Origin of the sequence: Herbiconiux solani NBRC 106740 (assembly GCF_001571005.1) — a bacterium.
In the GTDB taxonomy this organism is placed as follows: domain Bacteria; phylum Actinomycetota; class Actinomycetes; order Actinomycetales; family Microbacteriaceae; genus Herbiconiux; species Herbiconiux solani.
Genome location: NZ_BCST01000001.1, coordinates 395,194 through 448,757 on the forward strand (window position 1 = coordinate 395,194; position 53,564 = coordinate 448,757).

Below are 53,564 nucleotides of genomic sequence, written 5' to 3' on the forward strand. Positions count from 1 at the left end.
GTGGCGCGTGCTGGTGAGCGAGAACCGTCCGCGCGACGCCGTCGGGCCCGACGGTCAGGAGGCCGTGATCGACGACGCGGTGCTGCTCATGCAGCGTCTCCCCACCCCGGGCTTCCCCGCCGCCTGAAACCGACCGGCGCCGCTATCCTGGCGAGCATGGACGAGCACCTCGCGGCCAACCGCGCGAACTGGGACGACCGGGCGGCCGCCCACGCCGCGCGCGACGGCCTCGGCTACCGGGTCGAGCGCTACGTCGCCGACCGCGACCGCATCTCGGACGTCGTGGCCTTCGACCGCGAGCGGCTGGGCGACATCCGGGGGGTCCGCGCCGTGCACCTGCAGTGCCACATCGGCACCGACACCCTGTCGCTCGGCCGGCTCGGCGCCCGCGTCACGGGCCTCGACTTCTCTTCCGTAGCCGTCGCCGAGGCCAGGGCGCTCGTCGCCGAGAGCGGAGACGCGGGTTCGGTCGACTTCGTGGTCTCCGACGTCGACGGCGCGACCACCGTGCTCGGCACCGGCGGATTCGATCTCGTCTACACCGGCATTGGAGCGCTCTGCTGGCTCCCGAGCATCGAGCGCTGGGCCGGCGTCGTGGCCGCCCTGCTGAAGCCCGGCGGCCGCCTCTTCCTGCGGGAGGGGCATCCGATCCTCTGGACCATGGACGAGACGCTCGACGACGACCTGCACCTCCGCCACCCGTACTTCGAGCAGGAGACACCCCTGTCGTGGGACGACGCCTCCTCCTACGTCGCCACGGGCCGGCCGCTGACCGCCACGAAGACCTACGAGTGGAACCACGGTCTCGGCGAGATCGTCACGGCACTGCTCGATCGCGGCCTCGTGCTGACCATGCTCGTCGAGCACGACAGCGTGCCCTGGGAGGCGCTCCCCGGGCAGATGACCGAGCGGCCGGACGGCGAGTTCGCCCTCGCCGAGCGGGCCGGCGTCGCGCCGCTCTCGTTCACCCTGCAGGCCGAGAAGCCCCTGCGGTAGACGCCCGCGGAGACGCGCTGCGGGAGACGCTCCTGCGGGACACGCCCTGCGGTGGATGCCGCCGGTCGCTCAGAGCGCGCCGCTGGCCGCCTGCTCCGAGACCCGCGGGCTGCCGTCGAAGACGAGCAGACGGTCGGCGAGCTTGTCGACGAAGAAACGGTCGTGCGAGACAACCATCACCGCACCCGGGAAGTGCGTGAGCGCCCGTTCCATCACCTGGGTGCTCGTGATGTCGAGGTGGTTGGTCGGCTCGTCGAGCACGATCACGGCCGCTCCGGACAGCAGGCACTGGGCGATCGCGACGCGCGCCCGCTGGCCGCCGGACAGGGTGCCGATCTTCTGCTGCAGATCCGCATCCGAGAACTGGAGCATCGCCAGGAACCGGGCGACGCTCTTCTTCGTCGCGCTGAACGCGAGCGAGTCCGGGTAGGCGTTCACGGCGTGGCCGACCGAGTCGGCGAGATCGAGCTCGGCGTAGACGCGGTTGTACGAGACGAACCGGGCGCCCTTCGCCCAGCGCACCTGCCCGGCATCCGCCTCGGTCTCGCCGGTCAGCACGTCGAGGAGCGTGGACTTGCCCGATCCGTTCGAGCCCAGCACCGCCACCCGGTCACCGCGGTGCAGGCTGAAGCTCAGATCTTCGAACAGGGGCGCCCCACCGAAGCCCTTCGTGAGCTTCACGACCTCGAGCAGGTCGTTGCTCACCCGGAGCCCGCCGTAGATGTCGGTGATGATCTGGTCGATCGGCCGCGGTGCCTGCCGCTTCTTGATGTCGGCGAGCCTCCGGGCCACCGCGTTCGCGGGGTTCCGTGCCGCCTCGCGCCGCGCCGTGCTCGCCGCCTGCTCGTAGGCCAGCAGCTCCTCTTCGTGCGCGAACTGCCGCTCGAGCATCTTCAGCCGCGACTGCTTGGCGTGCACATAGGCCGAGTAGTCGCCCTCGTACTCCTGCAGGCGGTAGTTCTCGATCTCGACGATGCGGGTGACGACCCCGTCGAGGAACTGGCGGTCGTGCGTGACGACGAGCACGGCGCCCTGGTAGCGGGCCAGCCAGTTCTCGATCCAGCGCACCCCATCGAGGTCGAGGAAGTTCGTCGGCTCGTCGAGCAGCAGTACGTCGGGCGACTGGATGAGGATCTGCGCGAGCGCAGCGCGGTTGCGCCAGCCGCCGGAGAGGCGGTCGACCGGCAGTGCCCTCCGCTCCTCGTCGAAGCCGAGGCTGGTGAGCACGGTGTCGATGGCGTTCTCGAACGACCAGCCGTCGATCGCATCCATCCGCTCGAAGAGCTCGCCCTGCTCGGTGAGCAGTGCGGTCATCGCGGCGTCGTCCATCGGCACCGCGAGCTGCTCGCCGATCGCGTCCAGTCGCGCCTGGGTCTCGTGCACGGCGGCGAAGTGGTCGTTCAGGATGTCACGGATGCTGCGATCCCCGTCGAGCTCGGAGAACTGCGAGAAGTAGCCGATCGTCGTGCCCAGGGTCACGTCGACGGTGCCGCTCGTCGGTTCCTGACGGCCGAGCACCAGCTCGAGGAGGCTGGACTTGCCGGTGCCGTTCTTGCCGATCAGCCCGATCCGGTCACCCGGCCGGAGCTTCAGGAAAGCCTCCCTCAGCACGGGGCGGCCGTCGAATTCGAGGGAGACGTCGTTCAGGCGGATCAGACTCACGGAGGTCCAGCCTACGGGGGGCCGGGAGCACCGGGGTCGCGGCCGGTTTCCTCCCCGGCTTGCTTTCCGACTTCCTCGCCGGCCGACGCGCCGGCACCGGGATGGCCCGGCCCCCGATCGCCGTCGAGCGCCGAACGGACCAGCGTCGCGAGTCTCGGAGCCGTCTCGGCCTCGAACCAAGGGTTGCGGGCACGCCAGCCGAGCGTGAGCGGCGAGGGATGCACGATCGGGAAGTAGGGCAGGTAGGTCTCGGCCGCCCGCACGGTCTCGGTGAGCCCCATGCCGCCGCGCCGGCCCAGGTAGTGACGCTGGGCGTAGGCGCCGATCAGGATGGTCAGCCGCACCTGGGTGAGCTGCTCGAGCACGAGTGGATGCCAGGTGTCGGCGAAACCGGACCGCGGCGGCAGGTCGCCGCTCGGCGCCTTACCCGGGTAATAGAAGTCCATCGGGAGGATCGCGAGGTTCGACGGGTCGTAGAACTCTTCGTCGGTGAGGCCGAGCCAGGAGCGAAGCCGGATGCCGCTGGGGTCGTTCCAGGGGATCCCGGTCTCCTGCGCCCGCCGGCCGGGAGCCTGGCTGATGATGAGCACCCGAGAGTGCTCGGAGGCGACGAACAGCGGCGCGTAACCGGCCTCGCGGGCCCAGGCGTTGGACTCGTGGGACGCGACCTCGCGCCGCAACTCGTCGAAGACGGAGGGAACCGCCTCTGCAGGCCCGCGCCGGCCCTCAATATCCTCCGGCGCGGCCTGGCTCACTGACCGCGGCCCGTGAGCTTCTGCAGGCGGTCGATGTGCTCGGAGGCCTCGGCCTTGGTGAGGTCGGCGGGGAGCTCTTCGCCGGCCTCGCGGAGCAGAGTATCGAGGTAGCTCTTCTGCGGACCGGTCATCGGCTCGTCTCCGGTGACCCAGTCTTCGGGGTCTTTGCTGGCCGAGGACGAGTCGGGGCCGGAGCCGCCGAGCATCTCGACGTCAGGGGCCTCGGCGATCTGCTCGCTCTCGGAGAAGGATTCGGGTGCGCCGTCGGCCTGCGCGGGGGACTTGTCGTGTGCATCGCTCATGCCCGGAACCCTACGCCGGGCCACCGACACCGGCATCGGCCGCCAAGCAGGAGTCGGGCACCGGGAGCCGCCCACCAGGAGTACGGTCGCCCGCATGAGCGAGAATCCATCCCGCGGAGACAAGGTCTCCTGGAAGACGCACGCCACCGAGACCACCGGCACCGTCGAGAAGAAGATCACCGACGACACCGAGGCCGCGGGCCGGACCGTCAGGGCCAGCGACGACGACCCGCAGTTCCTGGTGAAGAGCGACAAGACCGGCAAGGAGGCCGTGCACAAGCCGGACGCGCTCCGCCCGGAGGACTGAGCCCGCCGCCGGGGCGACTGAACAAGCGACCCGAGCGACCGGATCGACTAGCGGATCAGCGCCCGAAGAGGTCGTCCAGTCCCGGCAGCGAGAATCCCGACGCGAGGTCGGAGAGCTGGCCGCCGGCGCCCGAGACCTGCTCGCCGAGACCCGAGACCGCGTCGCCCGCGGTTCCGGCGAACTCCCCGGCCTCGGCGGAGAGCCCGCCCGTGAGATCGCCGAGCCCGCCCGTCAGCGCCTCGAGGTCGACCCCGGAGGCGAGCGCGTCGAAATCGACGCCGAGCCCCGCGGCCTGCTCGAGCAACGGGCCGCCCACGGCGCTCAAGGCGGCGCCGCCTGCGACCGTCGCCAGCACACCGCCGGCCGCGAGTCCGGCACCGGCGAGTGCTCCGCCCGCCAGCCCGGCACCCGCCAGACCAGCACCACGGCCCAGCCCCCCACGGCCCGCACCGCCACCGCTCACACCATCACGGCCCGAGCCGCCACCCTGCCCGGCGCGTGCGAGCAGCCCTTTGAGGAACCCCGGTCGCGCGACCTCGGTGCGGGTCGCCGCCCGCGCGAGATCGTCGGCTCCGGCGGAACGCGGCTGCTCGTGCGGCGGGAGCTCGGCCCGCATCCGCTCCTGGACCACGGCACGTTGCGCCGGGGTGAGGCGAGCGAACGCCTCCCGGTGCACCTGCTCGATCTGCTGCGGTTCGGCGGTGCGGAGGAGGTAGTCGTACCGAGCGATGGCCTGCCGGTCGGCCGCATCCGGGACCGCCTCGCGCGTGGGCTGAACGGGCGCTTGCCGGTGAGCCGGCTGGCTTGCTGACTGGTGGGCCGGCCGGTGCGCCGACCCGCCCTCCTGCCGGGCCGCGGCCGAGTCGAGGGCCTTCTGGGCCAGTCCGAGAAGTCGGGCGAACGTGCTCATGCGAGATCCTTTCGGGTCGAGAGTTCGGGTCGAGAGTTCGGGTCGAGAGTTCGGGTCGAGGGTTCGGGTCGAGAGTTCGGGTCCAGGGTCGGGGAGGATGCCCCAGTTCAGTGCTCGCGCGGCTGAGCGGCCTCGATCGGCTCGCCCTGCACCCGGTCGCGGTCGCCGCGATCCCGGTCGCCGCGGGTCTTCGCCAGGCTCGCGATCGTGGCGACGGCGATCGTCGCGCCGATGAACAGCAGCGAGAACCAGATCGGGATCTCCGGGATCCACAGCACCGGCTCACCGCCGTTGATGAAGGGCAGCTCGTTGACGTGCAGCGCGTGGAAGACGAGCTTGACGCCGATGAAGGCCAGGATGACGGCGAGCCCCTGCGCGAGGTAGACGAGACGCTCGAGCAGGCCGCCGATCAGGAAGAACAGCTGCCGCAGGCCCATCAGCGCGAAGGCGTTCGCGGTGAACACGATGTAGGCCTCGTTCGTGAGGCCGTAGATCGCCGGGATGGAGTCGACCGCGAAGATCAGGTCGATGAAGCCGATCGCGATGATCGTGAGGAACATCGGGGTGAGGAAGCGCTTGCCGCTCTTCTTCACGGTCAGCTTGTCGGCGTTGTACTCGTCGCTCACCGGCAGGATGCGGCGCACGAAGTTCATGAACCTACCGTTGGCCGGGTCGGACTCGTGGCTGCTGAAGGCCTGGCGGTAGGCCAGGAACAGCAGCAGCGCGCCGAACAGGTAGAAGATCCAGGAGAGGTTCTCGATCAGCGTGGCGCCGACCGCGATGAACCCGCCGCGGAGGATCAGCGCGATCACGATGCCGATCATCAGCACCTTCTGCTGGTACGCCTTCGGAACCGCGAACCCGGTCATCACCAGCAGGAACACGAACAGGTTGTCGATCGACAGCGCCTTCTCGGTGAGGTAGCCGGCGAAGTACTCGCCGCCGAAGTTCCACCCCGAGACCACGCCGATCCCCACGCCGAACAGCAGGGCGAGCCCGATGTAGAAGGCCGACCAGCGGGCCGACTCGGCGATCGTGGGTTCGTGCGGCTTCCGCACGTGCGCGAAGAACTCGTAGACGAAGAACGCGATGGTGACGAGGATCGTGATGATCCAGATCAGGGGTGTGACCTGCATGGAGGTACTCCAAAGGGGTTGGCGAACAGATGACGCCAAGGTCTCCTCCACCCCGACCGAAGCCGGAACCGATGACCCGGGATGCTGCATCGCATCCGTACTGACGGGCTCATCGCGTGGGAGTACTCCCCTTGATGAGACCAGCCTACCCCATGAGCCGGATCGGCTACGACTCCGACAGCCCCGTCGTGAGTTCCGAGAGCCGCTGCAGGGACACCCGGGACGACTCGTCCGCCGGCCGCATGACCACCAGGGTGTACTCGTTCTGATCCGGGATGCGGAGGTCTTGATAGCGCAGCCGGACCGGCCCGACCGCCTCCACGCGATAGGTCAGGACCGCATCCCCCTGGTCGGCCGCCGGCTCGGCCCAGGCACCGGCGAACCGGCCGCTGCCGGCCTCGAGCTCCCCGACCAGGTCGAGGAACTGCGCGTCGGCCTCGTGCCGGTCGAGGGAGTCGCGGAGAGCCGTCGTGACGGCCTGGGCGATCTCGGGCGAGGCCGGGCGGCCGTCGATCACGTCGGACTCCACGAAGGTCCTGCGGGCGAGGTTCACGCCTTCCACGAAGGCCGGCGACACGGCACGGGCGAGCGCGTTGGAGGCGATGACGTCGAGGTGCCGGTCCCGCACGAAGGCAGGAGTCCCCGACCAGGAGTCGATGAGCTCGCGGAGATCGGCGGGAAGTCCCGCCGTGATGTCGTCGTCGGCCACGGGCATCACTGTAGTCGCGTCCCCGCGGCGGGCGAGGGGCTGGGATGAGGACTCGACATTCGTCGGATCAGGTGTCGACTTCCATCCGAGCCGGGGTGCTCCCCCGTGCTCTACGGTCGGAGGACGAGCGGGCGGCCGATCCGGGGCATCCGGATGCGGCGGACCGCCCCGAGACGAGAGGCCGACGGCAGATGGCGGAGACCACGCATCAAGTGAGGGCACGTCCCTCGGTGCAGCACGCGGCCGGCTTCTGGATCGTGGCCGCATCCTTTCTGCTGGTGATGGCGTACTCGACCGTGCCCACTCCCCTCTACCCGCTCTACCAGCAGCAGGACGGCTTCCCCGCCTTCGTGATCACGGCGATCTTCGCCGCCTACGCGGTGGGCGTGATCGTCAGCCTCTATCTCGCCGGGCACGTGAGCGACTGGCTCGGCCGCCGCCGCGTGCTGGTGATCGCCGTGCTGATCTCGGCCCTGTCGGCCGTGATGTTCATCCTCTGGACCGAGGTGCCCGGCCTCCTGGTGGCGCGGTTCGTCAACGGCGCGAGCATCGGCATCCTCACCGCCACCGCGACGGCCCACCTCAGCGAGCTCCGCTCGATCGCCCGGCCGGACGAGAACGCTCTGGTCGCCGCCTCGGTCTCGGGCGCGGCCAACCTCGGCGGGCTCTCGCTCGGGCCGCTGATCGGCGGGCTGTTCGCCGAGTACCTGCCCGACCCCCTGATGCTGCCGCACATCGTCTTCCTCGTGCTGCTGATCGTGGCGGCGGTGCTGCTGCTGCTCGTGCCCGAGACGGTCGACCGGCCGGACGACCCGCCGCGCTACCGGCCCCAGCGTCTCTCGGTTCCGGCGGGGGCGCGGCGACCCTTCCTGATCGCCGCGTTCGGCGCCTTCTCCGGGTTCGCCGTGCTCGGGCTCTTCACCTCGCTCGCCCCCACCTTCCTCGGCACGACCTTCATGGCCCGCGACCACCTGCTCGCCGGCGCCACCTCCTTCTCGGTGTTCGCGGCCGCCGCGGCCGGTCAGCTCCTCCTCGCCCGGCTCCGGATGCCGCTCCAGCTGGCCATCGCCATCGCGGCCTGCGCGACCGGTCTCGTGCTCGTCGCGGCCGGCGCCATCCTGCCCGAGATCGTCGTGTTCATCGCTGGCGGCGTGATCGCGGGGCTCGGGGTGGGCCTGCTGTTCAAGGGCGCGGTCGGCACCACTGTCGCTCTGGCCGACCCGGCCCGGAAGGGCGAGACGCTGTCCCTGATCTTCCTGGTCGCCTACTCGGGGCTCGCGATCCCCGTGCTGATCGTGGGCGCCGCGCTCACCTTCGCACCGGCGGCGAGCGTGCTCCTGGTCTTCGTGCTGATCGTGCTGGTCGCGACGGTGACCGCGGGCGTGCTGATGCGCCGCCGCGCTCTCGCGACGGGCTGACCACCGCACCTGAGCGAGGACATGTCCGAAACCGGACCATTCACGGCCCGATCGGTCTCACACGCGGCACGAGCGACGTTCGAGAATCAAATAGGATTTTTCTCGGACCAACGACTCGAGGAGACAGCAGGCCGTGGGCAGTTCCAGCAACCAGCTCGGAGACTTCCTCCGCGCGCGTCGCGAGCAGGTGCAGCCGGAAGAGGTCGGACTCCCCCGCGGACCGGGCCGACGGGTGCCGGGACTGCGGCGCGAAGAGGTCGCGAGCCTCGCCGGCATCAGCCCCGACTACTACCTCCGGATCGAGCAGGGTCGCGACCGCCGGCCCTCCGACCAGGTAGTTCGAGCCTTGGCCCGTGCACTCCGGATCGACTCCTCGGGCCGCACCTACCTGCTCCGGCTGGCCAGGCCACGGCCCTACCTCCAGGCGGTCACCCGCGACTACTCCGTGAGCGACGGCGTCCTCCAGCTCCTCAACCAGTGGTCGCACACGCCCGCCTACGTCACGGACGCGAACCTCGACGTGCTCGCCTCGAACGGCCTCGGCCGGTTGATCGCGCCCGGGTTCCACGTGCCCGGAACCAATCTGATCGAGATGGCCTTCGAGCACTACGGGATCACGATGGCGGATATCGCGATGCTCGACGACGACGAATCCCAGACCATCCGGCGCGACTGGGAGCAGGTGCTGCGCGAGATGATCTCCTCGCTCCGGTTCCAGGGCGACCCCGACGATCCCCGCTTCCAGGAGATCGTGGGCCGGCTCTCGACCCGGCACCTGATCTTCCGGCGCGTCTGGGGCGAGCATGCCGCCCAGCCGCAGACCGGAGGCGTCAAGCGCGTCGACATTGCGCCTTTCGGCTGGGTCGACTTCCGCTGGCAGACACTCGAGATCCCCCGCCCGGGCCGCCAGTACCTCACGACGTTCTCGGGCGAGCCCGGGTCGCAGGCAGCCGCGGCGATCGCCTACCTGTCGGCCCGGCTTCAGGCCGGACGGTCCGAGTCCGCGGTCTCGCCGAGTGCGCGGAGCGCCGACCGAGACGACGAGTCGCCCGAGCCGAGGACGATCACCGTCTCCTGACCCTCTCCAGGCACCCGGAACAGGGTGTAGCGGAGCTCGACGTCGCCCGCGGTGGTGCCGAGGAAGATCGCCCGGCCGGTCCGCCGCACCGGCAGCGGCTCCTCCGCCCAGGTCACCGAGAAGGCTCGGCTCCGGGCCGAGAGCTCGCCGATGACCTCGTGGAACGCGGCGTCCTCGTCGCCCTCCTCGAGGGCTTCCTTCAGCATGCCCGCGAGCTGGCGGGTGATGGGCCCCCAGAGCCCGACCTCCAGATCGAGCTCGGGGTCGAGGAAGGCGAAGCGCACCAGGTTGACCCCGGGAACGAATCCGGGCGTGAGCGCCTTCGCGAGGCGGTTGGACTCGACCACGGTCAGATGACGGTCGATCAGAACGGCCGGGACATCCGACCAGGAGGACAACAGGCTCTGGGGCCGCTCTGCCCCGTCACCCGGGTTCGCAGTTCCTGTCATGCCGCCAATCTACCGGCGGGCCACCAGGACGGGCGTGGCCGCGCCAGGGCCCCCTTCGCGCCTGGTCGACTGGAACCGGCGCTGGTATTCGGACGGCGTGATGGTGAACCGGGCGACGAACGCCCGGCGCAGCGCCACCGGGGTCGAGTAGCCCGCCGAGGCGGCGGCCTCGGCCACGGTCGCCCCGGAGTCGAGGTAGGAGACGGCGAGATCCAGTCGCAATGACCCGACGTATTCGATCGGGGACATGCCGACCTCGTCGCGCATCATCCGGTTCAGGTGCCGCACGCTCACATTCGCCCGAGCGGCCAGACCGCTCGCCGTGTACGGCCGCGAGGGATCCTCCGCCACGTGTTCGGTGACGAGCTTGACCAGAGGCGTGCGGGCCACCGGCCCCGAGAGCAGGGCCGAGAACTGCGACTGGTTGCCGGAGCGCTTCATGTGCACCAGGAGCAGCTGTGCCACGGCACGCGCGACCTCCGCCCCGTGGTCCTCCTCGAGCAGGGCCAGCGCGAGATCGATGCCGGCCGCCACCCCGGCCGAGGTGTAGACGTCTCCGTCGCGGATGAAGATGGCCTCCGGATGCAGCTCCACCCGGGGGAAGCGGGCGGCGATCTGCGACGTGAACTTCCAGTGCGTGGTCGCGGCGCGGCCGTCGAGGAGGCCGGTGGCCGCGAGCGCGAACGCTCCGGTGCAGACGCCCGCGACCCGGCGTGCGCGGCCCGCGAGCCGGCGAACCGCCTCGAGGAGCCGGTGGTCGGCGAAAACCGTGAGAGCGCTCTCCGTTCCGGGAACGATGAACGTGTCGATCTCGCCCGCGTCCTCGACGGACGCGTGCACGCCCACCCGCACCCCCATCGACGTGACGACGTCCTCCCCGTCGAGGGAGAGCATGACGATCTCGTAGCCGGGGCTGCGCTGTCCGGCCTCGAAGAACACTTCGGCGGGCCCGGCGAAGTCGAGCATCTTCACCTGGTCGAACAGGAGGATGCCGATCCGGGGGCGCCCGGTGGAGGGGGACTCGACCGCCGTGGTCATGCCGCACCTCGCATCCGGATCGCGGATCGGGCATCCGCGCCACCCCTATTTGGAGTGGAAGCTCCATTAAAGCGCTAAATGCTTCCCGAGTCACTAAGTAGTTGCGACAGGACCAGTCAGAGCGCCATCAGGTAGGCCAGGGCTGCTGCGCCCGGCGTGCCCGGCTCGGCGAAGAAGACCGTCAGCGCGCTGCCACGGCGACTCGGCACCGCGAGGCTCTGGTAGCGGAGGTCGATCGCCCCCACCCCCGGGACGTCGAATCGGATGAATCCGTCGCCGAGCGGGCGGGCGTCGTGCCGGGCCCAGAGGTCGGCGAACTGGTCGTCCTCAGCGGTCAGCCGGGCCACGAGGCGGTGCAGGGCCGGATCGGCGGGGTCGCTCTGGAAGCGCAGCGCCGCGACCAGCCGGGCGGCGGATTCCTCCCAGTCGGGCGCGAAGCTCCTCGCCTCGTCGGTGAACCAGCACTGCACCATGTTCTGGCCCGGGTCGAGCCGGCCCTGCCCGAGCCGCCTGGCCAGCACGTTGGAGGCGACGACGGTCTGCAGGCCGTCGGTGACGAACGCCGGGTTCTGCACCCAGTGGTCGACGACGTCCGCGACCTCGACGGGGCCCTGAGCGCGGGCGGTCTCGTCCGAGACCAGGGCGCCGCTCTCGGCCTCCGCGAGCCGGAAGAGGTGTTCGACGGCGAAGTCGTCCAGCCGCAGCACGGTGGCCAGGGCGAGCAGCACCTGCTCGGAGGGGTGACGGTCGCGTCCCTGCTCGAGACGGTGATAGTAACCCGGGCTCACTCCGGTCAGCGCGGCGACCTCGTCGCGCCGCAGACCGCTCACCCGTCGGCCCGGTTCACGCGGGATCCCGGCCTCCTCGGGCGTGACGAGCGCGCGCCTGGCCCTGAGGTACTGGCTCAATGCCGAACCACCGGTTCCCATGATCCCCTTTCCGCCGCCGAGCCTACGGGAGCCCGGACGACGGCGACCCTCGAGTGCCCCTGAGACGGCTAGGACGGGGGCCGATCGCTTCCGACGTCTGTAGCAGGTCGAGAGTGCACCGCCCGGCTAGTCTCGGCCCCATGAAACAGACCCAGCGGCTCGACATCGGCATCGTCGGCGGATCGATCGGGGGCCTCTTCGCGGCCTCCCTCCTGGGCAGAGCCGGTCACCGGGTCACCGTGCTGGAGCGCTCCCGCACCGGTCTCGCCAGGCGCGGGGCCGGGCTCGTGGCCCAGCAGGAGTTGTACGACCTGCTCCGCCGGGTCGGCCGGGACGACGCCGCCCGGGTCGGCGTGGTGGCGCACGAACGGATCACCGTCGACCTCGCCGGCCATGTCCTGCACCGCGATCCCACGCCGCAGACCCAGCTCTCCTGGGACACCCTCTACGAGGTGCTGCTGTCCCTGCTGCCGTCCGGCTCCTACCTGCTGGATCACGCGGTCACTGCGGTGCACTCGACCGAGCACGCGGCGATCGCCGAGCTGCACGACGGACGGCGGCTCTCCTTCGACCTGATCATCGGCGCCGACGGCCTGAACTCGGTGACCCGGGAGGCGGTGGCGCCGGATCACAAGGACAACAGCTACGTCGGCTACGTCACCTGGCGCGGGCTCATCCCGGAGAGCGCCCTCCCCGCCGACGCGGCCGAGGCGCTGCTCGGCCGGTTCGCGTTCTACACCGGCCCGGGCGCCCACATGCTCGGCTACCCGGTCCCGGGGTCGCAGGGCGAGATCGACCCGCCCGGGCGGCGCTACAACTGGGTCTGGTACCGCCCGCTGCCGGCACGCGAGCTCGAAGGGCTCGTCGTGCGGTCCGGGCGCCCGCCCGGCAGCGTCTCGCTCGCTCCCGGCGACCTGCCCGCCGAACTGCGCCAGGAACTGGTCGAGGCCGCGGGGGCGCAGTTGCCCCCGGCCTTCGCCGCCGCGGTGGCTGCCGAGCCCGAGCCCTTCCTCCAGGCGATCTTCGACTACCTGCCGCCGCGGATGGTGCGCGGCCGGGTCGCCCTGCTCGGCGATGCCGCGGTCATGGTGCGGCCGCACACGGCCATGGGGGCGGCGAAAGCCGCGGGCGACGCCATCGCCCTCACCGACTACCTCGACGCAGCGGACCTGCCGGAGGCCCTCACCCACTACGAACGGAATAGGCTGCCGATCGGGCGCTCGATCGCCGACTACGGCCGGCGACTCGGCGAGACGCTGCCGCTCACGGGCCTCCCGCCCGCGACCACCGGCCGAACCGCCCGCGTCTGAACCGCCCGCCCCTGGCCGCCCGCTCCCCCGCCGCGCCGCTTCATCCGCTCCACCGCCCCACCGCTCCACCCCAGAAAGGACACACACCATGCACGCCCCTGAGGACCTCACTCCCGGCGCACGCCGCACCCTCGACCAGATCGAGTACCACCCCACGACCCACAACCTGGGCTGGCACGACCTCGTCGTCATGCTCGAGGAGGTCGCCGACGTCGAGAAGAGCCACGGCGGCGAGAAGATCGTCGTGAAGCTCGGCAACCTGCGCGAGGAGTTCACCCGCCCCGAGGGCACCCCGGTCGACGAGCAGACCGTGCTGACGCTGCGCCGGATGTTCAAGGAAGCCGGTTTCATCGAGGGAGGGAAGGCATGAGCCTCCCGAGCGACCCCGACCAGAGCGGCATCGAGTTCGCCGGCGTCGAGACCGATCCTGTCCCCGACGGCGCCATCCTCGAGGAGGCCATCCCGAACGACGCGGATGCGATCGAACCCGGGCCCTCAGAAGACGAAGGCGGCGAGGACGACCCCGGCGAGGGGGCCCGCCGACCCGGCACCGGCGCGCCGGTCTGATCGATGACGGCGTTCTCCCCCCTTCGGAACGCCGCGTTCCGGGCCCTCTGGCTCGCCGGGATCGTCAGCAACATCGGCGCCTGGATGCAGACCGTCGGCGCCCAGTGGCTGCTGGTCGAGCAGGACAGCCCCACCTGGCTGGTCGCGCTCGTGCAGACGGCCGCGTCCGTGCCGGTGCTGCTGCTCGCCATCCCGGCGGGGGTGCTCGGCGAGTTCGTGAACAAGCGCGTCCTGCTCATGGTCGTGCAGACCGGCCAGCTCGTGGTCGTCGCCCTCCTCACGGTCCTGACGGTGATGGATGCCGCCTCGCCGGCGGTCCTCCTGGGCCTGACGGTGGTGCTCGGCGTGGGCTCCGCCCTGCAGCTGCCCGCCTACCAGGCCATCGTCCCCGAGATCGTGCCGAAGAAGGACATCTCGGACGCGGCCTCGCTGTCCTCGATCGGCGTGAACGTCGCGCGGGCGCTCGGTCCGGCCGCCGCGGGGCTCGTGGTCGCCCAGTTCGGTGTGGCCGCGGTGTTCGCCCTGAACGCCGCGAGTTTCGCGGTGTTCGTCCTGACCCTGTTGTTCTGGCGAACCTACAAGCCGGTGCGCGCGCGTCCGGAGACCTTCGCCGAGGCGACCGTGGCCGGGGTGCGGTACGTGATCAACTCGCCGGTGATCCGGGGGATGTACCTACGACTGGCGCTGTTCCTGCTCCCCGCCAACGGGATCTGGGCGCTCCTGCCGCTCGTCGCGCACGACGGGCTGAACCTGGGCTCGGCCGGCTACGGCATCCTGCTGGCCGCGCTCGGGGCCGGGTCGATCGCCGGCGCCTTCGCGCTCCCGGCCGCCCGGAGGGTCCTGGGCACGAGCCGGCTCGTCACGATCTCCGTCGTGGTCTTCGGTGCCGCCAGCATCCTGCTGCCCTGGGCGCCGGCGCTCTGGTCGGCGTCGCTCGTGCTGCTGCTGGCAGGAGCGGCCTGGCTGGGTGTGATCGCGACCATCAACGGGAGCGTCCAGTCGTTCCTGCCTCCGTGGGTGCGCACCCGCGGTCTGTCGATGTACCAGCTCGTGCTCTACGGCGGCACGGCCCTCGGTTCGGTACTGGTCGGGGCTGCCGCGCAGGCCTTCGGTCTCACGGCGACCCTCGTGGTCTGCGGCGTGCTGATCGTGGCCGTCGCGGGGTCACTCCTCGTGCGGCCCCTGCCGAGCACGGCGGGGATCGGCCGCGAGATCGTGCCGCTGCCCCTCACCGACCTGCCCACCGTGCCGGCCGAGAAGGTGGATGACGCCGACGAGGTCCTCGTGCTGGTGCGCTACACCGTTCCGGAGGCCGACCGTCCCCGGTTCCGCGAGCAGATGGTGCTGGTCGAGCAGAGCCGCAAGCGCACGGGGGCCCGGCGCTGGCAGCTCTACGACGACCACGAGGACGCCGCGGTGCTGGTCGAGGCCTTCACGGTCGGCTCCTGGCAGGAGCACCTCAACCAGCACGCCGACCGGCTCACCGAGTACGACAGCGCCCAGCTCGAGGCGGCGCGGAGATTCAGCACCGTGGAGCCGGCCGTCGATCACCTCATCGCTGTGCCGCCCGCCCCTCACGAACGAGGCGCGGCGGCCTCCTCCCGCGGTGCGAAGAGCCGCGGGTAGAGCAGCGCGGCGATCGCGGCGCCGACGAGCGGGAACAGGATGAACACCCAGACCTGACCGAGCCAGTCCGGTCCGCCGAAGATCGCGGTCGCGATCGAGCGGGCCGGGTTGATCGACGCGTTGTCGATCGGCAGCGCCACGAACAGCATCGACGTCAGGGTGAGGCCGATCACGAGGGGGGCCAGCGGGGTCCCCTTCGTGGGGTGGGTCGCGGCGAGCACGACGAACACGAGCACGGCGGTCGCGATGAGTTCGACCGCCGCCACCGGCAGCAGGTCGTAGAGGCCCGGCGAGAGCGCGCCGAAGCCGTTCGAGGCGAATCCGCCCGCCACCGCGGTGTCGAGCGTGCCGCCCTGGGCGCCGGAGAGCAGTCCGTACACGGTCGTGGCACCCGCGAATCCGCCGAGCAGCTGGGCGATGACGTACAGCGGAACGAGCCCCCACGGCAGACGGCCGGCGATCGCCGTGCCGAGGGTCACGGCGGGGTTGAAGTGACCGCCGGAGATCGGGCCGAAGGCGAACCCGCCCGCCGTGACGGCGAGCCCCAGGGCCAGAGCGACCCCGAGGAGGCCGGTTCCCGGCTGATCGGCGTGGCCGTTCGAGTCCGGCGAGGTCAACAGGGCCGCCCCGATCAGCCCGAAGACGAGGAGGAACGTCCCGGCGAATTCGGCGGCGGCCCGGGAGGCCGGGCGGGAGGCGGCGGGGAACGGTCGGTTCTGCGGATTCGTCATCCGGCCAGGGTACGGAGGGCTCCGCGGTGGCGGATCGGACGGGCGTCGGAACTCCGCTGGACGATCCGAGCAAGGCCTGATCCGCGGAACGGCGGGCTCGGAGCCCTTCCCGCCGGCCTGGATCCGGGTCGCGCCTCCGGTTCAGCGAAGGTGACACAGTCAGGACCACGCGGCCGAGGACACCTCGAACCTAGGCTCGTGCCTGCCAGGGGGTTTACCCGAGACCGAGGATGTGGAGCCGAGAATGGATCTTCAGCACGTCGAGATGGATCTTCAGCACGTGACGGACGAACTCGTGGCCGGGATCAGCCGGCCGGTGGCGCTCGTGGGCGGAGACGACCGCCCGATCGCCGTGAGCGGAAAGGCGCGTCCGGGAGCCCGGGTCAGGGCCACGATCCCGATCCGCGGCCGGGAGCGGGACATCGCCTCCTTCCGCCTGTTCGACGACGGCACCCAGCCGATCAGCGCATCCGACTATGCCCTGCTCGACGCCGCGTCGAGCATGGTGCGCGACCTGCTCGACGTGCCTCCGGGCGAGACCGGCGCCCGGATCGGGGCGGCCGGGCAGATCCTCCCGTCCGAGACGGTCCGGACGAGCGTGCCGGATCGCGAGACGATCCAGCACCAGCTGCTCGACGACGACGAGGCGGTCCGCCGCCAGGCCTTCCAGATCGCGGTGCGCAACCGCTGGGTCGACCGGGCGGCCAAGACGGCCGTCCGCGCCGTCCTGCTCGACCCGTCCGTCGGCACCGTGCGCCGGCTGGCCCTCGCGCGGAACATCGCGTCGACCTCCCACACGAACACCCTCTTCATCGGCGAGGTCGACGGCTGCCTGCACTTCCTCACCCGCGATCCCGAGGCGGATGCCGGCCTGGACGAGCGGGTCGCCGCCCTCGCGGCCCGGTTCGGCGCGACAGTCACCGCGATCGGCGCCTCCGTCGTCACGTCCGGCGACGCCGACCTCGCACCCGCGGCCCGGCAGGCCCGATCGGCCGCCGAGCTGACCGCCGCGCTGCCCGAGCTGCAGCCGGTCGGCTGGTACGAGCAGCTCGGACACTGGGTGCTGCTCAGCCAGATCGCTCCGGGATCCGTGCGGATGGCGGAGATCTCCCCCGCCGCCGAGGTGCTCTACCGGCCCGGCAACGAGGTCTACCGCGAGACGGTCGAGGCTTATCTGGATGCAGCGGGCCGCAACAGCGTCGCCTGCGAACGGCTGCACATCCACCGCACCACGCTGTACTACCGGCTCGACAACGCTCCCGCCGTGGTGCGGGAGGCGCTCAAGGACGGCTTCAGCCGCAGCAGCCTTCACCTGGCGATCAAGCTGCACCGGCTGTGGAGTGTCGCGGGCGCGGTCTGACCCGCCCCGGGCATCCGCTTGCCGGCCTGCCGGGACCCGTCTGGCCCGCTCCGTAACCGCTGGCCCGCTCAGGACCCGTCGGCCGACCCGGACCGGGTGAAGGCCCGCCAGAGCACCTTCGCGTGCTCGCGTTTGGCCCGCTCCACACCGTCCTCGTCGCCGCGCAGTGAGCTGACCCACTCGGCGACCCGGCTTCCGGACGCGCTGAGCAGCAGGGCGATCCCGCCGCGCTGCGCTTCCGGAACCCGCGCCTCCTCCGACGACATCCGGCCCCGCGGGGCGAGGTCGTCGTCGATCAGGCCGAGAGTGAGCTTCGCCACCCCGACCGCGTGGGCGTTGATGATCGAGTGCGCCGCCCCCTCGATCTCCCAGGCGATCGCGTTGCGCGCTCGCTTCCGGAGCCGGTCGTGGAAGCGCCGGGTCGAGGAGCGGTCGTACTGCCCGCGGATCAGGAGGATCTGGGCCTCGGGCAGCCGTATCCGCTCGCTGATCCGGTAGCGCATCATGTATGGCAGCACGGTCAGGAAGTAGACGAAGCCGCAGAGGATGTACGCCGAGAGCGCGGTCAGGGCCAGGTGCACCGTCTCGTGCACCGCCGAGCGGGCGAAGCGCACGGCCTGGGCCGGCAGCGAGGGCGCGGACTCGTCGATCACGGGGCTGACCAGCACGCCGTGCGCGTACTCGGGGTGACGGATGAGAAGCTCGGTGACCACCTGAGTGCCCATCGAGTGCCCGATCAGGACCGGGTGCCGGATGCCGTAGTGCGCGATCACCCCCTCGACCTGGTCGGCGAAGAATCCGGTCGAGGGCTGGCCGTGCGGTCGCGGCATCCCGGCGAACCCCGGCAGGTCGAGTGCGTAGACGTCGCCGCGCTCGGCCAGCACCGGAGCGAGGAACTCGAAGTAGGTCGAGGCGACCCCGATCCCGGCGACGAGCACGAACGAGGCCGCGTCGTCGGCACTGTCGGTCGTGATCCTCGTGACGCGCGTCGCCACGCCGTCGGTGCGCACGCGGTCGACGTCGATCGAGAACGGGTCGGCGGGCTGGCTCATCCCCCAAGCCTGCCAGGAGAACGGCCGGCAGGGTGAGCGGTCGGTGGGGTGAACGGCGATGCACGAGCCGATCGACGGGGATCTGGTTAGGGTCGGAAGTGGCCGGCGGCACTCGAGCCGCCCCCGCAGGAGGAACGATGAGCGACCAGCCCGGCATCCCCGACGCCGAGTCCATCACCCCTGAGGCGCGGACGATCGCGATCCTCGGGGCCAACGGCGATCTCACCGAACGGCTGTTGCTGCCCGGGCTCGGCCAGGTGGTCGACGCGGGCCGCGGGATCGAACTCACCATCCTCGGAGCCGCGCGCACCCCGCAGTCCCGCGACGACTGGAAGGCGAAGGTGCGCCTGAGCCTCGAGACGGCCGGTGTCTCCGCGCGCACCGTCGACGACCTCGTCTCCCGCACCGACTTCATCCGCACCGACGCCACCGACCCGGCGGAGCTGAAGGCGCTGCTGGACGCCTGCCCGTCCTCCCCCGTGCTCTACATCGCGCTGCCGCCCGCCGTCGGGCACAGCATCGCCGACGCGCTCGCGCAACTCGAGCTGCCCGACGACCTCCTGGTCGCGATCGAGAAGCCGTTCGGCGACGACCTGGCCGACGCCGAGGCGCTCAACCGCGCGCTCGCCGCCGTCATCCCGGACGACCGGCTCTGGCGGATGGACCACTTCCTCGGCAACGAGACCGTGCTCGGGATGCTCGGCCTGCGCTTCGGCAACCGCCTGCTCGAGTCCGGCTGGAGTGCCGCCGACATCGACAAGGTCGAGATCGTCTACGACGAGGAGCTCGGTCTCGAGGGCCGCGCCGCCTTCTACGACACGACCGGTGCGCTCCGCGACATGCTGCAGAGCCACCTGCTGATGGTGCTCGCCCTGACCGCGATGGAGCGGCCGGACGCCATCACCCCCGAAGCCGTTCACGACCGGATGGCCGAAGTCCTCGGTCAGGTGCGGCTCTGGCGCGACGATCCCTCCACCGCTCGCCGCGCCCGGTACACGGAGGGCCGGATCGGGGAGCGCTTCTTCCCCTCCTACGTCGACGAGCCGGATGTGGACGCCTCGCGCGGCACCGAGACGCTCGCCCAGCTGCTGCTGCAGGTCGACGTGCCGCGCTGGCAGGGCGTGCCGTTCGTGCTGCGATCGGGCAAGGCGATCGGGGAGCCCCGGGCCGAGGTGGCCGTGCACTTCCGCGACTCCCCGGTGCCGACCGGCCTCGAGGCCGCCGGTCCGACGGTGCTCCGGATGTCGCTCCGCGGCGGGGACGTCGATCTCGATCTCGTGGTGACCGGGGGCGACGAGCCCGGCCGGCTGCGACGAATCCCGCTCACGGCCAGCCCCGGCAAGGCCGAGCTCGGCGCCTACGCCCAGGTGCTCGCCGGCCTGCTGCAGCGCGACACGCTGCTGTCGGTGCCGGGCCACGTGGCCGAGCAGTGCTGGCGGATCGTCACCCCGGTGCTCACCGCCTGGGCGGCCGGGGAGTCGCCCCTCGAGGAGTACCCGGCCGGCAGCGGCGGTCCCACCGACTGGTGAGCCCCGCCGCCTGGTGAGCCCCGCTTCCGGGTGAGCCCCGCCGACCGCTGATGCCGGCGGGCGCTATTCGCCCCGCCGTGCCTCGGCGATCGCGGTCGCCGCGTTCACCAGGGCGAGGTGGCTGAGCCCCTGGGGCAGGTTGCCGAGGAACGCGCCCCCGGTGGGATCGATCATCTCGGAGAACAGACCGACATCATTCGCCGAGCCGATGAGCGCATCCATCCGCTCGTCGGCCTCGGTCAGCGAACCGAGTTCGGCGAGCGACTGGGCCAGCCAGAAGCCGCAGGCCACGAACGAGCCTTCCTCCTCGTTTACTCCGGTGTAGCGGTAGACGTGCGGACCCACCGCGAGCTCGTCGCGGATCCTCTCGACCGTCGCGCGCATCCGCTCCTCCGGGCCGAATCCCGTGGTGGTGTGCAGCAGCACCGAGGCGTCGAGCGCGGTCGATCCGGGGTACATCACGTAGGCCTGACGCTTCTCGGACCAGCCGTGGCGGGCGATCCACCGCTCGATCAGGCGGAGGTTCTTCTTCCAGCGCGCGAGCGACTCGGGGGCCGGCGCGATCTCGCCGAGCTCGGCGAGCCGGCAGGCGTCGTCGAGTGCGCGCCAGCAGCCGATCTTGCTCGTGGTGTAGTGCCGCTTCTTCGGCAGCTCCCACATGCCTGAATCCTTCGACTCCCACATCCGGCAGGCGTTGTTGGCGAACTGCTCCAGCAGCACGCCCGTGTTGCCGTCGAGGATGTTGCCGGCCTCGACGTACTGCCGCATCACCCCGAGCACGTCCGCGTAGACGCCGAGCTGCAGCTGACCGGAGGCGGGGTTGCCGACCCGCACCGGGCCGATCCCCCGCCAGCCGGCGGCCGCGGTCTTCTCGACCCCGCCCGGAGTCCGGCCCTGGAGGGTGTAGAAGATGCCGAGCTCCTGATGGCGCTTCATGGTGGTGAGCACCCAGGAGACCGCGGCGTGGGTCTCCTCGCGGAGCCCGAAGTGCGTCAGAGCGCCGACGGTGTAGGAGAGGTCGCGCACCCAGGCGAACCGGTAGTCGTAGTTCTTCTTCCCGTCCGCGTTCTCAGGAAGTCCCGTCGTGGCCGCCGCCGCGATCGCACCGGTGGGTGAGTAGATCAGGAGCTTCAGCGCCAAGGCACTGCGGTGGACCGCCTCGGCCCAGGGGCCGTCGTAGCGGAAGACGGTCGACCAGTTCGCCCAGTTCTCGATCGTGCGATCGATCCCCTGGTCGACGATGTGCGGGTCGGGCAGGTGGATGGGCTCGTCATCGGTTCCGCAGAGCGCGATCAGGTGGCGGGAGCCGGCGGTGGTCGTGAAAGCGCCCTCGAAGCGGCGCGGACCGTCGGACGGGCCGAACACGGGCGATCCGTCCGAAGCCTCTGTGCTCGCCGGCGTGTGCGGGTCGGTGCGCCCGTGCTCGAAGCCCACGAGCACCAGGTCGATCGTGCCGACCTTGAGGACCGGGCCGTGCAGCGTCTCGATGCGCTGCACCTCGCCCTCGGCGAACAGCCCGCCTGGCGCGACCTCCCAGGTGAAGTCGACCTGACCGCTGATCCCCTCGACCCGTCGGGCGAGTTCGGCCCAGGGCAGACGGCCGGCGACGCCGGTGACCAGCGCATCCGTCACCACCGCCTCGCCGGTGGGCGTGTGGAACGTCGTCCGCAGCACGTTGGTGCCGGGCACGTACTCGCGCCGCGACTCGAACGGGCCGACCGGGCGCATCGAGACGTGGCCGCCGCGCTCCGCATCGACCAGCGCCGCGAAGACGGGCGAGGAGTCGAGCGCCGGCATCGGCAGCCAGTCGATGCACCCGTCCCGCGCGACCGCCGCGACCGTGCGGCCGTCGCCGATCACCGCGTAGCCGCGGAGGTCGGCGTAGCCGTCGGTGCGTTCCAGCCGACCGCCGGCATGGGAGGGCCCGGCGCCCTCGGGAGTTTCGGATCGCGGGGCGTCAGATCGTGGCAACGGAGCCCGAATCCACCCGGTAGTTCGACCCGTTCACGAACGAGGCCGCGTCCGAGCAGAGGAAGACGACCACGTTCGCCACCTCCGCGGGCTCACCGCGACGCTTCAGCTCCATGTACGGCCGCTCCTCGTCGAGGAACGACTCGATCGCCTCGTCGAAGGGCACGCCCAGTTCGTCGCTTCGCTTGTGCATCATCGCGTCGGTCATCGGGGTGTGGATGAACGCGGGCGAGACCGCGTTCACCAGCAGGCCTTCGAGGGCGTACGACCGCGACAGCCCCTTCGCCAGTGCCAGGATGCCCGCCTTGGCCGAGCAGTACGGGAGCTCGTCGTCGTAGGGCTGCACCGCATCCTCGGAGGCGAGGTAGACGAGCCGGCCCCAGCCGCCCTTCCGGAGGTCGGGCAGGAACTCGCGGGTCAGCCGCACCGGGCCGAGCAGGTCGGTCTCGATCGTCGAGACCCAGCCCTCGTCGTCGATCTCGTGGAAGAGGCCCTGCGCGCCGGTGACCCCGGCCGACTGCACGAGGATGTCGATCTCACCGACCGCCTCGGCGGTCTGACGGTGCAGGGCGGCGAGGGAGTCGGTGTCGGTGATGTCGGCGGCGAAGCCGAACAGGCGGCCGGCGGGGGCGTCGAGGGCCTCGACCGCTTCGTCGAGCTTCTGCTGGTCGAGATCCGAGACGACGACGGTCGCACCCTCCGCGAGGAGGAGGCGGGCGGTGTGCCAGCCGATGCCGGAGTCGCCTCCCGTGACGAGGGCTTTCCTGCCGGTTATTCCGAGGTCCATGGGGATCCTTTCTGGGTCGTGATGCGGGATTGCGCCGAGGCGGGACTCAGCCGAAGACTTCGACGGGCCGACCGCGCCGCCCGGTCTCGACGGCGAACACGCCACCGCTGCCGGGATGGGCGACGAGCGCGGACTCGTCGAGGTTCTCCCGGGCCGAGCCGACGAACAGCATCGTCAGGTCGTCGCCGCCGAAGGCCACCGACGTGATGTTCGGAGCCGGAAGCGCGATCCGATCGGTCACGGTCCCATCGGCCAGGCGACGAACGACCGCGCCTTCGCCGTACAGGCCGCTCCAGAACCCGCCCTCGTCGTCCCGCGCCAGTCCGTCGCTCGGGAGGCCGGTGAGGAGGGCGCGGGGCTCGCCGAGCGGGCCCTCGGCGGAGTACTCGGCGGCGTAGATCGTCGAGACCGCCGTGTCGGTGAAGTAGAAGGTGGTGCCGTCGTCGCTCCACTCGAAGCCGTTGGCGACGCCGAGACCGCCGAGGAGGGTCTCGAGCCGGCCGTCCGGATGCACGCGGTACAGCGCGCCGTCCGGCGATTCGTCCTTGAGGTCCATCGACCCGACGACGAAGGAGCCGAAGGGGTCGCATTTGCCCTCGTTCAGCCGCATCTCGGGATGACGGTGCTGCACAGTCGCGAGGGTGTCGAGGATCTCGCCCCGTGCATCCAGTCGCACCACGCGGTCGCCGAGGGCGGCCACGTAGCCTCCCGCCGCAGCAGGCTGGAACGACGGCAACGGCGGCGGGACCAGGAAGGTCTCGTCGCCGGAGCCGTCGACCGGAGCGTCTGCCGGACTGATGTGGAGGGCGCCCGCGGTGATGTCGGTCCAGAGCATCGCCCGGCGACCGGCATCCCACCACAGGCTCTCGACCAGGATGGCCCCGGTGTCGCGCCAGAGGCGCGGCTCAGACATCACTCGTCGTCTGCTCCCCCGCCCGAGGCGACGTCTTCGCCGTCGGTGCTCTTGCTGCCGTCGGAAGACGAACCGTCGGGCAGTTCGTCGGCGTCCGGTCGGCCTTCGGCCTCGGGGCCGTTCTGGGTCTTGTCGTCGCTCATGGTGTTCCTCTCCTTGACGGTCGCGGGCGCCGGACGGCGCCCCGCGGACGCGGTGCGGCTCAGTGTCAGTGTGTCAGTGGACGGGTGTGCCGCCGGTGACGGCGATCGTCTCGCCGCTGATGTAGCTGGCCTCCTGCGAGGCGAGCAACACGAAGGGCGGTGCCAGTTCGACCGGCTGTCCGGGGCGGCCGTAGGCGGCTTCGGACCCGAACTGCTCGATCTTCTCGTTGGGAACGAAGGCCGGCTGCAGCGGGGTCCAGACCGGGCCGGGCGCGACGCCGTTGACGCGGATGCCGCGCTCGGCGAGCTGCTGGGCCATCGCCCGGGTCCAGTTCGCGATCCCGGCCTTCGAGACGGCGTACTCCGCGAGGGACGGCGAGGGCTGGAAGCCCTGGATGCTCGAGGTCGTGATGATCGACGCCCCCGGCTGCAGGTGCGGCGACGCCGCCTTGGTCAGCCAGAACAGCGGGTAGATGTTCGCCTTCAGCACGTGGTCGAGTGTCTCGGTCTCGAAGTCGTCGATGCTGTCGACGGTCGGCATGACACCGGCGATGATGGCGAGGATGTCGACGCCGCCGAACTCCTCGACGGTGCGGCGGACGAGCTCCTGGTTCGCGGTCTCCTCCTGGAGGTCGGCCGGGAACAGAAGGGCCTTCTGTCCCGCTTCCTCGACGAGGGCGGCGACCTCTTCGGCCTGCGCCTGCTCCTCGGGGAGGTAGGACAGCGCGACGTCGGCGCCTTCCCGCGCGTAGGCGATGGCGACGGCCCGGCCGATGCCGGAGTCGGCGCCGGTGACGATCGCCTTGCGGCCCGCGAGGCGGCCGTTGCCGACGTAGCTCTTCTCGCCGTGGTCGGGCTCGGGGTCCATCTTGTGGACGTCGCCGGGGGCCGACTGCTGCTGGGCCGGGAACGGGGGCTGGGGGTACTGGTGGATGGGGTCCTGGGGTGTGTACATCGTGGCCATGATCTTCACCGTATGCCGGTCCGCGCCCGGCGGCCAGGAATCCGCAGAAGCCTCACAATGCCCTGAATCCCGGCCCCAGAACCCTCGGCGAGGAGCCGATTGGGGCGTAGCGTCCACAGGGTCCCAGACGAAAGGAACGGCGATGACCTCCACCATCGAACGCACTGTCGAGGCCCCGGCCGACGCGGGCGCGGCGACCACCCGGCGCCAGAACGCCGAGCGCGGCTTCACGGCGTCGAAGACCCTCACCGACGACCTCCAGAAAGTGCTGGTCGACCTGATCGAGCTCCACCTCCAGGGCAAGCAGGCGCACTGGAACGTGGTCGGCAAGAACTTCCGCGACCTGCACCTCCAGCTCGACGAGATCATCGACGCGGCGCGCGAGTTCAGCGACGTCGTCGCCGAGCGCCTACGCGCCCTCCATGCGGTGCCGGACGGCCGGAGCGACACGGTCGCGGCGACCACCACCCTCCCGGAGTACCCGAACGGCGAGGTCGACACCGCCGAGACGGTCGACTTGATCACGACCCGCCTCGAGGCGGTCGTCGGCACCATGCGCGACGTCCACGACGAGGTCGACGAGGCCGACCCGACGAGCGCCGACATCCTGCACGGCATCATCGAGAAGCTCGAGCAGTTTGCCTGGATGGTGTCGGCCGAGAACCGGAAGCCGGCCAAGAAGTCGCACTGACGCCTCAGGCGAAGCGGTCGAACGCCTTGAGCAGGCGGCCGACCGCTCCGCCCAGGTTCTCCTCGGCGGAGAGGCGCTCGAGCTCTGCTCGCGCCTCTCCGCTGATCGGGGCCAGGCGCGCGCCCGTGTCTTCGGGTTTCGGGAGGTCCAGATCCCGGGCCACAGCGACCACCCGCGGAGCGACGGCCAGGTAGTCCGCTGCCCGCTCGAGCTTGAGGCGGATCCCGGCCGAGACCCCGCCCTCCTCGTCGGCCGCGGCCCTGAGCAGCCCGTCGAGCGTGCCGTACTCGCCGAGCAGCGAGGCGGCCGTCTTCTCGCCGATGCCCCCGACACCGGGGAGACCGTCGCTCGTGTCACCCCGGAGCGTCGCGTAGTCGGCGTACTGCTCCGGCAGCACGCGGTACTTCGCGACCACGGTGGCCGCCGTCAGCACCTCGAGGTTCTTCATGCCCCGGGCCGTGTAGACGACCCGCACCGGCTGGTCGTCGTCGACCACCTGGAAGAGGTCCCGGTCCCCCGTGACCACGTCGACCGGCAGCCCCTTCCGCGCCTGGGCCGTGTAGCTCCCGATCACGTCGTCCGCCTCGTAGCCCGGTGCCCCGACGATCGCGATTCCGGCGAGCTCCAGCACCTCGCGGATCATGGGGATCTGCGCGGTGAGCCCGTCCGGGACGGTCTCGACGTCGGCCGCCCCTTTGCTGCCGCGCCGGGCGACCCGGTGCTCCTTGTACGACGGCACGAGATCGACGCGCCAGGCGGGCCGCCAGTCGTCGTCCCAGCAGGCGATCAGCTCCGTCGCCTCGAACTCGGTGACCAGGCGGGCGATCATGTCCAGGAGCCCTCGGACCGCGTTCACCGGCGTCCCGTCCGCCCGGGTGATGGTGTCGGGCATTCCGTAGAACGCCCTGAAGTACAGCGACGCGGTGTCCAGCAGCAGCAGCTTCTCCGGGGCGCGCCCGTCATCCTTCGTCATGCGCCCAGTGTGTCATCGGACGGGCTCGGGATCGAGGATGCACCGGCGCACGGGGACCGGACACCTGAGCGCGGGGTGCGCAGGCCGCTCCGGGGATGGCACCGCACGGGCGCGGACGGTAGGTTCGTGGGTGGGATGACTGAGAGCGACGTGGAGACCGGGGCCGGGCTCGGTCGACGGCTCGACGCCCTGGTGGTCGCCGGCGACTGGACCGCCGTGGTGACGATGCTCGATCAGCAGTGGGCGCTCGTGCTCTCCGACGATCCCGCCGCCGTCCAGCGGGCCATCAACGCGCTCCCCGCCGAGGCGCTGGAGAAGAACCCGCGCTGGGCGATGGCCCTGGAGTACGTCAACCGCTTCGTCACGAACGGGCGCACCCCCACGACGATCTTCCGCGGGGGCGGACCGGTGCCCGAGCCCACGAACCTCCTCGACCTCCTCGCACAGCTCACGGCCAAGATCGCGGCGAAGCGTGCCGCCGGCCGCTATGCCGAAGCGGTCGAGGCCGCCCAGGAGGCCAGGACGCTGCTGGACGACGCCGACGACGAGTCCCGCGCCACCCTCGCCCAGGCCCTGCCCGAGATCCTCTTCCAGTGGGCGATGGCCTGGGAGTACTTCGGCGACGCCTCCGCGGCGGCCCGCGAATACACCGAGAGCTTCGATGCCGCCGTCGCCACCCGGCACCGTCTCGCCGAGGCATCGGCCGCCGGCGCGCTGGCCTGGATGCACGTCCTCGCCGGCCGCAACATCCAGGCCCGGATGTGGCTGGACCGCTTGCCGGACTCGACCGGTGCGTGGTGGAGCAACCGTGCATCCGTCACCGCCCGCTTCACCCGGACCCTGCTGCTGATCGACGAGCTCGAGGTCGTCGAGGCCCGCGCGGAGCTCGCGCAGGTGAGCCTCGCCGGCGTGACCGAGCGCTGGCCGGCCCAGAAGTACCTGCTCGCCCTCACCGAGACCGACCCGGCCGGCTGCGTCGACCTGCTCACCCAGATCGACTCGTCGGCGAAGGCGCAGCCCGTCGAGGCGCCCGAGCAGGGAGCCTGGGAGCCGTTCGTGGCGATCGCGCGCTCGGTGCTGCTGTCCCGGCTCGGCAACCGGGTCGACGCACGGTCGGCTCTGGATGCGGTCGACACCGACCGGCCGAACGGCGACTCCGGCGCGCTCCAGGTGCGGCTCTGGAAGGCGACGACCCGGCTCGCGACCGGCGACGCGGTGCGCGCCCGCCGGGAGGCGGCCGCCCTCATCCGGGTCTCGACGGCATCGCCCCGCATCCTGGTCGGGGCGCTGGCGGTCGCCGCGGCCTCCGCCCTTAAGGCCGGAGAGGCGGATGCCGCCACCACCCAGATGCGGATGGCCCTCCACCTGGCCGAGCAGCACCGGCTGTACGAGCCGCTCACCCTGGTGCCGGCCGCCGAGCTGGAGGCCCTGCTCGACCTGGTCGCCGACGAGGCGCGGGCGTCCGTGCCGGCCGCGATGCGGGCCGCGCTGCTGGCCGAGCGGGTCGGTCCCTCCGCCGATCCGTCGGCCGATCCCTTCCTGCAGCTGACGCCGCGCGAACTCGCCGTCGCGAAGAGCGCGGCCTCCGAGCAGAGCCTGGAGGACATGGCGGCCGAGCTGTTCGTCTCGCGCAACACCGTGAAGAGCCAGCTGCGGAGCGTGTACCGCAAGCTCGGGATCTCCTCGCGCACCGCGTTGGAGGAGCTGGCGCTGCGGCACGGGTACCTGTGATGAGCGAGCGCCGTTGATGTGCGGGTGTCTGTGATGCGCGGGTCCCTGCGATGAGCGAGTCGCCCGCCCTCCCCTTCCTCCACGACCGCAGCGGCACGCGGTATCCGCTGGACGAGCCGCGCTGGCGCGGTGACGACGGCGGCCCGCTGGCGACTTCGGCCCTGCCCGGCATCACGGCCGGCGCGATCGACCTCCGCGCGCGGTCGCACTGGCGCTATCGCGCGGCCCTGCCGACCACTTTCCGCCGAGAGGTGACGTTGGGCGAAGGATGCACGCCGCTGCTCCCGCTGTCGTCGTCGGAACCGGCCGGGTCCGGGGCACCCGGACTGTTCGCGAAGGCGGAGTGGTCCAATCCCACGGGCAGCTTTAAAGACCGCGGGATGTCCGTGCTCGTCTCGACCCTCCTCGCGCAGGGCGTGGGCGCCTTCCTGGAGGACAGCTCGGGCAACGGCGGTTCCTCGGCGGCGGCCTACGCGGCCGCGGCGGGGCTCGACGCGACCATCCTCGTGCCCCGCGGCACCTCGGCCGCCAAGCAGCTGCTCAGCCGCCTGGTCGGGGCGCGGGTCGAGGAGTTCGACGGCAGCCGGACCGAGACGGCGGCCGAGGCCCTCCGCCGGTCGGCGACCGTGTTCTACGCGAGCCACAACTGGCATCCGGCCTTCCTGCAGGGCGTCAAGCTGCTGGCGTACGAGCTCTGGGAGGATCTCGGGTTCCGCGCTCCCGACACCGTGGTGGTGCCGGCCGGCGGCGGCAGCCTGGTGCTCGGCCTCTCGCTCGGCTTCGCCGAGCTGCAGCGTGCCGGCGAGATCGAGCGGATGCCGCGGGTCTTCGCCGCGCAGCCCGCGAACTGCGCCCCGCTCGCCGAGGCCTTCGACGCCGGAGCCGAGCGGGCCGACACCGGCCGCCTCGACCGCTGGGCGCCGACGATCGCCGAGGGGGCTTCAATCGGGGCGCCGGTCCGGGATATCGAGGTGCTTGCGGCCGTGCGCTCCTCCGGGGGCGCGGTGCTGGCCGTCTCGGAGGCCGAGATCGTCGCCGCCGTGCGCGAGCTCCTCGCCCGGGGCCTCTACGTCGAGCCGACCAGCGGCCTCGCCCTGGCGGCGGCCCACCGGCTCCTCGCGGCCGGGGTAGTCTCCCCCGCCGAGACGACGGTGCTCGTGCTCACGGGCTCGGGTCTCAAGGCGGCGCAGGCGATGGCGGGGATCCTCGCCGCCCCGGCCGCCTCCACGCCCGGCGCTCCCGCCGCTGCCTCTCACGGCGCAGAACCTGCCGACGCCGCTGGCGGCCGCCCGGCCTAGGCTGGCCGGATGGATCCCGCCACCCTCCTCGCCGCCTACGACGACCAGCTGCGCACCGACGCCGAGACACCGAGCGCGATCGCGGTGCGCCGCCTGGGGCCGCTGCGGCTCGTGACCTTCGAGGGCGGCCGCGGGTTCGTGACCTACCGCGACCTCGCGGGAGCACCCGACGCGTCCGCGGTTCTCGACGAGGCCGCGGTGCGCGCGCTCGTCGCCGGGGCTCTCGACCACTTCCGCGCCGATCCCGGCATCACCCGGGTCGAGTGGAAGTCCCGCGGCCACGACGTCGCACCGGGCCTGCACGACTCCCTGGTCGCCGCGGGCTTCGAGCCCGACGAGACGGAGTCGATCATGATCGGCCCCGCCGAATCGCTCGCCGTCGACGTGCCGCTCCCCGACGGGGTGACCCTCCGCCAGGTGACCTCGGAGCCCGACGTGCGCGCGATGAGCGCGATGGAGGACGAGGTGTTCGGCGAGCCCGTCTCGGACGAGTACGCCGACGCGCTCCTCCGCCGCCTGGCTCTGGACGACGGGATGGAGCTCTGGGTCGCCGAGGCCGAGGGCCTCATCGTGAGCGCCGGCCGCCTCGAACCGGTCGCGGGAACCGCCTTCGCCGGCATCTGGGGCGGGGCCACCCTCGAACGCTGGCGTGGCCGGGGCATCTACCGCGCCCTGACCGCGGCGCGCGCCCGCTCGGCCCTGGCGGCCGGGAAGACGCTGCTGCACAGCGACTCGACCGAGTTCTCCCGGCCGATCCTCGAGCGCGCCGGCCTCATCCGCGTCTCGACGACCACGCCCTACCGCTGGCGCCGCTGAGCAGGACCGCCGCTGAGCCGCCCGGCCCGGCGGTCGCCGACGGGCGCTAGCGTCCCGACAGCACCCGCACGAAGTCGGCCAGGAACGCCCGCCGGTCGACGTCGAGCACCACGACGGTGTCCGGCGCCGGCTCGGTCGGCCAGCTCACCGGCAGGCCCTCGGCCGTCCGCAGCAGGTGCGCCCGCGTGGCGAAGCCGTCGGTCGTGATGCCGACCGGGCCGGTGACCTCCGAGGTGATCCAGTCCGGCTGCACCAGCAGGGCTGCCGCGAGCCCGTCGTGGGCGGGCGAGACCCGGCGGCCCCAGGCGAACTGGTAGAAGTCCATGTACGCCTCGAGGATCTGCGCCGAGAAGGTGCCCCACTCGGTGCCGGCGTGGTGCAGCGCCTGCACCGCCTGCTCGTCGACGATCGTTCCCGCGGTCACATTGACGCCCACCATCACGAGCTTCCGCCGCGGGGCCGCGAACACGCGCGCGGCGGCCTCGGCGTCGTTGTGGATGTTCGCATCCACCATCTGCACGGTGCCGAGCGGCGGGAACGGGCCCGAGCCGCCCATGATCACGACGGAGCGGTAGAGGGTCAGCAGCTCGGGCTCGATCTCGAGCGCGAGGCCGAGGTTCGTCAGAGGCCCGACCGGCAGTAGGTCGTAGTAGCCGGGCCGGGAGCGGCCGAGCTCCACCAGCAGCTCGGCCGAGCTGAGCGGCGAGAGGTTCTTCGGCGCGAGCTTCTCGGCGAAGAGGTCGCCGAGCCCGTCGACGCCGTGCACGTGCGAGGCGATCCTGGCCTCGCCGTCGATGGGCCCGGCGGCACCACGCGCCACCAGGGTGTCCTCGAGCCCGGCGATCTTCAGCACGCGCGCGATGTTCGTGAGCGCCGACTCGACGGGGGTGTTGCCGTAGACGCTCGTGATCGCCGAGACCTCGGCATCCGGGCGCCCCGCCAGGTAGAGCAGCGCCAGGGCGTCGTCGATCCCGGTGTCGGTGTCGAGGACGATGTGGCGGATGCCGTCGTCGCCGGGCAGGTCGGTCGGGGTGCTCTGATCGGTCATCGTGGTGCTTTCTGCTGGGGATCGGGTGTCATCGCGTTCCCGGCACACCGGGCGCATCGGCTCAGGCGGCGGGGGTGGGTGCGGACGTGGTCACGGCGGCCGCGGTGCGGCGGCGCGGCAGGCGGATGCGGGTCGCGATCAGCACGAGCAGCGTGATGGCGTACGGCGCCGCATCGGTCAGCTGCTGCGGCGCCCCGATGCCCTGCAGCCGGAAGCCGAGCGCCTCGGCGGCGCCGAAGCCCAGGCAGGCGACCGGCAGCCAGAGCGGGCGTCCGCCGACCAGCATCACGGCCGCGACCGCGATCCAGCCGCGGCCGGCCGTCATGTTCTCGGTGAACACCGTCACGTTGCCGAGCGCGAGCTGGGCGCCGGCGATCCCGCAGAGCGCTCCGCCGACGATCGTGACCCAGGTCTGGTAGCGCGCGACCTCGACACCGAGACTCGCCGCGGCATCCGGATGCTCGCCCACGCCCCGCAGTCGCAGCCCCGCCGGCGAGACCTTCAGCCAGATGCCCGCCGCGGCGATCACCACGAAGGCGAAGGGAACGAGAACGGTCTGCCCGGAGAAGATCGGCCCGATCACCGGGACGTCGGTGAGGAACGTCATCTTCGGCAGCCCCTGCAGCTCGCGCGGCGAGAACGATCCCGAGACCCCGAACAGCACCCGCAGCAGGAAGCCGGTGAGCCCGATGGCGAGCAGGTTGGTGCCGATCGCGATGATGATCGGGTCGGCCTTCCAGCGCGCGGCGCCCACGGCCAGGATCACCGAGAACAGGGCGGTGCTGAGCACAGCCGTGAGCAGCCCACCCCAGGCGCTGCCGGTGTAGTAGCTGCCGGCCACCGCGGCGAACGCACCCCAGAGCATCTGACCCTCGAGGGCGATGTTGAAGACGCCGGCCTGCGCCGAGAGCGCGCCCGCGAGGGCGGCGTAGAGGATGGGCGTCGCCGCGAGCAGCACGGCCGCCACGAAGCCGAGTTCGAACACGTGCATCAGGCGGAGCTCCGTTCGGTGCGGCGCTGGTCGAGCACCGTGCGGAGCGCCAGCACGACGATCACGACGCCTTGCAGCACGTCCGAGAGTTGACGCGGCACGTCGGCCGAGCGCTCCATGGCGGCGCCCCCGACCTGCAGCACGGTGAACAGGATGGCGGTCACCGGGATGAGCGCGGGCCGGCCGCCGGCCAGCAGGGCCGCTGCGAGCCCGGCGAAGGTGTAGCCGGGCGAGATCAGCGCGCCGTCGATCAGGCGGAACGGCGACGACATGACCATCACCGCGCCCACCACGCCGGCGGCGGCACCGGCCGCGGCCATCGCGCCGAGCGCGAGCCGGCCCACGCGCACCCCGCCGTAGGCGCCGAAGCGGCGGTTCGCCCCGACCACGCGGAGTTCGAAGCCGACCGCGCTCCGCGAATCGACGAGCCAGAACACCACGAGCAGGGCGAGGATGATCAGCAGGCCGACGTTGGAGTAGGAGAGGTCGCCGAGCGCCCACATCCGCGCATCCTGGGGCAGCCGCGGCGTCTGAGCCACGGCGGCGCCCGCCTCGCCGAGCGGGAAGCGCACGAGGTAGGAGACCACGGCGACCGCGATCGGCGACAGCAGCAGGGTCGAGATGATGATCGGGATGCCGAAGCGGGTGGCGAGCGGTGCCGAGATCGCCCCGAAGGCGCCCGAGACGACGGCTGCGCCGAGAACCGCGAGCGGGATGACGATGGGGCCGGGCAGCGGCAGGTTGCCCGCGATGACGGCCGCGGTGAGCCCGCCGAGCACGAGCTGGCCGTTGCCGCCGAGGTTGAACTCGCCCATCCGGAGCGGGATGGCGGCCGCGAGGGCCATGCCGATGATGAAGCCCCAGACCGAGAAGGTGTAATCGAGCGACCCGGGTTCGAGGGCGCCGGAGATCACGGCCGCGTAGGCGGTGACCGGGTCGAGCCCGGCGGCCAGGATGATCACGGCGCCGATCAGGAGCGCCAGCACGACGGCGCCGACCGGCACCACGGCGGGGTGCCGGAGGGCCGCACGGACGAGCCGCGCGCCCGGGCGGCCGGGTGCCGGCGCCTCGGGCCCGGTGGCGGGCGGGGTCGTCGTCGAGGTCATGACTCGGGATCCTCAGGGTCGGGTTCGGACGCCGCCTCGGCGGCGCCGGCCATGGCCGCGCCGATCCGGGCGGTGGTGGCCTCGTCGGCCGGGAACTCGGCCACGATCCGGCCGGCGTACATCACCAGGATGCGGTCGGCCAGCGCGAGCAGTTCGCTGATCTCGTGCGAGACGAGCAGCAGCGCTCCCCCGTCGGCCCGGTGCTCGAGCAGCCGGCCGTGGATGGACTCGATCGCGCCGACGTCGACACCCTGGGTGGGCTGCTCGGCGATCACGAGCGGGGCGCGGTGCGAGAGCTCGCGGGCGATCACCACCTTCTGGGCGTTGCCGCCGGAGAGGGCGCCGATCGGCTGCAGCTCGCCCGAGGTGCGCACGTCGTAGTCGCGGATGAGCTCCCGCGCCCGGGCGCGCTCGGCCCGGATCGACATCCAGCCGCGGCCGACGCCCGAGGCGGAGCCGATCGGCGGGGTGCGGTGGTGCCCGAGGGTCACGTTCTCGGCGACCGACATCGTGACGGCGCTGCCCTCGCCGCGGCGGTCCTCGGGGATCACGGCGAGTCCGAGGGCCCGCCGGTCGCGGACCGAGCGGCCCGCGACGTCGTCGCCGAGGATCCGCACGCGTCCGCTCCGCGCGGGCAGGGTGCCGAGCACCGCGGCGACGAGCTCGTGCTGGCCGTTGCCGGAGACCCCGGCGATGCCGACGATCTCGCCCGCGCGCACCTCGAAGGAGACGTCCGAGACGGCGGCGACACCCCCTCCGCCCGGGGACGTGCGCGACCCCGAGCCGGAACCCGCTCCGGAGTCGCCCACCGTGAGGCCCGACACCTCGAGCACCGTGGCGCCCGGGGTCCCGGTGCGGGGGTTCCGCACCTCGTCGATCGCGCGACCGGTCATCGCGTGCACGAGCGAAGCGGCGGTCGCCTCCGCGGTCGCGAACCGCCCGGTCACCCGCCCGTCGCGGAGCACCGTCACCTCGTCGCTGACCGAGAGCACCTCGTGGATCTTGTGCGTCACGAGCACGACCGTCGCTCCGCCCTCGGCAGCTCGGCGGATCACCGCGAACAACGAGGTCACCTCGTTCGGCGTGAGCACGGCGGTCGGCTCGTCGAGGATGAGGATGCGGGCGTCACGGTGCAGGGCCTTCAGGATCTCGACCCGCTGCCGGGCGCCGGCGGAGAGCGAGCCGACCACCGCATCCGGATCGGACTCGAGCCCGTACCGCTCGCTCAGCTCGCGCACCCGGGCCGCGGCCGCCGCGCGGTCGACCACGCCGCGGCCGAAGAACCCCGGCCGGCGCGGCTCGGCCCCGTAGACGACGTTCTCGGCCACGGTCATCGTGTCGAAGAGCCGGAAGTGCTGGTGCACCATGCCGAGCCCGGCCGCGATCGCGTCGAGCGGGCCGGCGAAGCGCACCGGGCGGCCGTCGATCCGGATCTCCCCCGAATCCGGTTCGAGCAGACCGAACAGCATCGACATGAGCGTGGACTTGCCGGCACCGTTCTCCCCCATCACGGCGTGGACCGTGCCGCGCCGGAGCACGAGGTCGACGTCGGCGTTCGCGACGACCGCCCCGAAGCGCTTGCCGATGCCGATCAGCTCGACGGCGGGCACGGCGGATGCCGCGGGCCCGTCGAGGCCCGCGGCATCCGCGTCGTTCCCAGAGGTCGAGGTCATCCAGCGGTCAGCGGGTCGGTGACGACGACCTGGCCCGAGACGATCTGGTCGCGGACGGCCGCGACCTTCTCGATCACGTCGGGGTGGTCGGCGATCAGGCACTGCGAGTCGGCCACGCCGTCTTCCAGACCGGTGAGGCTGACGCCTCCCTCGGCCAGGCCGTAGGAGGTGAATCCGCCCGTCGTGCCGTCGAGGATGTCGCCGACCGAGTTCACGAGCGCCACATCGACACGCTTGATCGCGTTGTCGACGACGTTGCCCGGCGACTCGAGGCACTGGTTGGTGTCGACGCCGAAGGCCTTGAAGCCGCTCTCCGCCGCCGCCTCGAAGACGCCCGTGTTGCCGCCGGAGGCCGCGGCCTGCACGTAGTCGACCCCGCCGTCGGCGAGGATCTGCGCCTGCGCCTTCGCGCGGGCCTGGTCGCCGAACGGGTTGTCGCCGCCGACGAACTGGGCCGAGGTGGCCACCCCGGGGTTCACGCTCTTCGCGCCGGCGTAGAACGGGTCGATCCAGCGGTGGATGAAGGGGGTGTCGAGCGCGGCGACCACGCCGACGTTGTTCTTCTGGGTCAGCAGCCCCGCCTCGACGCCGGTCAGGTACGTGGCCTCGTACTCCTTGAAGGTGGCGGCGGTGAGGTTCGGCGTCGGGTTCTCGGCCGAGGTGTCGATCAAGAGGAACTGCTGGTCGGGGTTGTCGGCCGCGGCCTCGGTGAACTGGTCGAGCACGCTGAACGAGACGCCGATGATGATGCTGGGCTTCTCGCGGATCGCCGCATCCAGGTTCTGCTGGATGCTCGTGGGGTCTTCGCTCTCGTACACGTCGACCGAGGCGTCGTACTTCTCCCCGGCCTCCTTCGCGCCGTCGGAGGCGAGCTGGAGGAAGTTGTTCGAGCCGATCGGCGTCGGGGTGATCAGGATGATCGAGTTCGCGTTGTCGCCGTCTCCGGCGGCGCCGGTGCTGGACGCACCGCCCGAGCTCGAGCACGCGGCGACGGAGACGAGGAGGCCGGCCGCGAGGGCGACGGCGGCTCCCCGGCGTGCGAGTGAAGACATGGTTTTCCCCTTACGGAAACACGGTGCTGTGGATGCGGCCGGCCGAACGGGGTCTGGTCACCCGATCCGGCCGCCCTTCCATGTTAAACGAGACTGCGGGTCCCAACGCGGTCGGGACGTCACAGAGCGCAACACGATCGCGGGACCGGCCTCGGGGGAAGGCCCGGCGACTCAGAGGCTCTGCCCGATGTCCCACAGCCGGTCGGTGCGCCCGTTCAAGGCCTCGGCGACGGCGATGGCCTGGCCGTCCGAGAGCGAGGCGACGTAGTCGATCACGCCTCGGCCGCGGCCGAGACGGCGGAGGTGCGCCTGCCCGGTGTCCTCGACGAGGTACGGGCGCTCGGCGGCGAGCCGCTGGTAGCCGTCGGTCGCCAGGTCGACCATCTCGATCAGCCGGCGCGGAACCCGCTTGCGGTCGTGGTCGTCGTCGAGCCACTCGGTGAACGCGCTGACCAGTCCGACCAGCACCTGGCTGAGGCCCCGCTGGTACATCGCGATGTCGGGCCGGTTGAGGATGAAGTGCTTGTGCACGAACTTCAGCACCTTCACCTCGTGCCAGGCCCGGGTGTCCAGCGTGACGATGCCGGTGCGCGGGGTGTCGGGCGGAGCCGGCACGATCGAGCGCTCGAAGTGCGCGATCCAGGTGCTGGTGAACGTCGAGAGCCGGCGCTCGGCCGCGATCGAGCCGTCGAACACGGTCGAGAGCAGGCCCTCGACCAGGTCGTCCGAGACCACCCGCACGGCCTCGGCGAAGGCGTCGTCGTCGGCGATCCACGGGTCGTCCCGGTGGATGCGGCGACGCAGCGCCTCCAGGCCCTCGCCCGCGTGGTTGCGCACGCCGGCCAGCTCGAGCTCGGGGGCCGCGAGCAGGCGCAGCTCGGTCGCGTTCTCCAGCCAGCCCTTGAACTCACGCGAGACCGCGACCTGGCTGAGGATCCCTGCCCGGTAGAAGTCGTCGACGTCGTGGATCGAGTAGGCGATGTCGTCGGCGATGTCCATGACCGAGCACTCCAGCGACTGCTCCCAGGGCGCGAGGCCCGGGGCCGAGCGCCTGGCCTCCTCGAGGTCGTCCTGCTCGAGGAAGTAGGCGGAGTACTTGCGGGCGACGACCTCGCCGTCGACCCGCTTGAGACCCCTGGGGAGTCCCGGGCCGTGCGCCTCGCCGAGATCCAGACCCTCCATCGCGGGGGTCCACGGGTACTTCGACACCGCGGTCCGCACGGCCGCCGTGAGGTTGAGGCCCTGGGTCGCGCCGTCGCAGACGTCGAGCGCGGTCAGGATGCGGTAGGTCTGCGCGTTGCCCTCGAAGCCGTCGGCGAGCCCGAGGGTGTCACGGGCGATCCGGTTCAGCACGTTCTCGCCGAGGTGACCGAACGGCGGGTGGCCGAGGTCGTGGGCACTGGCGGCCGCCTGCACGACGACCGCGTCGCATCCGCCCGGCGAGTGCTGCGGCGAGAGGGCGGAGGTCGTGCCGACGAGCCCGTTGTCGACCGCGACCGCGATCGCGCGCGACACGGCGGTGACCTTGAGCGAGTGGGTGAGCCGGTTGTGGATGAGCGGGCTCGCGCCGGCCTGCGAGATCACCTGCGTGACCGCCGACAGCCGGGAGAAGTACGGCGAGAACCGCACCCGCTCGAGGTCGATCCGGTACTCGGGGTTGTAGTCGGCGCGCTGGATCTCGTCCAGCGCCTCCGGCTGGGCGCGGGCCACCCGGGCGTCCATGTTCACTCTGGTCTGGAGGTCCATCCGTTCATTCTGCGCCATCGGCGCGTTTCCGCACCTCGGCGCCGTGCCGTGCACGCCCGGCGGGCGGCGCCGTTAGCCTGGGGGCGTGGACATCGATCAGCTGAAGCACTTCCTCGCCGTCGTCGACGAGGGGCACTGGTCGCGGGCCGCCAACGCGGCGCACGTCTCCAAGGCCACCGTGCAGGCATCCGTCGCCGCGCTCGAGGCCGAGCGGGGCGAACGCCTCGTGGTCCCGGATGCCGACGACTCGGGCGAGCTGTCGCTCACCGAGGCCGGGCTCGCCTTCCGGTCGGAGGCCCGCGCCCGCGTCCAGAGCGCGCCGCCGGCGGTGCCGAAGGCCGGGGGCAAGGCCAAGGCCAGCAAGGGCCGCGGCCGGGCGCCCGTGGTCAAGGGCGAACCGAAGCCCTTCAAGAAGCGTCAGGGTCGCTGACCCGAAGCCCCGGCTCTACGCCGAATGCCCGGGCGCTACCCCCGAATGCCCGGGCGCTACCCCCGAACGCCCGCGATCCGTCAGTTGTTGTCGCTAAAGCGGAGCGATAGCGACAACAACTGACGGATCGAGGGCAGTCTTCGGGTGCTCGGGGTCAGTCCCAGAGCACCGTGGGGTTCGCCGAGGCCATGTCGACCGAGGCGGTGCCGAGCGACGGTCCGAAGAGCACGTCGCAGGTGCCGGTCGAGCCGTCCTTCGTGCACTGGCCGCTGACCGAGATGCTGCCGATGTACTCGCCCTGCGCCAGGGTCGGGTTGTCGTAGCTGAGCGTCGCCTCGAGCGAGTCGAGGGTCGTGCTCGTGTCGGCCGGCAGCGTGCGCTGGATCGTGCCGTCGGTCAGCTGCGTGCCGTCCGAGAGCGTCGCCGGGATCGCCAAGCCGCAGCCTGCCTGCAGCGTGGTCGACGCGATGCACGCCTCGACCGAGGCGCGGACGAGGCTGCGGAACTGCTGCAGCGCCGCGTCCGTCAGCACCGCGTCGATCGAGGTGGTGTCGGCCGAGCTGAACGGCTCGTCGACGACCACGATCGACTCACCCGACAGCGTGAAGTTCGGCAGCGAGGTCGCGAGCTGGTACGAGCCCGGGAAGGCCTCGACCTCGTCGGCGTCCACGGCCACGCCGTTGATGGTGAGCCCGAGCCCGTCGAACTTCGCCGTGCTGATGTAACCGGTTCCGCCGCTGATCTCCCAGACGCCGTCGTCGTCGTAGTCGAGCACGCTGTACTCGGCGGTGACGGGCTGGGTGCCGAGCTGGTAGCTGACCGAGACGTCCGAGCTGCCGTTGCTCGTGTCCTCGGACACGACCGTGATCCCGGTGAGGGAAGCGATCTCGTTCGAGGCCTTGAGCACGTCGTCGGTCAGGAGCGAGGTGTCATCCGGCGGGGTGCCGAGGTAGCCGAGGGCCTTCGCGGAGTCGCCGTCAGCGATCGCGGTCAGGTACTCGGTGACGACCTGTGACGGTGGGATGGCCTGCTCGGAGGATCCTCCCCCGTCACCCGACGATGAGGAGGAGCCTGCCGACCGCAGCGCCACGACCGCGATGACGACCACGATGATGATGACGAGCACCAGGCCACCGGCGATGATGCCGATCAGGGCACCGACGCCGAGCCCCTTCTTCTTGGGACCTCCGGGTGCGCCCGGGCCGCCCGGCGCACCGGGGCCACCCTGCGGCGGGCCGTAGCCCGGGTGCGGCTGCTGGCCCTGCGGCGGGCCGTAACCCGGATGCGGCTGGTTCGCCTGCGGCTGCTGCGGGTAGCCGGGGTGCGGCTGACCCTGCTGCGGCTGGCCCGGCTGCGGGTAACCCGGATGCGGCTGGCCCTGCTGAGGCTGGCCGTAAGGCGGCTGCCCCGCCGGCGGCCCCTGCGGCTGGCCGTGCTGCGCCTGCCCGTAGGGCTGCTGCCCCGGCTGTCCGCCCGGCTGCTGCCAGCCCTGCGGCGGCTGCGAGCCCTGTCCCGGCTGCGAGGTCTGTCCCGGCTGCGAAGCCTGTCCGGGCTGCTGCCCGTCGTCCCCCGGCTTCTGCGGTTCGCGGGTGTTCTGGTCGTCGCTCATGGCGCCCCCTTCGTCAGAGTTCTCCGAACGTTCCGGAGTCCCAGAGCCACCCTACGATCGTTCGGCCTCGCTCCCCATGGGGAGTTCTCACCATCACCTCCGCTCCCCGGGCACCCACCCTCCCGGGCACCCACCCTCCCGGGCACCTAGACTCGCCGGATGCCGCCGACCCCCACCCGACGCGCCCGCCCGACCACTGTCGCCGCCGCCGCGGCGGCCGCCCTGCTCGTCCTCGCGGCGATCTCCGGATGCACGGCCGCCCCGACCGCCCCCACGACCTCCCCCAGCGCCGCGCCGACCGCCGCTCCCGCTCCGACGACCACCGCGACGGCGACGCCCGGGACGCCCGCAGCTCCGGCGGTACCGCCCCTCGACGTGTCGGGACTCGTCTTCCCTTCCACCGGAGCCGGCGCGGTGGGGATCGCATCCCCCGACGGCGGCATCCGCATCCTGGGCCAGGGCGGCACGACCGCGACCGTGCCCATCGCGAGCATCACGAAGGTGATCACGGCGCTCGTGGTGCTCGAGGCGCATCCGCTGGCCGGCCCCGACGACCCGGGCCCGGTCATCACCCTCGGCCCTGCCGACCTCGCCCGCACCGAAGCGATCGCGGCGAGCGGTCAGTTCACCGAACCGATGACCGACGGGCAGCAGGTCACGCTGCGCGACGCCCTGGCGATCACGCTGCTGACGAGTGCCAACAACTACGCCGAGTCGGTCGCGTCCTGGGCGTTCGGCAGCACCGACGCGTACCTCGACGCAGCGCGGACCTGGCTCGCCGCCGAAGGGCTCGCGGGCACGACCCTCGCCGACGCGAGCGGCCTCGACCCGGGGAGCGCCTCGACCACGGCCGACCTCCTGCGCGTCGGCGCCCTGGCCCACGCGGATGCGGCCCTCGCCTCGATCGCCGGGCTCCGCTCCCTCGACCAGGCCGATCTCGGCACGATCGTGAACCAGAACATCCTGCTCGGCGAGAACGGGGTCGACGGGCTCAAGACCGGATCCACGAGCTACGCCGGTTTCACCCTGCTCACCTCGGCAATCGTGCCGACCGGTCCGGACGGCACCGGTGATCCGGTCGCCCTCATCGCGGTCGTGCTCGGCACCGAGTCGCTCGAGGCCCGCTTCGAGACGACGCGGGCGCTGCTCGCGAGCACCGAGGCGGCTCTCGCGAGCCTTCCGGTCACGCCTGCCGGATAACGGCCCGGCGATCGGTCAGGCCGGGCCGACAGCCGTCCGGCGAGCCCGCAGGCGTCCGTAGCCGACCGCGAGCGCCCCGAGCGCGACCAGCGCGAGGGTGAGTCCCACGATGTAGGCGATCACGCTCCCCCAGCCCCCGGTCGCGGGGTCGAGAAAGGGGTACGGGTAGATCGTGCCGCCGCTGGCGCCGGCCCGGATGAACGTGTAGATCGCCCAGGCCACCGGGTACGCCGGCACCACCCAGAGCGTCCGCCACGGCAGAGCAGGGCGTCCGGGCGCCAGGAGCCAGTCGAGCACGAGGAACACCGGCACCCACACGTGCACGACCTCGTTCGGCCACGCGAGCCCCGGGAACCCCTCGGGCGGGAGGTTGCGCAGCAGCAGGTTGTAGACGGCCGCGGTCACGATCGCGTAGCTGAGCGTCGCCATCCTGACCGTGGTGAACAGGATCGTGTCCCGCGGCAGCCGGAGCGCCAGGGCGCCGCCCGCGAGCAGCACCACGATGTTCATCAGGCTGGTCTGGATGGTGAAGTAGCTGAAGTACTCCCAGGGGTCGAAGGCCGAGTTCGCGACCCGGTCGCCGATCTGGATGGCGATGGTCACGAACAGCGCCAGCCCGGCGATGATCCGGATCGCGCCGGTGATCCGTCTGCTCGTCATGTCGGTGGTTCGGCGCGGTCGCCCGGGCCGTTCGGTCCCGGGGCCGGCCGGTCGAGGGGCGGTCACAGGTTGATCATGTGGCCGGTGAGCCCGTGGAAGCCCTCCTGCAGCGCCTCGCTGAGGGTCGGGTGCGTGTGCACGTTGCGCGCCAGCTCGGCCGCCGTGAGGTCCCACTTCTGGGCGAGGGTCAGCTCGGGCAGCAGCTCGGAGACGTCGGGGCCGATCAGGTGGGCGCCGAGCAGCTCGCCGTACTGCGAGTCGGCCACGATCTTGACGAAGCCGGTCGGCTCGCCGAGCCCGTGCGCCTTGCCGTTGGCGGTGAAGGGGAACTTCACGACCTTCACGTCGTGGCCCTCGTCGCGCGCCTGCTGCTCGGTCAGGCCGAACGAGGCGACCTGGGGCTGGCAGAACGTCGCGCGCGGCATCATCCGGTAGTCGCCGAGCGTCATGGTCTCGGCTCCCGCGATGGTCTCGGCCGCGACCACGCCCTGCGCCTCGGCCACGTGGGCGAGCTGCAACTTGGCGGTGACGTCGCCGATCGCGTAGAGGTGGGGCACCGAGGTGCGCATGTGGTCGTCGATCGCGATCGCGCCGCGCTCGGTCAGCGCGACGCCGGTGGTCTCGAGGCCGTAGCCCTCGACGCGGGGTGCGAAGCCGACCGACATCATGACCTTGTCGGCGTCGATCCGTCCGGCGGTCCCGTCGGCGGCCGTGTACGTCACCGTGACCGACGAGCCCTCGTCGACGACCGAGTCGACCCGGGTCGAGGTGAGGATCGTGATGCCGAGCTTCTTGTACTGCTTCTGGATCTCCTTCGAGACCTCGACATCCTCGTTCGGCAGGGCGCGGTCGAGGAACTCGATGATCGTGACGTCGACCCCGTAGTTCTTCAGCACGTAGCCGAACTCCATGCCGATCGCGCCGGCGCCCACGATCACGATCGAGCCGGGCAGGTCGCGGGTGAGGATCTGGGTCTCGTAGGTCACGACGTTGTCGCTCAGCGAGACGCCGGGCAGCAGGCGCACGGTCGAGCCGGTCGCGATGATCGAGTCGTCGAAGGTGACGGTCTCGGTGCCGCCGGCCGAGAGCTCGACCTCGATGGTCTTCGCGTCGGTGAACCGGCCGACCCCGTCGAGCTCGGCGATGCCGTTCTTCTTCATCAGGAAGTGCACGCCCTTGACGCGGCCGTCGGCGACCGACCGGCTGCGGTCGAAGGCGGCTCCGAAGTCGAAGGCGACGTCGCCCGAGATGCCGAACTGCTGGGCCTGGTGGGTGAAGATGTGGGCGAGCTCGGCGTTCCGGAGCAGCGCCTTCGAGGGGATGCAGCCGACGTTCAGGCACACCCCGCCCCAGTACTGCTTCTCGATCACGACGACCGACTTGCCGAGCTGCGCGGCATGGATCGCGGCGACGTACCCGCCGGGTCCGGCTCCGAGAACGGCGACGTCGACGTGGGTGCTCATGGGTTCTCCTCGGGTGGATCGGCCCGACCGCCGCCTCCCGGCGCCGCGATCGGAATCTGACCCTTCGACGCTACTCCGGTCCGCGAGGAGCGGGGCGCGCCCAGTCGATCACGCCATCCGGAGTCTCAGGCGATCCGGATGAAGCGGGGCCCGGAATACCCGTCGCGCTCGATCTGCTCGACGAACATCGCCACCGGCCGCACCCAGAACGAGTAGTCGCCGTACAGCGTGCGGTAGAACACGAGCTCCTCCTCGGTCTCGGTGTGCCGGCCGACGCCGATCACCTCGTACCGCGAGCCCTTGAAGTGCTGGTAGATGCCGGGCGCGGGTTCGACCGGCCGTCCTTCCGTCGTCATCCCGCAATCCTCGCAGCTTCGGGTGCTGCGGCAGGGGCATCCGGTGGTGTTGGATGAGGGCATGGCCGACCAGGAACGCCGGCACGACCTCGAGACGGCCGATGATCGCATCCTCGCCGGGCGCGCGGCCGACGGCGACGTGCACGCGTTCGAGGTGCTCGTGCGTCGCTACGGCCGGCTGATGCGCGTGTACGCCCGGCGCATCCTCGGTTCGAACGCCGACGTCGACGACGTCGTGCAGGAGGCCTTCATCCAGGCCTGGCGGAGCCTGCCGACCCTGACCGACCTCGGTTCGGTGAAGTCGTGGTTGATGCGGATCACCTCGAACAAGTGCATCGACCGCATCCGCCGCCGCCGCGACGAGGACGACATCGCCGACCACGACCCCGGCGCCCCCGCATCGACCACGCCCGAAGGGATGTGGGCCGCCCGCTCGCTCGAGGACGCACTGTCCCGAGCGCTGGCCGGCCTGCCCGAGGAGCAACGACGGTGCTGGGTGCTCCGCGAACTGGCGGGCTACAGTTACCTGGACATCGGGAGGGAACTCGATCTGCCCTCCTCGACGGTGCGAGGACTCATCGCCCGGGCACGGAAGAATCTGATCCGCGAGATGGAGGCATGGCGATGACCGATCACGGCTCCTTCGGCCTCGAACCCGACGATCTCGACGGCCACACGATCGACGAGCTGAGTGACTACCTCGACTCCGGCCGCAATCCGATCGACCCGTCGATCGAATCCTCCCCCGGCTGCCGGATGGCCCTCGCGGCCCTCGAGCGCCTCCGCTCCGCCTCGTCCCAGATGCTCGAGGCCGAGGCTGCGATCGAGCCCGAGCCCGAGGAAGGCTGGATCACCGGCATCTTGCAGAACATCTCGCGCGAGGTGCGCTCCGGTCGCAGCATCCCGATTCCGCATCCGGATGCCGCGGCCCGGCTCGCCATCACCGAGGGCTCGGTGCGCGCGCTGGTCCGCGCGGCCGGCGACTCGATCGACGGGCTCATGATCGGCCGGTGCGCGCTCGACGGCGACGTGACCGAGCCGGGAGCGCCGGTGACGGTCTCGATCGACGCGACCGTCTACTGGGGCCGGAGCATCCCGCAGGTCACCGAGCAGCTGAGGATCGCGGTGTTCGAGTCGCTCGCCCTGCACACCGACCTCGACGTCGTGGCGGTGGACATCACCGTGCACGACGTGCACCTGCCGCCGCAGGCAGACGCGGACGGCAAGGAGGCCGGACGATGACCGCCGACCTCGACCTCGCCGCCTCGCTCCTGGAGGCGGTGACCGCCGTCCCGGGTGTCCGATCGGTCTACCCGGCCGAGCCTTTCGCCAAGGCCGTCCTCGACCAGGCCGTCGCCGTGGTCACCGGGCGGGCTGCGCCGCTCCCGGTCGGAATCGTCGAGACCCCTGCAGGACTCGAGATCGCGCTGACCATCGGCGTCTCGGACGAGGTCTCGGCCTCGGAGACCTGCCGGACCGTCTACCGCGTCATCCACGAAATCCTCACCGCCGCCGGCTTCGAGACGGCGATGGTTCGGGTCGTCGTGGCCAGCGTCGACTGACCATCGAGGCGTAACCTCCCGTTCTCCCCCTGTCAACCCCCGGCCAATAGGTGGGCAAGTAGTTCACATCGTGGAATGTTTTTTACAGGAGACGATGTCGCTCCGACAGATGTGAAGGAGAACCGCATGACCATTGCCACGACAGAACTGGTGCAGACCGAATCGGTGCAGACGAATCCGGTGCGCTGGCGCATGGCCGAGGCCGGTCTCTGGGTCGGCAACCACGACGGCTGCTTCGCCGGCACCATCGACCAGCACGGCACCCACTACTACGTGCGCAACCAGTTCGGCGAATACCTCGGCGAGTACGCCGAGCTGTCGGCAGCCGAGCGCGCGCTCGAAGCGCAGCTCATCCCCATGCCGCTCTCGCGGCAGCACGCGGCCTGACCTCTCCGTGATCCCGAGCCTCTCCGTGATCACGGGCCTGACCGCCGCCAGTCGCCGTGCCGCGTAACGTCGTCCGGCGCGAGGCCCGCCACCTCTACGCGGCGGCTCCCGGATGCGATGAGGCCCGCGACGCCGTCGACGCGCTGCTCCGACTCCAGAAGGCCGAGGAGGGCGAGCTGGAGCGGGTGCGCGCGGCGAGCGGTCTCAGCACCAACGAGTTCCACGCCATCCGCTACCTCCTGCAGGCGCAGCGCGACGGGCGGGACACCGGCCCGAAAGACCTGGTCGTGATGCTCGCCATCTCGAACGCCAGCGTCACGAACATCATCGATCGGCTGGAACTCCTCGGCCTCCTGGAAAGGCGTGCCCATCCCGGCGACCGGAGGGCCCAGTTGCTCGTCCCCACCCGCACCGCAGCGCTCCGGATCGAGAACGCGTTCCGCGCCTTCCACGAGACGGTCGTGGCCGTCGTCGACCGCCTGGACCCGGCCGATGCCGCAGTCGTGGCGCGAGTGCTGCACGAGGTCAGCGAGAAGCTCGAGCGCGAGCGCGCCGAGTGACCGGCGGCCGGGACTGATCGGCGCCCGACGAGCCGTCGCAGTACCGCCCGGGTAGGGTGACTCGGATGAACGACTGGACCGAGCACGTCATCTGGTGGCACGTTTACCCCCTCGGCTTCACGGGGGCCGACACCACCGGCCGCGACCGCACGGCGGCACCGCGGCTCCGGCAGCTCGAGGGCTGGCTCGACCACCTGATCGCCCTCGGCGCCAACGGGCTCGCCCTCGGCCCGGTCTTCGCCTCGAGCACCCACGGCTACGACACCACCGACTGGTTCGAGGTCGACCCGCGGCTGGGCACCACCGACGACCTGGTGCATCTGATCGAGGCCGCCCACGCGCGGGGCATCCGCGTGATGCTCGACGGCGTCTTCAACCACGTCGGGCGCGAGCATCCGTTCGTCCAGGCCGCACTGGCGGACCCCGCGGCCCCCGAGGCCGCCTTCCTCCGCGCCGGCGAGAACGGCGAGTTCGGCACCTTCGAGGGCCACGAGGGGCTCGTCGCGCTCGACCACGGCAACCCCGAGGTCGAGCGGCTGGTCGGCGACGTCATGACGTACTGGTTGCGGCTCGGCGCCGACGCCTGGCGACTGGATGCCGCGTACTCCGTGCCCGGCTCCTTCTGGGCCGCGGTCCTCCCCCGCGTGCGGAGCGAGCATCCCGACGTCTACGTGGTCGGCGAGGTGCTGCACGGCGACTACGTCCAGGCCGTGACCGAGGGCACTCTCGACAGCGTCACGCAGTACGAGCTGTGGCAAGGGATCTGGCACTCGCTGCAGACGGCGAACCTGTTCGAGCTCGACTGGGCGCTGACCCGGCACGACGGATTCCTGGAGCATTTCGTGCCGTACACCTTCGTCGGCAACCACGACGTCACCCGGCTGGCCAGCGCGATCGACGACGAGCGCCATCAGGCCCACGCCGTCGTGCTGCTGGCGACCCTGGGAGGAACCCCGGCTGTCTACTACGGCGACGAGTTCGGCCTGCGCGGGATCAAGGAGGAGCGGTTCGGCGGCGACGACGCCATCCGTCCCGCGTTCCCGGCCGATCCGCTCGCGGCCGACGGGCCGGGCTCCGGGGCCCGGGCGGCCGAGACCTTCGCGCTCCACCAGGAGCTGTTCGGTCTCCGCCGACGATTCCCGTGGCTGCACCGGGCGACGAGCCGCACGCTTTCGGTCGCCAACGAGAGTCTGGTGATCGAGCTGACCGCTGCGGCGGCTCCGGGCGAGGCGATCGTGGTCGCGCTGAACATCTCCGATGCCGCCCTCGAGGTCGCCGAGGCCGGAAAGGTCCTCGCGGGCCGCTCAATCGATCAGGGCGAGGCCCGACCGGGATCCGGCGCCTCAAATGGCGGGGTCACGGTCGGCCCGCACGGCTGGCTGGTCGCCACGCGGGCCTGACCGCTCCGCCCGCCGTCGCGGCTAGCGCTTGGGCAGGGGCAGCACTTCGGCGCGGGTGAGCATCGCCCGGAGGTCGACGGCCATCTGCTCGTCGATGTCCTTGTGGCGGGGCTTGGAGAGCACGATCCGCTGGTCGGCGAGCTTGACGACGAACTTGCCGTCGTGCTCCTCGCGCACGTCGGCGATCTCCTCGAGCATGGCGATCACGTCCTTCCACTCGAGGTTGTGGCTCGTCGGGTGAGCTGCGATGTGCTCGAGGGTCGTGCGGTGGTGCTGGCTGAGGTGACCGGGCGTCGTGGCGTCGGACATCGGCGGCACGCTCCTTTCGAAGGGGTGGATGATTCGTCGTCACGCTATCAACCCGGTCAGCCGCGTGCATCCACCCCCTGTCGAGAGCTGGCCCTGTCGAGAGCTTGCCCTCGTGGGAGGTCAGCCCACCTCGCGGCGCAATGCACGCACCAGACCGCCGTTCGCCCAGGCGCGCTCGTCCTCGTCACCGCCGGGCAGCGGCACGGCGGTCATCCCCGGCCAGCCGGAGTACGGCGCGTCGGCGCCGCTGCCGGTCCGCACGTCGCCGAGCACGAGTGCGCCGCGCGCGGTCAGCGCGTTGACGAGACTGCGCACCTCGCGCTCGGTGCCCGGTGTGCAGTCGAACGGCGGATCCACGAGCACCACGTCGTCCTCCTGCACGGCCGGCAGCAGCTCGAACGGGGTCCGGCGCACGAACTCGGCATCCCGGTCGGCGAGCAGGGCGGCGAGGGCGCGGAGGTTGCCCTCGTCGACCGCCACCGTGTCGCGGGGCCGGATGGCCGAGAAGGACCGGGATGCGGGAGCGGGCCCCGCCGCCCCGCGCAGGTAGAGCAGACGGGCCGACCGCGTCTCCGGCGGAAGCGCCGCGAGCTCGTCCTCCCCGCGAGCGAGCTCGCGACCGAAGGCGGCGGCGTCGTGCTCCTCGACGAAGCGGCGCAACTCGGAGATCACCGCAGCCACGTCGTCGCGCACCGCGTTCCAGGCTGCGATCACCTCCGCGTCATCGCCGGCGAAGGTGAACCGCGCTTCGGGATGCGCCTGCAGCGCCGCGACGGCCGTCGCGCCCGAGTCCAGGTACGGCTCGAAGAACGTGCCGATCCGCTCGGGCAGCGCCCGGACGACCAGGGCCGCCCGCCTCCGCCGCCCGGCGGATTCGACGAACAGCGGCTGCACGCGGTTCGGCGTGCTCAGACCCCCGGCTCGTCGAAGTACGAGACGCCGACCTCGTTGCGGGCCCGGGCCGCCTCGGCGCGCTCGATGCGGAGGCGCTCGGCGCGCTCGGCCCGCTCACGGGCGATCTCGGGGTCGACCTCGACCCGGCGCACGGTGACGCCGCCCTTGGTCGCCGGGCTCGTGCGCTTGGCCGCGCTCCCGCCCGCCGACGACGTGCGCGGCGACGGCGACTTGCGCGGAGCGGCCGCCGTGGGCTGGCTCCCGCTGCCGGCGCACCGCAGATTGAGCTTGTCCTCGTGCTGGATCAGGGTGCCGGAGACCAGGCCGACGACCACCGTCTTCCCGCACACCGGGCATTTGGTTCCTGCACTAGCCATCGTTCTTTCTCGATCCTTCCGATCCCACATGAATTCTTCGCGCCCCGCCCGCTAAAAAATTCTCGCACGGAACCGGGAGTCCTCGACACCTGATTGACTTGGCACATGCCTCTTTCAGGAGAATACGAACCGGGAACCAGCGACTGGGCGCGCGAGCAGCTCGAGCTCTACGAAGGCTCAGGCGGCACCGAGGGCACCACCCTGCGCGGCATGCCGGTCATCATCCTCACCACCGTCGGCGCCCGGAGCGGCAAGCTCCGGAAGACGCCGCTCATGCGCGTGGAGCACGACGGGGAGTACGCGGTCGTCGCCTCCCTCGGCGGCGCACCGAAGCATCCGGTCTGGTACTACAACATCGTCAAGGAACCGCACGTCGAGCTGCAGGACCGCACCGAGAAGCACGACTACACGGCGCGCGAGGTCTTCGGCGACGAGAAGGCGGCCTGGTGGGAGCGCTCGGTCGCGGCCTACCCGCCCTACGCCGAGTACCAGGAGAAGACCGACCGGGAGATCCCGGTCTTCGTCCTCAGTCGTCGCGACGAGGACTAGCGCCCCCCGTCGCCCCGGTCTAGACCTCGCCGGTCTACGCCTCGCCGAACCCGGTCTCGACCAGGTCGGCGAGGGCGTTCACCGCGTCCGCCCCTTCCGGGTCGGCACTCGCGATCTCGACGGTCGACCCCTTGGTGAGCCCGAGCGACATGATGCCGAGCAGGCTCTTGGCGTCCTTGCCGTTGACCGTGACCTTGACCGGGAAGGTTCCGGCCAGCTTCACGAACTCCGCGGCAGGCCGCGCGTGCAACCCGTCCTTGTTCACGATCGTCACGGTGCGCGACGGGGTTCCGGATGCGGCTGGCTCGGCCTCGAAGACCGGCACCGCCGCGATGTCCCCCGCATCCGCCGCCCCGGCGCCGTCCGCCTGGGCGAGGTTGGCGGTCTCGGCCGCGGCCACCACCTCGTCGAGCGACCCGCCGGTCTCGGCGGCGACCGCCGCGGCGACACCGCCTTCGACCAGAGGGGCCGAGGCGATCCGCACCCGGGCCGCCACCTCCTCATCGAGGAAGTCGAGGGCCGTCTCGGCGGTCAGGATGGCGGATCCCAGGTCGCAGAGCACGACGACCCCCGCGCCCGAGTTGGCCTCGGTCACGGCGGCGCTCACCCGGTCGAAGCTCGTGCCGATGCCGCCCTCGTCGGTACCGCCGGCCGCGACGAGCGTGGCGGTGCCCGCCATCTGACGGGCGAGTTCGACGAGTCCTTCGGCGATCTTGGCGCTGTGCGAGACGAAGACGACGCCGACCTTGCCCAGCGCGCCGGTCACCGGTCGCCCCCACCGGAAGCAGCGCCCGCAGCGTCAGCAGCTCCCGCATCGGCGACGGCGGCGTCGGCCGCGGCCCTCAGGATGAGCGACGACGACTGCGCGCCGGGATCCCGGTGTCCGATCGCCCGCTCGCCGAGGTAGCTCGCGCGTCCCTTTCGGGCCACCAGCGGCTCGGTCGCGACCGCGCCGGCCTCGGCAGCGGAAGCCGCGGCCTCGAGGATCGCGACCTCGTCCTTCCCTGCGGCCTGAGCCGCGGCCGCGGCGTCGACCGCCGGCGTCCAGGCGTCGATCATGGTCTTGTCGCCGGGCTCCGCCTTCCCACGCAGCACGACGCCGTCGCGGGCCGCCGTGAGCAGGGCGACCAGGGCGGCGCCGTCGAGCTCCGGCTCCTTGCCGACCGCACCGGCGGCCTTGAGGTAGGCCGTGCCGAGGAGCGGGCCCGAGGCGCCGCCCACCGTCGAGATGAGGGTCGTGGCGACCAGCTTCAGTGCGTCGCCGGGAACCGCATCGGCCGGCAGCTCGTCGAGTTTCGCGAGCACCGCCGAGTAACCGCGGTCGAGGTTCTCGCCGTGATCGCCGTCGCCGATCTCGCGATCGAGCGTGACGAGCTCGACCCGGTGCTCGGCGATCACCGCCGCGCTCCTCCTGATCCAGTCCGTCGTCCAGGTGATGCCCAAGCCCATGCTGTTGCCCTTCTCGTTCTCGTCATCCACCCCGAGGCCATCGCCGCGGGGCTGTCCGTGCGCCCGGCCGGTGCCGGCTGCAGCGATGCTCCGCCGCCACCGGCTACCAGCTTTCAGCTACCGGCGGCCGCCTACCGGCCCCAGCGCAGCGCTGCGGTCTGCACCGGAGCATCCCACAGCTCGGTCAGCTCGTCGTCGAGCTGCAGCACGCTGATCGATGCGCCCTGCATCTCGAGCGAGGTCACGAAGTTGCCCACGAGCGAGCGGGTGACCTCGATGCCGCGATCGGCCAGCACCTGCGCCGCGTGCCTGAACACGATGTACAGCTCGACCTGCGGCGTCCCGCCCATCCCGTTCACGAGCAGCAGCACCTTGTCGCCCGAGGTGAACGGCAGGTCCTCGAGGATGGGGCCGAGCAGGCGGTCGACGATCGCGTCGGCCGGCTCGAGCTTGATCCGCTCGCGGCCGGGCTCGCCGTGGATGCCGATGCCGATCTCGATCTCGTCGTCGGCGAGGGTGAAGCTCGGCTCTCCCGCGTGCGGGACGACGCAGGGAGTCAGCGCGACGCCCATCGTGCGCACCCGGCTGTTGACCTTGGTCGCGACCGCGGCGACCGCCTCGAGGTCGTCGCCCCGCTCGGCCGCGGCTCCCGCGATCTTCTCGACCAGCACGGTGCCCGCGACGCCACGGCGACCGGCCGTGTACAGCGAGTCCTTGACCGCGACGTCGTCGTCGACGATCACCGTGCGCACCTCGATGTCCTCCGCCGAGGCGAGGTCGGCGGCCGTTTCGAAGTTGAGCACGTCACCGGTGTAGTTCTTGACGATGTGGAGCACGCCGGCTCCGCCGTCGACCGCCTTCGTGGCCGCCAGGATCGGGTCGGGGGTGGGCGAGGTGAAGACCGGGCCGGGCACCGCGGCGTCCAGCATCCCGAACCCGACGAAGCCGCCGTGCAGGGGCTCATGGCCGCTGCCACCGCCGCTGACGATGCCGACCTTGCCTGAGACGGGCGCATCCTTCCGCACGATGAAGATCGGATCGTGCGAGACCCGGACGATGTCGCCGTGCGCCGCCTCGAAACCGACGACGGACTGGTCGACCACGTTCTTCGGGTCGTTGATGAGCTTCTTCATTGAAAAATCCCTTCGATCGAGCGTTCGTCGCCCGCGACGGGAGCCGGAACCCGGCCATCCAGGGCAAATCTACGCTGGCGGGCAGCGCTTCCGAAAGGGCGCGCCCGGCGGCGACCTAGCGACGACTGCGCGGCGAGCGGGCGGCGACTCGGCGGTGATCGACGTATCCCTGGCAACTTCCTGGGGATACTGTGGGGCATGCCCGTTCACCACGGGGGCCGCGCTGGGCGGCCGAACAGTGCGAAGGAAGGTCATCGTGGACAATCTTGGTATCGATTTCGTCTCGGAGCTGGTGGGGACTGCTCTGCTCGTGCTCCTCGGATGCGGGGTGGTCGCGAACGTCGCGCTCGTCCGCACGAAGGGATTCAACGGCGGGTTCCTGATGGTCAACATCGGCTGGGGCCTCGCGGTCTTCGCCGGTGTGATCGTGTCGTACGCCTCGGGCGCCCACCTCAACCCGGCCGTCACGCTGGGCCTGGTCGCGAACGGAGCCCCGAGCTTCGGTTCGGCGGCCACCGCGGTCGACGTGAACTTCCTGACCGTGATCGCGTACATCGGCGCTCAGCTGATCGGCGCGATCATCGGTGCGGTGTTCGTCTGGCTGGCGTACAAGCAGCACTTCGACGAGGAGCCGGAGCCGGCGAACAAGCTGGGCGTGTTCTCGACCGGTCCCGCGATCCGCTCCTACGGCTGGAACCTGGTCACCGAGATCATCGGCACCTTCGTGCTGGTGTTCGTGGTCATCGGCTTCGGCGGCGGTCGTCAGGGCGACGGTGGCCTCGCGGCCCTCGGCGCACTGCCCGTTGCTCTCCTCGTGATCGGCATCGGCGCCTCGCTCGGTGGTCCGACCGGCTACGCGATCAACCCCGCTCGTGACCTCGGCCCGCGCATCGCGCACGCGATCCTGCCGATCAAGGGCAAGGGCACGTCCGACTGGTCGTACTCCTGGGTCCCGGTCGTCGGGCCCATCATCGGCGGCATCCTGGCCGGGTTCCTGGCCATCCCCCTCCTGCCGATCCTCACGTAGCACCCAGCGGGCCGGGCCACGATGACGTGGACCGGCCCGCTTCTTCTGACGCCGGCCGCACCGGCCGTCCACAACGACGCCGTCCACAACGAAGGAGTTCCCATGACGGACTACATCATCGCCATCGACCAGGGCACCACGAGTACCCGGGCCATCGTCTTCGACCATTCCGGGTCGATCGTCTCCACCGGTCAGCTCGAGCACGACCAGATCTTCCCGAAGGCGGGCTGGGTCGAGCACGACCCCAAGCAGATCTGGGACAACACGCGCGAGGTCATCGGCCAGGCGCTGTCCAAGGCCAACATCACGCGCCACAACGTGAAGGCCGTCGGCATCACCAACCAGCGCGAGACCGCCGTGGTCTGGGACAAGACGACGGGCGAGCCGGTCTACAACGCCATCGTCTGGCAGGACACCCGCACGCAGGAGATC

At 71.4% G+C, this 53,564-nt stretch carries 59 protein-coding genes (2 of these 59 only partly in view); 26 read left to right on the top strand and 33 right to left on the bottom strand.

Features of this window, described 5'->3' with window-relative positions; translation table 11 throughout:
* Positions 1-127: the end of a class I SAM-dependent methyltransferase gene (locus HSO01S_RS01910; RefSeq protein WP_066038871.1), read on the top strand. It extends 668 nt beyond the left edge of the window; the window shows 127 of its 795 coding nt (coding positions 669-795); the start codon falls outside the window, past its left edge; its stop codon occupies positions 125-127.
* A gap of 29 nt (positions 128-156) precedes the next feature.
* Entirely contained in the window at positions 157-996 is an 840-nt protein-coding gene (locus tag HSO01S_RS01915) for a class I SAM-dependent methyltransferase (RefSeq protein ID WP_066038872.1), read from the top strand.
* A 69-nt stretch (positions 997-1,065) separates the two neighbouring features.
* Here HSO01S_RS01915 and HSO01S_RS01920 read toward each other — a convergent pair whose 3' ends face one another.
* The 3 genes from HSO01S_RS01920 to HSO01S_RS01930 are packed head-to-tail and all read right to left on the bottom strand — an operon-like array spanning position 1,066 to position 3,619.
* A complete protein-coding gene (locus tag HSO01S_RS01920; protein WP_066038873.1) occupies positions 1,066-2,658 on the bottom strand; it encodes an ABC-F family ATP-binding cassette domain-containing protein in 1,593 nt (530 codons plus the stop codon).
* Between the two features lie 11 nt (positions 2,659-2,669).
* Positions 2,670-3,413: a uracil-DNA glycosylase family protein gene (locus HSO01S_RS01925; RefSeq protein ID WP_084361208.1), complete on the bottom strand. Its 744-nt coding sequence runs from the start codon at positions 3,411-3,413 to the stop codon at positions 2,670-2,672.
* Positions 3,410-3,619, bottom strand: a complete 210-nt coding sequence (locus HSO01S_RS01930) for a DUF3072 domain-containing protein (protein ID WP_066039124.1) — start codon at positions 3,617-3,619, stop codon at positions 3,410-3,412. Before HSO01S_RS01930 ends, HSO01S_RS01925 begins: the two co-directional genes overlap by 4 nt.
* A 190-nt stretch (positions 3,620-3,809) precedes the next feature.
* On the opposite strand from HSO01S_RS01930, the gene HSO01S_RS01935 reads away from it, so the two are divergent.
* Entirely contained in the window at positions 3,810-4,022 is a 213-nt protein-coding gene (locus HSO01S_RS01935) for a hypervirulence associated TUDOR domain-containing protein (protein WP_066038874.1), read from the top strand.
* A 55-nt stretch (positions 4,023-4,077) separates the two neighbouring features.
* On the opposite strand, the gene HSO01S_RS01940 is transcribed toward HSO01S_RS01935, so the two are convergent.
* The 3 genes from HSO01S_RS01940 to HSO01S_RS01950 all read right to left on the bottom strand — a co-directional run bounded on the left by HSO01S_RS01940 (position 4,078) and on the right by HSO01S_RS01950 (position 6,777).
* Entirely contained in the window at positions 4,078-4,932 is an 855-nt protein-coding gene (locus tag HSO01S_RS01940; RefSeq protein ID WP_066038875.1) for a hypothetical protein, read from the bottom strand.
* A 107-nt stretch (positions 4,933-5,039) separates the two neighbouring features.
* Positions 5,040-6,068: a TerC/Alx family metal homeostasis membrane protein gene (locus HSO01S_RS01945; RefSeq protein WP_066038876.1), complete on the bottom strand. Its 1,029-nt coding sequence runs from the start codon at positions 6,066-6,068 to the stop codon at positions 5,040-5,042.
* A gap of 166 nt (positions 6,069-6,234) precedes the next feature.
* Complete coding sequence (locus tag HSO01S_RS01950) at positions 6,235-6,777, bottom strand: MmyB family transcriptional regulator (RefSeq protein ID WP_157078845.1); 543 nt, start codon at positions 6,775-6,777, stop codon at positions 6,235-6,237.
* Between the two features lie 212 nt (positions 6,778-6,989).
* Here HSO01S_RS01950 and HSO01S_RS01955 point away from each other — a divergent pair, with 212 nt between their 5' ends.
* Both HSO01S_RS01955 and HSO01S_RS01960 read left to right on the top strand, forming a co-directional pair.
* Positions 6,990-8,195, top strand: a complete 1,206-nt coding sequence (locus HSO01S_RS01955; protein ID WP_245635849.1) for an MFS transporter — start codon at positions 6,990-6,992, stop codon at positions 8,193-8,195.
* Positions 8,196-8,328: 133 nt separating this feature from the next.
* Complete coding sequence (locus HSO01S_RS01960; protein WP_066038879.1) at positions 8,329-9,273, top strand: helix-turn-helix transcriptional regulator; 945 nt, start codon at positions 8,329-8,331, stop codon at positions 9,271-9,273.
* On the opposite strand, the gene HSO01S_RS18560 is transcribed toward HSO01S_RS01960, so the two are convergent.
* The 3 genes from HSO01S_RS18560 to HSO01S_RS01975 all read right to left on the bottom strand — a co-directional run bounded on the left by HSO01S_RS18560 (position 9,177) and on the right by HSO01S_RS01975 (position 11,689).
* Positions 9,177-9,722, bottom strand: a complete 546-nt coding sequence (locus HSO01S_RS18560; protein WP_157078846.1) for an MmyB family transcriptional regulator — start codon at positions 9,720-9,722, stop codon at positions 9,177-9,179. The genes HSO01S_RS01960 and HSO01S_RS18560 overlap by 97 nt on opposite strands.
* 9 nt (positions 9,723-9,731) lie before the next feature.
* A complete protein-coding gene (locus HSO01S_RS01970; RefSeq protein ID WP_066038881.1) occupies positions 9,732-10,760 on the bottom strand; it encodes a GlxA family transcriptional regulator in 1,029 nt (342 codons plus the stop codon).
* Positions 10,761-10,876: 116 nt separating this feature from the next.
* Positions 10,877-11,689, bottom strand: coding sequence for a helix-turn-helix domain-containing protein (locus tag HSO01S_RS01975; RefSeq protein WP_084361210.1), 813 nt, complete (start codon positions 11,687-11,689; stop codon positions 10,877-10,879).
* Between the two features lie 140 nt (positions 11,690-11,829).
* Between HSO01S_RS01975 and HSO01S_RS01980 the strand changes: the two genes are divergently transcribed.
* The 4 genes from HSO01S_RS01980 (at position 11,830) to HSO01S_RS01995 (ending at position 15,192) form a co-directional block, all read left to right on the top strand.
* A complete protein-coding gene (locus tag HSO01S_RS01980; RefSeq protein WP_066038883.1) occupies positions 11,830-12,999 on the top strand; it encodes an FAD binding domain-containing protein in 1,170 nt (389 codons plus the stop codon).
* Between the two features lie 88 nt (positions 13,000-13,087).
* Positions 13,088-13,369, top strand: a complete 282-nt coding sequence (locus HSO01S_RS01985) for a hypothetical protein (RefSeq protein WP_066038884.1) — start codon at positions 13,088-13,090, stop codon at positions 13,367-13,369.
* Positions 13,366-13,566 (top strand): hypothetical protein, encoded by a 201-nt coding sequence (locus HSO01S_RS01990; RefSeq protein ID WP_066038885.1) that lies wholly within the window; start codon positions 13,366-13,368, stop codon positions 13,564-13,566. The genes HSO01S_RS01985 and HSO01S_RS01990 overlap by 4 nt, the downstream gene beginning before the upstream one ends.
* A 3-nt stretch (positions 13,567-13,569) precedes the next feature.
* On the top strand, positions 13,570-15,192 hold the full coding sequence (locus tag HSO01S_RS01995) for an MFS transporter (protein WP_084361211.1): 1,623 nt from the start codon (positions 13,570-13,572) through the stop codon (positions 15,190-15,192).
* Here the strand turns inward: HSO01S_RS01995 and HSO01S_RS02000 are convergent.
* Positions 15,141-15,923, bottom strand: coding sequence for an MIP/aquaporin family protein (locus tag HSO01S_RS02000; protein ID WP_066038886.1), 783 nt, complete (start codon positions 15,921-15,923; stop codon positions 15,141-15,143). The genes HSO01S_RS01995 and HSO01S_RS02000 overlap by 52 nt on opposite strands.
* 280 nt (positions 15,924-16,203) lie before the next feature.
* Between HSO01S_RS02000 and HSO01S_RS02005 the strand changes: the two genes are divergently transcribed.
* Entirely contained in the window at positions 16,204-17,283 is a 1,080-nt protein-coding gene (locus tag HSO01S_RS02005; protein ID WP_169799914.1) for a PucR family transcriptional regulator, read from the top strand.
* A 68-nt stretch (positions 17,284-17,351) separates the two neighbouring features.
* Here HSO01S_RS02005 and HSO01S_RS02010 read toward each other — a convergent pair whose 3' ends face one another.
* Positions 17,352-18,335: an alpha/beta fold hydrolase gene (locus HSO01S_RS02010; protein WP_066038888.1), complete on the bottom strand. Its 984-nt coding sequence runs from the start codon at positions 18,333-18,335 to the stop codon at positions 17,352-17,354.
* A gap of 137 nt (positions 18,336-18,472) precedes the next feature.
* On the opposite strand from HSO01S_RS02010, the gene HSO01S_RS02015 reads away from it, so the two are divergent.
* Positions 18,473-19,864, top strand: a complete 1,392-nt coding sequence (locus HSO01S_RS02015) for a glucose-6-phosphate dehydrogenase (protein ID WP_066038889.1) — start codon at positions 18,473-18,475, stop codon at positions 19,862-19,864.
* A gap of 63 nt (positions 19,865-19,927) precedes the next feature.
* On the opposite strand, the gene HSO01S_RS02020 is transcribed toward HSO01S_RS02015, so the two are convergent.
* The 5 genes from HSO01S_RS02020 to HSO01S_RS02035 form a co-directional block, all read right to left on the bottom strand.
* Positions 19,928-21,766 carry a glycoside hydrolase family 15 protein gene (locus tag HSO01S_RS02020; RefSeq protein ID WP_066039125.1) on the bottom strand — a complete coding sequence of 613 codons (1,839 nt, stop codon included), beginning with the start codon at positions 21,764-21,766 and terminating at the stop codon, positions 19,928-19,930.
* Positions 21,767-21,821: 55 nt separating this feature from the next.
* Complete coding sequence (locus HSO01S_RS02025) at positions 21,822-22,622, bottom strand: SDR family NAD(P)-dependent oxidoreductase (RefSeq protein WP_066038890.1); 801 nt, start codon at positions 22,620-22,622, stop codon at positions 21,822-21,824.
* A 46-nt stretch (positions 22,623-22,668) separates the two neighbouring features.
* Entirely contained in the window at positions 22,669-23,535 is an 867-nt protein-coding gene (locus HSO01S_RS02030; RefSeq protein ID WP_066038891.1) for an SMP-30/gluconolactonase/LRE family protein, read from the bottom strand.
* Positions 23,535-23,678: a hypothetical protein gene (locus tag HSO01S_RS18565; protein ID WP_157078847.1), complete on the bottom strand. Its 144-nt coding sequence runs from the start codon at positions 23,676-23,678 to the stop codon at positions 23,535-23,537. Before HSO01S_RS18565 ends, HSO01S_RS02030 begins: the two co-directional genes overlap by 1 nt.
* A gap of 73 nt (positions 23,679-23,751) precedes the next feature.
* Positions 23,752-24,642 carry an SDR family oxidoreductase gene (locus tag HSO01S_RS02035; protein WP_066039126.1) on the bottom strand — a complete coding sequence of 297 codons (891 nt, stop codon included), beginning with the start codon at positions 24,640-24,642 and terminating at the stop codon, positions 23,752-23,754.
* A 142-nt stretch (positions 24,643-24,784) separates the two neighbouring features.
* Between HSO01S_RS02035 and HSO01S_RS02040 the strand changes: the two genes are divergently transcribed.
* Complete coding sequence (locus HSO01S_RS02040; RefSeq protein ID WP_066038892.1) at positions 24,785-25,333, top strand: Dps family protein; 549 nt, start codon at positions 24,785-24,787, stop codon at positions 25,331-25,333.
* 4 nt (positions 25,334-25,337) lie between these two features.
* Here HSO01S_RS02040 and HSO01S_RS02045 read toward each other — a convergent pair whose 3' ends face one another.
* Positions 25,338-26,306 carry a 5'-3' exonuclease gene (locus HSO01S_RS02045; RefSeq protein ID WP_066038893.1) on the bottom strand — a complete coding sequence of 323 codons (969 nt, stop codon included), beginning with the start codon at positions 26,304-26,306 and terminating at the stop codon, positions 25,338-25,340.
* 135 nt (positions 26,307-26,441) lie between these two features.
* On the opposite strand from HSO01S_RS02045, the gene HSO01S_RS02050 reads away from it, so the two are divergent.
* From HSO01S_RS02050 to HSO01S_RS02060, 3 genes are read left to right on the top strand one after another with little or no spacing between them, the layout of a single operon-like run.
* Positions 26,442-28,037: a helix-turn-helix transcriptional regulator gene (locus HSO01S_RS02050; protein WP_157078848.1), complete on the top strand. Its 1,596-nt coding sequence runs from the start codon at positions 26,442-26,444 to the stop codon at positions 28,035-28,037.
* 50 nt (positions 28,038-28,087) lie between these two features.
* Entirely contained in the window at positions 28,088-29,335 is a 1,248-nt protein-coding gene (locus HSO01S_RS02055; protein ID WP_084361212.1) for a pyridoxal-phosphate dependent enzyme, read from the top strand.
* 9 nt (positions 29,336-29,344) lie between these two features.
* A complete protein-coding gene (locus HSO01S_RS02060) occupies positions 29,345-30,151 on the top strand; it encodes a GNAT family N-acetyltransferase (RefSeq protein ID WP_066038895.1) in 807 nt (268 codons plus the stop codon).
* Positions 30,152-30,197: 46 nt separating this feature from the next.
* On the opposite strand, the gene HSO01S_RS02065 is transcribed toward HSO01S_RS02060, so the two are convergent.
* From HSO01S_RS02065 to HSO01S_RS02090, 6 genes are all read right to left on the bottom strand, one after another.
* The gene (locus HSO01S_RS02065) at positions 30,198-31,199 is read right to left on the bottom strand and encodes a nucleoside hydrolase (RefSeq protein WP_066038896.1); all 1,002 of its coding nucleotides are present in this window, start codon (positions 31,197-31,199) and stop codon (positions 30,198-30,200) included.
* 61 nt (positions 31,200-31,260) lie between these two features.
* On the bottom strand, positions 31,261-32,190 hold the full coding sequence (locus HSO01S_RS02070; RefSeq protein ID WP_066038897.1) for an ABC transporter permease: 930 nt from the start codon (positions 32,188-32,190) through the stop codon (positions 31,261-31,263).
* A complete protein-coding gene (locus HSO01S_RS02075; RefSeq protein ID WP_066038898.1) occupies positions 32,190-33,296 on the bottom strand; it encodes an ABC transporter permease in 1,107 nt (368 codons plus the stop codon). Before HSO01S_RS02075 ends, HSO01S_RS02070 begins: the two co-directional genes overlap by 1 nt.
* Positions 33,293-34,969 (bottom strand): ABC transporter ATP-binding protein, encoded by a 1,677-nt coding sequence (locus HSO01S_RS02080; RefSeq protein ID WP_084361214.1) that lies wholly within the window; start codon positions 34,967-34,969, stop codon positions 33,293-33,295. The genes HSO01S_RS02075 and HSO01S_RS02080 overlap by 4 nt, the downstream gene beginning before the upstream one ends.
* Positions 34,966-36,021 (bottom strand): BMP family ABC transporter substrate-binding protein, encoded by a 1,056-nt coding sequence (locus tag HSO01S_RS02085; protein ID WP_066038899.1) that lies wholly within the window; start codon positions 36,019-36,021, stop codon positions 34,966-34,968. Before HSO01S_RS02085 ends, HSO01S_RS02080 begins: the two co-directional genes overlap by 4 nt.
* Before the next feature lie 171 nt (positions 36,022-36,192).
* The gene (locus HSO01S_RS02090; RefSeq protein ID WP_066038900.1) at positions 36,193-37,767 is read right to left on the bottom strand and encodes a deoxyguanosinetriphosphate triphosphohydrolase family protein; all 1,575 of its coding nucleotides are present in this window, start codon (positions 37,765-37,767) and stop codon (positions 36,193-36,195) included.
* An 85-nt stretch (positions 37,768-37,852) separates the two neighbouring features.
* Here HSO01S_RS02090 and HSO01S_RS02095 point away from each other — a divergent pair, with 85 nt between their 5' ends.
* Entirely contained in the window at positions 37,853-38,197 is a 345-nt protein-coding gene (locus HSO01S_RS02095) for a LysR family transcriptional regulator (protein WP_066038901.1), read from the top strand.
* 154 nt (positions 38,198-38,351) lie between these two features.
* Here HSO01S_RS02095 and HSO01S_RS02100 read toward each other — a convergent pair whose 3' ends face one another.
* Positions 38,352-39,806 (bottom strand): lipocalin/fatty-acid binding family protein, encoded by a 1,455-nt coding sequence (locus HSO01S_RS02100; protein ID WP_066038902.1) that lies wholly within the window; start codon positions 39,804-39,806, stop codon positions 38,352-38,354.
* Between the two features lie 159 nt (positions 39,807-39,965).
* Between HSO01S_RS02100 and HSO01S_RS02105 the strand changes: the two genes are divergently transcribed.
* Positions 39,966-41,006: a D-alanyl-D-alanine carboxypeptidase family protein gene (locus HSO01S_RS02105; RefSeq protein WP_066038903.1), complete on the top strand. Its 1,041-nt coding sequence runs from the start codon at positions 39,966-39,968 to the stop codon at positions 41,004-41,006.
* Between the two features lie 15 nt (positions 41,007-41,021).
* On the opposite strand, the gene HSO01S_RS02110 is transcribed toward HSO01S_RS02105, so the two are convergent.
* The 3 genes from HSO01S_RS02110 to HSO01S_RS02120 all read right to left on the bottom strand — a co-directional run bounded on the left by HSO01S_RS02110 (position 41,022) and on the right by HSO01S_RS02120 (position 43,485).
* Positions 41,022-41,666, bottom strand: coding sequence for a Pr6Pr family membrane protein (locus HSO01S_RS02110; protein ID WP_066038904.1), 645 nt, complete (start codon positions 41,664-41,666; stop codon positions 41,022-41,024).
* Positions 41,667-41,728: 62 nt separating this feature from the next.
* On the bottom strand, positions 41,729-43,129 hold the full coding sequence (gene lpdA, locus HSO01S_RS02115; protein WP_066038905.1) for a dihydrolipoyl dehydrogenase: 1,401 nt from the start codon (positions 43,127-43,129) through the stop codon (positions 41,729-41,731).
* Positions 43,130-43,254: 125 nt separating this feature from the next.
* Entirely contained in the window at positions 43,255-43,485 is a 231-nt protein-coding gene (locus tag HSO01S_RS02120) for a DUF1653 domain-containing protein (RefSeq protein WP_066038906.1), read from the bottom strand.
* A gap of 61 nt (positions 43,486-43,546) precedes the next feature.
* Here HSO01S_RS02120 and HSO01S_RS02125 point away from each other — a divergent pair, with 61 nt between their 5' ends.
* The 6 genes from HSO01S_RS02125 to HSO01S_RS02150 all read left to right on the top strand — a co-directional run bounded on the left by HSO01S_RS02125 (position 43,547) and on the right by HSO01S_RS02150 (position 47,394).
* Positions 43,547-44,113: an RNA polymerase sigma factor gene (locus HSO01S_RS02125; protein WP_066038907.1), complete on the top strand. Its 567-nt coding sequence runs from the start codon at positions 43,547-43,549 to the stop codon at positions 44,111-44,113.
* Complete coding sequence (locus tag HSO01S_RS02130) at positions 44,104-44,727, top strand: Asp23/Gls24 family envelope stress response protein (protein ID WP_066038908.1); 624 nt, start codon at positions 44,104-44,106, stop codon at positions 44,725-44,727. The genes HSO01S_RS02125 and HSO01S_RS02130 overlap by 10 nt, the downstream gene beginning before the upstream one ends.
* Entirely contained in the window at positions 44,724-45,047 is a 324-nt protein-coding gene (locus HSO01S_RS02135) for a hypothetical protein (protein ID WP_066038909.1), read from the top strand. The genes HSO01S_RS02130 and HSO01S_RS02135 overlap by 4 nt, the downstream gene beginning before the upstream one ends.
* Positions 45,048-45,173: 126 nt before the next feature.
* A complete protein-coding gene (locus HSO01S_RS02140; RefSeq protein ID WP_157078850.1) occupies positions 45,174-45,434 on the top strand; it encodes a hypothetical protein in 261 nt (86 codons plus the stop codon).
* 56 nt (positions 45,435-45,490) lie between these two features.
* The gene (locus HSO01S_RS02145) at positions 45,491-45,994 is read left to right on the top strand and encodes a MarR family transcriptional regulator (RefSeq protein WP_066038911.1); all 504 of its coding nucleotides are present in this window, start codon (positions 45,491-45,493) and stop codon (positions 45,992-45,994) included.
* A gap of 65 nt (positions 45,995-46,059) precedes the next feature.
* Positions 46,060-47,394 carry an alpha-amylase family glycosyl hydrolase gene (locus HSO01S_RS02150; RefSeq protein WP_066038912.1) on the top strand — a complete coding sequence of 445 codons (1,335 nt, stop codon included), beginning with the start codon at positions 46,060-46,062 and terminating at the stop codon, positions 47,392-47,394.
* A 21-nt stretch (positions 47,395-47,415) separates the two neighbouring features.
* Here the strand turns inward: HSO01S_RS02150 and HSO01S_RS02155 are convergent, their stop codons facing one another.
* The 3 genes from HSO01S_RS02155 to HSO01S_RS02165 all read right to left on the bottom strand — a co-directional run bounded on the left by HSO01S_RS02155 (position 47,416) and on the right by HSO01S_RS02165 (position 48,974).
* Positions 47,416-47,703 (bottom strand): hypothetical protein, encoded by a 288-nt coding sequence (locus tag HSO01S_RS02155; RefSeq protein ID WP_066038913.1) that lies wholly within the window; start codon positions 47,701-47,703, stop codon positions 47,416-47,418.
* Positions 47,704-47,823: 120 nt separating this feature from the next.
* Positions 47,824-48,597, bottom strand: coding sequence for a DNA adenine methylase (locus HSO01S_RS02160; protein ID WP_066038914.1), 774 nt, complete (start codon positions 48,595-48,597; stop codon positions 47,824-47,826).
* Positions 48,598-48,611: 14 nt separating this feature from the next.
* The gene (locus HSO01S_RS02165; protein ID WP_157078851.1) at positions 48,612-48,974 is read right to left on the bottom strand and encodes a hypothetical protein; all 363 of its coding nucleotides are present in this window, start codon (positions 48,972-48,974) and stop codon (positions 48,612-48,614) included.
* Positions 48,975-49,079: 105 nt separating this feature from the next.
* Here HSO01S_RS02165 and HSO01S_RS02170 point away from each other — a divergent pair, with 105 nt between their 5' ends.
* A complete protein-coding gene (locus HSO01S_RS02170; RefSeq protein ID WP_066038916.1) occupies positions 49,080-49,523 on the top strand; it encodes a nitroreductase family deazaflavin-dependent oxidoreductase in 444 nt (147 codons plus the stop codon).
* 34 nt (positions 49,524-49,557) lie between these two features.
* On the opposite strand, the gene dhaM is transcribed toward HSO01S_RS02170, so the two are convergent.
* The 3 genes from dhaM to dhaK form a co-directional block, all read right to left on the bottom strand.
* Positions 49,558-50,289 (bottom strand): dihydroxyacetone kinase phosphoryl donor subunit DhaM, encoded by a 732-nt coding sequence (gene dhaM, locus HSO01S_RS02175; RefSeq protein ID WP_245635851.1) that lies wholly within the window; start codon positions 50,287-50,289, stop codon positions 49,558-49,560.
* A complete protein-coding gene (gene dhaL, locus HSO01S_RS02180; protein WP_066039129.1) occupies positions 50,286-50,972 on the bottom strand; it encodes a dihydroxyacetone kinase subunit DhaL in 687 nt (228 codons plus the stop codon). Before dhaL ends, dhaM begins: the two co-directional genes overlap by 4 nt.
* A gap of 131 nt (positions 50,973-51,103) precedes the next feature.
* Positions 51,104-52,105 carry a dihydroxyacetone kinase subunit DhaK gene (dhaK, locus tag HSO01S_RS02185; protein ID WP_066038917.1) on the bottom strand — a complete coding sequence of 334 codons (1,002 nt, stop codon included), beginning with the start codon at positions 52,103-52,105 and terminating at the stop codon, positions 51,104-51,106.
* A 256-nt stretch (positions 52,106-52,361) separates the two neighbouring features.
* Here dhaK and HSO01S_RS02190 point away from each other — a divergent pair, with 256 nt between their 5' ends.
* Positions 52,362-53,132, top strand: coding sequence for an MIP/aquaporin family protein (locus tag HSO01S_RS02190; RefSeq protein WP_373280197.1), 771 nt, complete (start codon positions 52,362-52,364; stop codon positions 53,130-53,132).
* Positions 53,133-53,234: 102 nt separating this feature from the next.
* Positions 53,235-53,564 carry the start of a glycerol kinase GlpK gene (glpK, locus tag HSO01S_RS02195; protein WP_066038918.1) on the top strand. 1,185 nt of this gene lie beyond the right edge of the window, so the window shows 330 of its 1,515 coding nt (coding positions 1-330); its start codon is at positions 53,235-53,237; the stop codon falls past the right edge of the window.

Excerpts from the sequence above, each read along its gene's own strand:
- HSO01S_RS02105 (WP_066038903.1), top strand. The coding sequence starts at position 39,966 with ATGCCGCCGACCCCCACCCGACGCGCCCGCCCGACCACTGTCGCCGCC.
- HSO01S_RS01985 (WP_066038884.1), top strand. The coding sequence starts at position 13,088 with ATGCACGCCCCTGAGGACCTCACTCCCGGCGCACGCCGCACCCTCGAC.
- HSO01S_RS02110 (WP_066038904.1), bottom strand. The coding sequence starts at position 41,666 with ATGACGAGCAGACGGATCACCGGCGCGATCCGGATCATCGCCGGGCTG.
- HSO01S_RS02000 (WP_066038886.1), bottom strand. The coding sequence starts at position 15,923 with ATGACGAATCCGCAGAACCGACCGTTCCCCGCCGCCTCCCGCCCGGCC.
- lpdA (WP_066038905.1), bottom strand. The coding sequence starts at position 43,129 with ATGAGCACCCACGTCGACGTCGCCGTTCTCGGAGCCGGACCCGGCGGG.
- HSO01S_RS02015 (WP_066038889.1), top strand. The coding sequence starts at position 18,473 with ATGAGCGACCAGCCCGGCATCCCCGACGCCGAGTCCATCACCCCTGAG.
- HSO01S_RS01970 (WP_066038881.1), bottom strand. The coding sequence starts at position 10,760 with ATGACCACGGCGGTCGAGTCCCCCTCCACCGGGCGCCCCCGGATCGGC.
- HSO01S_RS02040 (WP_066038892.1), top strand. The coding sequence starts at position 24,785 with ATGACCTCCACCATCGAACGCACTGTCGAGGCCCCGGCCGACGCGGGC.
- HSO01S_RS02010 (WP_066038888.1), bottom strand. The coding sequence starts at position 18,335 with ATGAGCCAGCCCGCCGACCCGTTCTCGATCGACGTCGACCGCGTGCGC.
- HSO01S_RS01980 (WP_066038883.1), top strand. The coding sequence starts at position 11,830 with ATGAAACAGACCCAGCGGCTCGACATCGGCATCGTCGGCGGATCGATC.
- HSO01S_RS18560 (WP_157078846.1), bottom strand. The coding sequence starts at position 9,722 with ATGACAGGAACTGCGAACCCGGGTGACGGGGCAGAGCGGCCCCAGAGC.
- HSO01S_RS01995 (WP_084361211.1), top strand. The coding sequence starts at position 13,570 with ATGACGGCGTTCTCCCCCCTTCGGAACGCCGCGTTCCGGGCCCTCTGG.
- HSO01S_RS02045 (WP_066038893.1), bottom strand. The coding sequence starts at position 26,306 with ATGACGAAGGATGACGGGCGCGCCCCGGAGAAGCTGCTGCTGCTGGAC.
- HSO01S_RS02140 (WP_157078850.1), top strand. The coding sequence starts at position 45,174 with ATGACCATTGCCACGACAGAACTGGTGCAGACCGAATCGGTGCAGACG.
- HSO01S_RS02165 (WP_157078851.1), bottom strand. The coding sequence starts at position 48,974 with ATGGCTAGTGCAGGAACCAAATGCCCGGTGTGCGGGAAGACGGTGGTC.
- HSO01S_RS02065 (WP_066038896.1), bottom strand. The coding sequence starts at position 31,199 with ATGACCGATCAGAGCACCCCGACCGACCTGCCCGGCGACGACGGCATC.
- HSO01S_RS02055 (WP_084361212.1), top strand. The coding sequence starts at position 28,088 with ATGAGCGAGTCGCCCGCCCTCCCCTTCCTCCACGACCGCAGCGGCACG.
- HSO01S_RS02070 (WP_066038897.1), bottom strand. The coding sequence starts at position 32,190 with ATGCACGTGTTCGAACTCGGCTTCGTGGCGGCCGTGCTGCTCGCGGCG.
- HSO01S_RS02035 (WP_066039126.1), bottom strand. The coding sequence starts at position 24,642 with ATGGCCACGATGTACACACCCCAGGACCCCATCCACCAGTACCCCCAG.
- HSO01S_RS02080 (WP_084361214.1), bottom strand. The coding sequence starts at position 34,969 with ATGACCTCGACCTCTGGGAACGACGCGGATGCCGCGGGCCTCGACGGG.
- HSO01S_RS02060 (WP_066038895.1), top strand. The coding sequence starts at position 29,345 with ATGGATCCCGCCACCCTCCTCGCCGCCTACGACGACCAGCTGCGCACC.
- dhaK (WP_066038917.1), bottom strand. The coding sequence starts at position 52,105 with ATGAAGAAGCTCATCAACGACCCGAAGAACGTGGTCGACCAGTCCGTC.
- HSO01S_RS01940 (WP_066038875.1), bottom strand. The coding sequence starts at position 4,932 with ATGAGCACGTTCGCCCGACTTCTCGGACTGGCCCAGAAGGCCCTCGAC.
- HSO01S_RS01945 (WP_066038876.1), bottom strand. The coding sequence starts at position 6,068 with ATGCAGGTCACACCCCTGATCTGGATCATCACGATCCTCGTCACCATC.
- HSO01S_RS18565 (WP_157078847.1), bottom strand. The coding sequence starts at position 23,678 with ATGAGCGACGACAAGACCCAGAACGGCCCCGAGGCCGAAGGCCGACCG.
- HSO01S_RS02130 (WP_066038908.1), top strand. The coding sequence starts at position 44,104 with ATGGCGATGACCGATCACGGCTCCTTCGGCCTCGAACCCGACGATCTC.
- HSO01S_RS02030 (WP_066038891.1), bottom strand. The coding sequence starts at position 23,535 with ATGTCTGAGCCGCGCCTCTGGCGCGACACCGGGGCCATCCTGGTCGAG.
- HSO01S_RS01975 (WP_084361210.1), bottom strand. The coding sequence starts at position 11,689 with ATGGGAACCGGTGGTTCGGCATTGAGCCAGTACCTCAGGGCCAGGCGC.
- HSO01S_RS02085 (WP_066038899.1), bottom strand. The coding sequence starts at position 36,021 with ATGTCTTCACTCGCACGCCGGGGAGCCGCCGTCGCCCTCGCGGCCGGC.
- HSO01S_RS01915 (WP_066038872.1), top strand. The coding sequence starts at position 157 with ATGGACGAGCACCTCGCGGCCAACCGCGCGAACTGGGACGACCGGGCG.
- HSO01S_RS02075 (WP_066038898.1), bottom strand. The coding sequence starts at position 33,296 with ATGACCTCGACGACGACCCCGCCCGCCACCGGGCCCGAGGCGCCGGCA.
- HSO01S_RS01935 (WP_066038874.1), top strand. The coding sequence starts at position 3,810 with ATGAGCGAGAATCCATCCCGCGGAGACAAGGTCTCCTGGAAGACGCAC.
- HSO01S_RS02090 (WP_066038900.1), bottom strand. The coding sequence starts at position 37,767 with ATGGACCTCCAGACCAGAGTGAACATGGACGCCCGGGTGGCCCGCGCC.
- HSO01S_RS02150 (WP_066038912.1), top strand. The coding sequence starts at position 46,060 with ATGAACGACTGGACCGAGCACGTCATCTGGTGGCACGTTTACCCCCTC.
- HSO01S_RS02170 (WP_066038916.1), top strand. The coding sequence starts at position 49,080 with ATGCCTCTTTCAGGAGAATACGAACCGGGAACCAGCGACTGGGCGCGC.
- HSO01S_RS02050 (WP_157078848.1), top strand. The coding sequence starts at position 26,442 with ATGACTGAGAGCGACGTGGAGACCGGGGCCGGGCTCGGTCGACGGCTC.
- HSO01S_RS01930 (WP_066039124.1), bottom strand. The coding sequence starts at position 3,619 with ATGCTCGGCGGCTCCGGCCCCGACTCGTCCTCGGCCAGCAAAGACCCC.
- HSO01S_RS02025 (WP_066038890.1), bottom strand. The coding sequence starts at position 22,622 with ATGGACCTCGGAATAACCGGCAGGAAAGCCCTCGTCACGGGAGGCGAC.
- HSO01S_RS02125 (WP_066038907.1), top strand. The coding sequence starts at position 43,547 with ATGGCCGACCAGGAACGCCGGCACGACCTCGAGACGGCCGATGATCGC.
- HSO01S_RS01990 (WP_066038885.1), top strand. The coding sequence starts at position 13,366 with ATGAGCCTCCCGAGCGACCCCGACCAGAGCGGCATCGAGTTCGCCGGC.
- HSO01S_RS02100 (WP_066038902.1), bottom strand. The coding sequence starts at position 39,806 with ATGAGCGACGACCAGAACACCCGCGAACCGCAGAAGCCGGGGGACGAC.
- HSO01S_RS02135 (WP_066038909.1), top strand. The coding sequence starts at position 44,724 with ATGACCGCCGACCTCGACCTCGCCGCCTCGCTCCTGGAGGCGGTGACC.
- HSO01S_RS02155 (WP_066038913.1), bottom strand. The coding sequence starts at position 47,703 with ATGTCCGACGCCACGACGCCCGGTCACCTCAGCCAGCACCACCGCACG.
- dhaL (WP_066039129.1), bottom strand. The coding sequence starts at position 50,972 with ATGGGCTTGGGCATCACCTGGACGACGGACTGGATCAGGAGGAGCGCG.
- HSO01S_RS02120 (WP_066038906.1), bottom strand. The coding sequence starts at position 43,485 with ATGACGACGGAAGGACGGCCGGTCGAACCCGCGCCCGGCATCTACCAG.